The 57,671-nt window shown below is 71.8% G+C and carries 37 protein-coding genes (1 of these 37 running past the window's edge); 22 read left to right on the top strand and 15 right to left on the bottom strand.

What is annotated here, in order from left to right:
* Positions 1-618, top strand: the 3' portion of a protein-coding gene (locus tag AB0B50_RS37220; RefSeq protein WP_362340269.1) for a polysaccharide deacetylase family protein. 228 nt of this gene lie to the left of the window's left edge; the window shows 618 of its 846 coding nt (coding positions 229-846); its start codon lies beyond the left edge, outside the window; it ends in the stop codon at positions 616-618.
* Between the two features lie 35 nt (positions 619-653).
* On the opposite strand, the gene AB0B50_RS37215 is transcribed toward AB0B50_RS37220, so the two are convergent.
* Positions 654-1,334, bottom strand: a complete 681-nt coding sequence (locus tag AB0B50_RS37215; protein ID WP_362340268.1) for a class F sortase — start codon at positions 1,332-1,334, stop codon at positions 654-656.
* Between the two features lie 348 nt (positions 1,335-1,682).
* Between AB0B50_RS37215 and AB0B50_RS37210 the strand changes: the two genes are divergently transcribed.
* The gene (locus tag AB0B50_RS37210; RefSeq protein ID WP_362340266.1) at positions 1,683-2,177 is read left to right on the top strand and encodes a hypothetical protein; all 495 of its coding nucleotides are present in this window, start codon (positions 1,683-1,685) and stop codon (positions 2,175-2,177) included.
* A 154-nt stretch (positions 2,178-2,331) separates the two neighbouring features.
* On the opposite strand, the gene AB0B50_RS37205 is transcribed toward AB0B50_RS37210, so the two are convergent.
* From AB0B50_RS37205 to AB0B50_RS37190, 4 genes are all read right to left on the bottom strand, one after another.
* Positions 2,332-2,853, bottom strand: a complete 522-nt coding sequence (locus AB0B50_RS37205) for a hypothetical protein (RefSeq protein WP_362340264.1) — start codon at positions 2,851-2,853, stop codon at positions 2,332-2,334.
* A gap of 190 nt (positions 2,854-3,043) precedes the next feature.
* Complete coding sequence (locus AB0B50_RS37200) at positions 3,044-3,589, bottom strand: luciferase family protein (RefSeq protein ID WP_362340262.1); 546 nt, start codon at positions 3,587-3,589, stop codon at positions 3,044-3,046.
* A 3-nt stretch (positions 3,590-3,592) separates the two neighbouring features.
* Positions 3,593-4,897: an alpha/beta hydrolase-fold protein gene (locus AB0B50_RS37195; RefSeq protein WP_362340261.1), complete on the bottom strand. Its 1,305-nt coding sequence runs from the start codon at positions 4,895-4,897 to the stop codon at positions 3,593-3,595.
* A gap of 190 nt (positions 4,898-5,087) precedes the next feature.
* Positions 5,088-5,300: a hypothetical protein gene (locus tag AB0B50_RS37190; RefSeq protein ID WP_362340260.1), complete on the bottom strand. Its 213-nt coding sequence runs from the start codon at positions 5,298-5,300 to the stop codon at positions 5,088-5,090.
* 119 nt (positions 5,301-5,419) lie between these two features.
* Here AB0B50_RS37190 and AB0B50_RS37185 point away from each other — a divergent pair, with 119 nt between their 5' ends.
* Positions 5,420-6,193, top strand: a complete 774-nt coding sequence (locus AB0B50_RS37185; protein WP_362340259.1) for a polyprenol monophosphomannose synthase — start codon at positions 5,420-5,422, stop codon at positions 6,191-6,193.
* Between the two features lie 25 nt (positions 6,194-6,218).
* Here the strand turns inward: AB0B50_RS37185 and AB0B50_RS37180 are convergent, their stop codons facing one another.
* Positions 6,219-6,983: a hypothetical protein gene (locus AB0B50_RS37180; RefSeq protein ID WP_362340258.1), complete on the bottom strand. Its 765-nt coding sequence runs from the start codon at positions 6,981-6,983 to the stop codon at positions 6,219-6,221.
* Between the two features lie 15 nt (positions 6,984-6,998).
* A complete protein-coding gene (locus AB0B50_RS37175; RefSeq protein WP_362340257.1) occupies positions 6,999-7,127 on the bottom strand; it encodes a hypothetical protein in 129 nt (42 codons plus the stop codon).
* Positions 7,128-8,191: 1,064 nt separating this feature from the next.
* On the opposite strand from AB0B50_RS37175, the gene AB0B50_RS37170 reads away from it, so the two are divergent.
* The 4 genes from AB0B50_RS37170 to AB0B50_RS37155 all read left to right on the top strand — a co-directional run bounded on the left by AB0B50_RS37170 (position 8,192) and on the right by AB0B50_RS37155 (position 13,087).
* Positions 8,192-9,172: an SCO0930 family lipoprotein gene (locus tag AB0B50_RS37170; protein ID WP_362340256.1), complete on the top strand. Its 981-nt coding sequence runs from the start codon at positions 8,192-8,194 to the stop codon at positions 9,170-9,172.
* Between the two features lie 223 nt (positions 9,173-9,395).
* On the top strand, positions 9,396-10,208 hold the full coding sequence (locus AB0B50_RS37165; RefSeq protein ID WP_362340255.1) for an SAM-dependent methyltransferase: 813 nt from the start codon (positions 9,396-9,398) through the stop codon (positions 10,206-10,208).
* Positions 10,205-12,340: an EAL domain-containing protein gene (locus tag AB0B50_RS37160; protein ID WP_362340254.1), complete on the top strand. Its 2,136-nt coding sequence runs from the start codon at positions 10,205-10,207 to the stop codon at positions 12,338-12,340. Before AB0B50_RS37165 ends, AB0B50_RS37160 begins: the two co-directional genes overlap by 4 nt.
* A 3-nt stretch (positions 12,341-12,343) precedes the next feature.
* On the top strand, positions 12,344-13,087 hold the full coding sequence (locus AB0B50_RS37155) for a VOC family protein (RefSeq protein WP_362340253.1): 744 nt from the start codon (positions 12,344-12,346) through the stop codon (positions 13,085-13,087).
* 23 nt (positions 13,088-13,110) lie between these two features.
* Here AB0B50_RS37155 and AB0B50_RS37150 read toward each other — a convergent pair whose 3' ends face one another.
* Positions 13,111-13,986, bottom strand: a complete 876-nt coding sequence (locus tag AB0B50_RS37150; RefSeq protein WP_362340252.1) for a LysR substrate-binding domain-containing protein — start codon at positions 13,984-13,986, stop codon at positions 13,111-13,113.
* Between the two features lie 95 nt (positions 13,987-14,081).
* Between AB0B50_RS37150 and AB0B50_RS37145 the strand changes: the two genes are divergently transcribed.
* The 4 genes from AB0B50_RS37145 to AB0B50_RS37130 all read left to right on the top strand — a co-directional run bounded on the left by AB0B50_RS37145 (position 14,082) and on the right by AB0B50_RS37130 (position 19,098).
* A complete protein-coding gene (locus tag AB0B50_RS37145; RefSeq protein WP_362340251.1) occupies positions 14,082-14,789 on the top strand; it encodes a succinate dehydrogenase in 708 nt (235 codons plus the stop codon).
* Between the two features lie 3 nt (positions 14,790-14,792).
* Positions 14,793-16,751, top strand: coding sequence for a fumarate reductase/succinate dehydrogenase flavoprotein subunit (locus tag AB0B50_RS37140; protein WP_362340250.1), 1,959 nt, complete (start codon positions 14,793-14,795; stop codon positions 16,749-16,751).
* On the top strand, positions 16,748-17,494 hold the full coding sequence (locus tag AB0B50_RS37135) for a succinate dehydrogenase/fumarate reductase iron-sulfur subunit (RefSeq protein WP_362340249.1): 747 nt from the start codon (positions 16,748-16,750) through the stop codon (positions 17,492-17,494). Before AB0B50_RS37140 ends, AB0B50_RS37135 begins: the two co-directional genes overlap by 4 nt.
* A gap of 89 nt (positions 17,495-17,583) precedes the next feature.
* Positions 17,584-19,098 carry an acyl-CoA synthetase gene (locus tag AB0B50_RS37130; protein ID WP_362340248.1) on the top strand — a complete coding sequence of 505 codons (1,515 nt, stop codon included), beginning with the start codon at positions 17,584-17,586 and terminating at the stop codon, positions 19,096-19,098.
* On the opposite strand, the gene AB0B50_RS37125 is transcribed toward AB0B50_RS37130, so the two are convergent.
* The 7 genes from AB0B50_RS37125 to hppD all read right to left on the bottom strand — a co-directional run bounded on the left by AB0B50_RS37125 (position 19,099) and on the right by hppD (position 28,783).
* Complete coding sequence (locus tag AB0B50_RS37125) at positions 19,099-20,115, bottom strand: ABC transporter permease (RefSeq protein WP_362340247.1); 1,017 nt, start codon at positions 20,113-20,115, stop codon at positions 19,099-19,101.
* On the bottom strand, positions 20,112-21,728 hold the full coding sequence (locus tag AB0B50_RS37120) for a sugar ABC transporter ATP-binding protein (RefSeq protein WP_362340246.1): 1,617 nt from the start codon (positions 21,726-21,728) through the stop codon (positions 20,112-20,114). The genes AB0B50_RS37125 and AB0B50_RS37120 overlap by 4 nt, the downstream gene beginning before the upstream one ends.
* A gap of 15 nt (positions 21,729-21,743) precedes the next feature.
* The gene (locus AB0B50_RS37115) at positions 21,744-22,715 is read right to left on the bottom strand and encodes a sugar ABC transporter substrate-binding protein (protein WP_362340245.1); all 972 of its coding nucleotides are present in this window, start codon (positions 22,713-22,715) and stop codon (positions 21,744-21,746) included.
* 59 nt (positions 22,716-22,774) lie between these two features.
* Positions 22,775-23,833: a LacI family DNA-binding transcriptional regulator gene (locus tag AB0B50_RS37110; protein WP_362340244.1), complete on the bottom strand. Its 1,059-nt coding sequence runs from the start codon at positions 23,831-23,833 to the stop codon at positions 22,775-22,777.
* 170 nt (positions 23,834-24,003) lie between these two features.
* On the bottom strand, positions 24,004-26,379 hold the full coding sequence (locus tag AB0B50_RS37105; protein ID WP_362340243.1) for an excinuclease ABC subunit UvrA: 2,376 nt from the start codon (positions 26,377-26,379) through the stop codon (positions 24,004-24,006).
* 99 nt (positions 26,380-26,478) lie between these two features.
* On the bottom strand, positions 26,479-27,588 hold the full coding sequence (locus AB0B50_RS37100) for an alpha-hydroxy acid oxidase (RefSeq protein WP_362340403.1): 1,110 nt from the start codon (positions 27,586-27,588) through the stop codon (positions 26,479-26,481).
* 94 nt (positions 27,589-27,682) lie between these two features.
* Positions 27,683-28,783: a 4-hydroxyphenylpyruvate dioxygenase gene (hppD, locus tag AB0B50_RS37095; protein ID WP_362340242.1), complete on the bottom strand. Its 1,101-nt coding sequence runs from the start codon at positions 28,781-28,783 to the stop codon at positions 27,683-27,685.
* A 212-nt stretch (positions 28,784-28,995) separates the two neighbouring features.
* Between hppD and AB0B50_RS37090 the strand changes: the two genes are divergently transcribed.
* The 11 genes from AB0B50_RS37090 to AB0B50_RS37040 all read left to right on the top strand — a co-directional run.
* The gene (locus AB0B50_RS37090) at positions 28,996-30,162 is read left to right on the top strand and encodes a prephenate dehydrogenase (RefSeq protein ID WP_362340241.1); all 1,167 of its coding nucleotides are present in this window, start codon (positions 28,996-28,998) and stop codon (positions 30,160-30,162) included.
* A gap of 197 nt (positions 30,163-30,359) precedes the next feature.
* Positions 30,360-32,717 carry an aminotransferase class I/II-fold pyridoxal phosphate-dependent enzyme gene (locus AB0B50_RS37085; RefSeq protein WP_362340240.1) on the top strand — a complete coding sequence of 786 codons (2,358 nt, stop codon included), beginning with the start codon at positions 30,360-30,362 and terminating at the stop codon, positions 32,715-32,717.
* A gap of 176 nt (positions 32,718-32,893) precedes the next feature.
* Complete coding sequence (dpgA, locus tag AB0B50_RS37080) at positions 32,894-34,135, top strand: 3,5-dihydroxyphenylacetyl-CoA synthase DpgA (RefSeq protein ID WP_362340239.1); 1,242 nt, start codon at positions 32,894-32,896, stop codon at positions 34,133-34,135.
* A 14-nt stretch (positions 34,136-34,149) separates the two neighbouring features.
* Positions 34,150-34,812: an enoyl-CoA-hydratase DpgB gene (gene dpgB / locus AB0B50_RS37075; protein ID WP_362340238.1), complete on the top strand. Its 663-nt coding sequence runs from the start codon at positions 34,150-34,152 to the stop codon at positions 34,810-34,812.
* On the top strand, positions 34,809-36,212 hold the full coding sequence (gene dpgC / locus AB0B50_RS37070; RefSeq protein WP_362340237.1) for a (3,5-dihydroxyphenyl)acetyl-CoA 1,2-dioxygenase DpgC: 1,404 nt from the start codon (positions 34,809-34,811) through the stop codon (positions 36,210-36,212). Before dpgB ends, dpgC begins: the two co-directional genes overlap by 4 nt.
* 12 nt (positions 36,213-36,224) lie before the next feature.
* Positions 36,225-37,034: an alpha/beta hydrolase gene (locus tag AB0B50_RS37065; protein WP_362340236.1), complete on the top strand. Its 810-nt coding sequence runs from the start codon at positions 36,225-36,227 to the stop codon at positions 37,032-37,034.
* Positions 37,035-37,142: 108 nt separating this feature from the next.
* Positions 37,143-37,367 (top strand): MbtH family protein, encoded by a 225-nt coding sequence (locus AB0B50_RS37060; RefSeq protein WP_362340401.1) that lies wholly within the window; start codon positions 37,143-37,145, stop codon positions 37,365-37,367.
* A 48-nt stretch (positions 37,368-37,415) separates the two neighbouring features.
* Positions 37,416-39,584 (top strand): ABC transporter ATP-binding protein, encoded by a 2,169-nt coding sequence (locus tag AB0B50_RS37055; RefSeq protein WP_362340399.1) that lies wholly within the window; start codon positions 37,416-37,418, stop codon positions 39,582-39,584.
* Between the two features lie 511 nt (positions 39,585-40,095).
* Positions 40,096-41,397, top strand: coding sequence for a HAMP domain-containing sensor histidine kinase (locus tag AB0B50_RS37050; protein ID WP_362340235.1), 1,302 nt, complete (start codon positions 40,096-40,098; stop codon positions 41,395-41,397).
* A gap of 250 nt (positions 41,398-41,647) precedes the next feature.
* Positions 41,648-56,086, top strand: coding sequence for an amino acid adenylation domain-containing protein (locus tag AB0B50_RS37045; RefSeq protein WP_362340234.1), 14,439 nt, complete (start codon positions 41,648-41,650; stop codon positions 56,084-56,086).
* Positions 56,083-57,671, top strand: a 1,589-nt coding sequence (locus AB0B50_RS37040; protein WP_362340233.1) for a condensation domain-containing protein, incomplete at its 3' end; no start/stop codon positions are given. The genes AB0B50_RS37045 and AB0B50_RS37040, both read left to right, overlap by 4 nt.

The raw sequence follows: 57,671 nt of genomic DNA, 5'->3' as shown, positions 1-57,671 counted from the left end.
GCCCTGCCCCGGGTCCGCAAGGCGCCGATCCTGCGCATGCCGGGGCGCGAGCGCTCGATGGTGCTGACCTTCGACGACGGACCCGACCCCCGCTACACCCCACACATCCTGCGCATCCTGCGAAGACACGACGTCCGCGCGATGTTCTTCGTCTGCGGCGAGATGGCCGTCGACAACAAGGACCTGCTGCGCGAGATGGCCGACGACGGGCATCTGATCGGCAATCACACCTGGAGCCATCCGCTGCTCCCGCGGCTGAGCCGCGCCACGATGCGCGATCAGATGGAGCGCACCTGCGACGTCATCGAGGACACGACCGGCGAACCCCCCGCGTGGTTCCGCGCCCCCTACGGCGCGTGGAACCGCAACGCCTTCCAGCTGGGCGCCGAGCTCGGGATGGAGCCGCTGGCCTGGACCGTCGACACCCTCGACTGGACCGAACCCGGGTCGGCGACCATCGTGCGGCGCGTGCGCGCGGGCGCGGGACCGGGCGTCGTGGTCCTCTCGCACGACGCGGGCGGCGACCGCTCGGGCAGCGTCGCCGCCCTGCGCTCCTATCTGCCGGAACTCCTGGACTCCGGCTATCGCATCACCCTGCCGAGCCGCTTCATGACGTGAACCGTTCGCCCGCCGGGTCGGTGGGGCCGAAGTGCTCAGCGTACGGCGACCAGGCGGGCGAACACCACGACGTTCCCGTCGTATCCGGAGCTCTTGGAGAATCCGCCGCCGCAGGTGATGACCCGCAATTCGGGTCCGCCCACGTTTCCGTACACGCGCTTTCCCGGGAAGTTCTCCTTCTCGAAGACCTCGATGCCGTAGATCTCGAAAATCGCCGTCTTCTTGTCCTTGCGCCTGACCTCCACGTGATGTCCCTTCTTCAGGGAACCGAGGCCGTAGAAGACGGCGGGGCCCTGCTGATTGTCCACGTGGCCGACCACCACCGCCGTGCCCTTCTCGCCGGGGGATACGGCGCCGGTGAACCAGCCCGCGAGATTCGGGTCTTCGGGCGGCGGCGCGTCCACCCAGCCCTCGGAGTCCAGGCCCACCGGCATGATCGGGGCGTCCACCTGGATGCCCTTGATGCGGACGCGCTCGGCCGGCGAGAACGTCAAGGGCGCGGGGGCGCCGCGGCCCGCATCGGGCGCACGGTCCGCGGCCGCCGCGGACGCGGGCTGCGGCGGGCCCACGTCGAACTCCCCCGAACCGTTGCGGATCAGCGCGAGGCCGGTGAGCAGGACGAGTGCCATCACACCCCACGGGGCGCGCTTCCTCTGCTTTTCGTCCTCCTGGAAATCCTGGAATTCGAACTCGTCGGCCGGATGGGACGAAGGCATTCTCTATCCCCTCTCAACGCGGCATTCCCACCGCGTCCGTTGCGCGTACGAAAACGCTAAGCGCGGGGCGCGCGGCGTGCGAAAGGGCGGGAGCGAACGGGTGGCGGCCCGGCCCCGGTGCGCCATCCGAGTCGCCCTCGGCGGGAAAATTCTGACGGTCCGTGACCTGCGGCAATGGGGCATTGCGCACACACCCCTCGGCGTGTCGTCTCACCAGGACGGCCGATCCCCGAAATGCGGCTCCGCACAAGGCATCTGAGGGTCAGTCTGGGAGGCGCTCTCGCCGATCGACCGGGGACGGTATCCCCGGGGCGTCTTCCGCGGAGGATTGCCATGCGTACTTCTCGTATGCGGACCACACGTGCCCTCGCGGTCGCCGCCGCGGCCGTCGGCGCCGTCGGGCTCGCCGCCCCGGCCGCGTCCGCGTGGGCCGACCCGACCAACATCGTGGCCATGCCCAGCGTGATCCCCAAGGGCGGACATCTGACGGTCACGGTCGACGGCACGTCCTGCCAGGCGCCCGGCAGCAAGATCACTTCGCCCGCCTTCCCGGACGCGCAGCTGCACAAGATCGACGGCGGCAGCACGTCGAGCGCGACGGCGATCGTCCACACGAACGCCACGCCGGGCGCGTACGACATCACGGCGCACTGCGGCGGCAAGACGCTGACCCGCCCGGCCGCCTTCACGGTCATCCACGGTGGTGTCCGCGGTGGCATCGGCGGCAGCTCGACCTCCGGGGCGACCAGCACCGACATGGCGATCGGCGGTGCCCTGGTGGCCGCGGCGGTGGTCGGCGGCGGGGTGTTCTGGATGCGCCGCAGGGCCGAGAACAGGGCCTGAGCCCTTGGCCGGGCCTGGCGCGTCCCCCTTCCGCGCCGCGCCCGGCGCCGCTTTCTCGTACGGCACGTGACGGTGCTTTCTCGTACGGCACGTGGCAGCGCTTCGCCCCCGGGACCTGGAGACGTCCCGGGGGCGAAGCACTGCTGAGCGTGGGTCAGGAGTTGTCCTCACCGGTGCGGCGGCGCGTCTTGTAGTACGCGACGCCGATGGTGCCCAGGATCAGCGCGCTGCCCAGCGCGATCTCGTGCAGGTCGAGGCCCCCGAGGCTGCCGCCGACGCCGGCCTTGACGCCCTTGTGGACGGTGTGGCTGTCCGGGCGTCCTGTGGCGATGGTGAGGTCGGTCTTGTCGCTGCCGGGGTTGCTGCCGTTGCAGGTGAACGTCACCTCGTACATCGCGCCCGGTTTCGCGTCCCAGAACACCTGCGCGGTGGCGGACTTCTGCCCCTTGGGGATGGTGGTGTCGTCGAAGACCCCGGAGGTGACCTTGGTGTCGCCGTCGCAGCCGTCGACGTTCAGGGTGACCTGGCCGCCCGCGGCGATGGTCGTGGGGGAGACACTGAAACCGAACGCGGTGACGTTCTCCTCGCCGACGGCGGCCGCCGAAGCGGTCGGGGCCGTGAGGGTCAGGGCGGTGGCGGTGAGCAGAGCGGCCGAGGCGACGCGTATCGCGCGCATGGTGAATCCTCCGGGTCCCCGAGGAGCAGCTGCGGACCTTCTTCCGCTGACGCCTGAAATGCACCTCGATGCCCGAAACGCTAGGTAGGGATCCATCCGGTCGCGATCGGTGTCGCGCGAACGGGGCATGCGTGTGGGCCGGACAGGGGAACGGCGCGGCGCGCCGCCCCCGACGGCACCCGATGGTGTGTCAGGAGTCCCGGCGCGGGGAGAGCCCCCGCTGTTCCAGGGTCTCCGACAGAATCCGCACCGCCTTCGGGCCCACGCCGTGCAGCGCGAGGAGTTCGGACTCCGTGTGCCGTGCCACCTGCTCCAGCGTCGTGAGACCGGCGCCGAAGAGCGCCCGGGTGGCCGGTCGACCGATGCCGGCGGGGAGGTCTCCGCCCGGGGTGTCGGCCGCCGACTCCGCGCCGGCGAGCGACGCGGCGAGCCGCTTCGGGGCGCGGCCGAACCACGACGCGCGGACCAGGGCGCCCAGGTCCTTGCCGTTGATGTCGGCCAGTGGGACGCGGAAGCCGATCGGTGTGCCGCCGCGCGTGAGGCGCTCACCGCTCGGGTGCGCGGCGAGGGCGGCCTCCGTGTCGTCGGGCGGCAGCTGGAGCTGGACCTGGCCGTCCTTGTTCACCGAGGCGAAGTCCTTGCCCCGCACGGTGAAGGCGACCATGCCGAAGCGGGTGCCCTCCTCGACCTCCGGGAGGGCGAGCGCGGCCTTGCGGAGCTGGGGCACAGTGGTCATGGCTCAGGGTGTCAGACCGATGTGCGACGCGAGCCACGGCAGCTGCTTCTCCAGGCCGGGGCGCCACACCTGCCAGCTGTGCCCGCCGGGCAACTCGACGAGCTGCACCGACATGTCGGCCTTCTTCGCCGCGGCGTACACCTTGAGGGCCTGGGGGCGGTACGTCGAGTCGTCGGTGCCCGCGACGAACGTGCCCGCGGTGTCGGGGAACTTCTTACCTGCCATCACGTCCATCGGATTGACCTTCTCGAACGCCGCCTCGTCCCCGCCGAACGCCGCGTCCACGGTCTTCTTGCGGCTGCCGAGGGTCGGCTCGTCCTGGCCCGAGATGTCGAGGAAGGTGCCGTACCGCTGGGGTGCGTTGACCGCCATCTGCAGGGCGCAGGTCCCGCCGTTGGAGAGCCCGGAGATCGACCAGTGCGCGCGGTCCGTGGCCGTCTGGAGGTGGGAGGCGGCCCAGGCGGGTACGTCGTCGGCGAGGTACGTCTGGACCTTGCCGAGCCTGGAGTCCATGCACAGCGGATTGTCGAAGGGGGAGCCCAGCGGGTCGACCACCAGGACGATCGGCGCGAGCCCGGCGTGCCCGGCGGCGAACTCGTCCATCATGTCCGGCAGTTGACCCGAGGTGATCCAGTCCTGCGGCGAGCCCGGCTGACCCGCCATCAGGACGAGGACCGGGAGGAGAGGGCGGGGCGTCGCGCGGTAGGCCGGGGGCAGATAGACGTACGCGTCGCGGGCCTTGAAGCCCGACTTCGTGCCGGGGATCGAGGCGGTCGACACCGTGCCCTTGTCGGGCAGTCCGGCCGGGGCCTTCCAGACCTCGGAGAGCGCCTTGCCCTTCGGTACGTCGAGCGTCGGCTCCTTCTTGCCCGTGGCGTCCTTGAGGCTCACGGTGTCCTGGGGGCCGAGCATGGTCCGCAGGGTCGGGTAGTTGTCGTAGTGGATGTTGACCTCGGACAGGCCGAGCACGACGACGAGCGCGCCGGACAGCAGGGCGCCCGCGCGGCCGCGCCGGCGCAGCGTCGGCATCCGGCAGAACGCCAGGCACACCCCGAGGAGCGCGACGCCGATCCACAGCACGACATCGGTGGGGAGCTTGTCGGGGAAGGGCTGCCACCAGTCGTCGACGGTGAGCTTGACCAGGAGCGACAGCAGGAGGGCGGCGACGACGGCGACCGGGAGCAGCCGGGTCCACCAGCGGCGGTCGCGCGAGAAGAGGAGGGCGGCGAGCGCCGCGGCGCCGAGGATGCGTACGACGAGGGGTACCGCCCCGTCGACCAGCGACCAGTCAAGCGGCCCGGCGGCCATCGGCACCCGCTCCACGCGCGTCCCCGTTCCGTTCGGTTGCCGGCCCCCAGGGAAGTAGGTGAGCGGACCGCTCTACCTTGAGCTACAGCCCCGCGCAGTGGAGCTGGGTGGACTTGAACGCACCATCTGCCCGCTCATAAAAAACCATAGCAAGGGTGGCTGATCCGGCAAATCGGTCACCGGTGCGGGGCTACGGGCCCGTCCAGACATGCGCGCCGCCGCGCCATTCGACGAGGTGCGGGTCGTCGAGCGCCATGTCGGCCTCGCCGAGCCCCGCGCGCCGCAGGAACTCCATCAGGTCCCGGTCGCTGCGGGCGACACCGACGTCCTGTCCGCGCACGGTGACCCGCCGTCCGCCGTCGGCGGCGGGCGGGTGGACGACGATCGGTGACTGCCAGGCCATGGGACCAGGGTGCGCCGTACGGGAGCGCGGCGCAGCGTGGTTCACGGCCAATGCGGGCGGCCGCGTCCCGAGATCCCTGTCGTAGTGTGGGGCGACCGCACGGAGAATCGCACGGGGGAATGGTTGTGGAACAGGCGTCCCGGGCCGCTGACGTGGCCGTCCCGAAGGTCGTGGTGGTGGTTCCCACGTACAACGAACGGGAGAACCTGCCCCTCCTCGTCGACCTGCTCATGGGCCTCGGTCTGGCGGGACTGCACGTCCTCGTCGTCGACGACGGCTCGCCCGACGGCACCGGCGCCGTCGCGGACAGGATCGCGGAGGAGTCCGCGGGGACGGTGGCCGTGCTGCACCGGAGCGAGAAGGACGGTCTCGGGCGTGCGTACGTCGCCGGAATGACCCGCGCCCTGGCCGACGGCGCGGACGTGGTCGTGCAGATGGACGCCGACCTGTCGCACCCCGCCGAAACGCTGCCGCTCATGGTGCGGACCTTGCTCGAGGACGACGGTGCGGCCGTCGTCCTCGGCTCCCGTTATGTGGCGGGCGGGAAGCTCGCCACGGAGTGGGCCTGGCACCGCAAGGCGCTCTCCGCCTGGGCGAACTTCTACGTCAACGCCGTCCTGCGGCTCGGTGTGAAGGACGCGACGGCGGGGTTCAAGGCGTGGCGGGGGTCCGCCCTTGCGGCGATCGACCTGCCGTCGGTCCGCAGCAACGGCTACTCCTTCCAGGTCGAGATGAACTTCCGGGCGGTCCGTCGCGGCATGCGGATCGTTGAGGTGCCGATCACGTTCGAGGAGCGGGTCAACGGCGAGTCCAAGCTCAGCCTGCGGGTGCAGGCCGAGTCGGCGATCACGCCGTGGAGGCTGCGGTTCGGCCGCCGGGGCGCGGGGAGCTGACGGGCTCCCCGCGCCGGGGTCCGGCTCATTCCCCGAGCCCGGGGAACAGGGCGTGGAAGGGCTCCGCCGTCGCCGCGATGCCGCGGCTGTAGGGCGCGTCGAAGTCCCAGATGAGGAAGAGCAGGAAGGCGAACAGGGCGGAGAAGAGTCCGGCGAGGATCAGTTCGCGCGGTGTGCGGCGGATCTGCAGCGCGAAGATCATGCCGATGGTGACGAGGCCGCCGGCGACCAGGCCGAACCAGACCACGCCGGGCATGGTCGCCCCGGCGCTGTCCGCGCGGGCGCCGCGGGCGTCGTCCGCGACCGCCACCTGGTCGACCAGCGGCTGGTACGCCTGGGCCTCGAAGTCCGACTTCGGCTGGTAATCGGTGACGTCGTGGCGCACGCGGGCCAGGAGTTCCGTGCCGCGGTCGGTGAGTTCCCCCTTGTCCTTCATCGTGTCCCACTCCGTGGTGACGACATGGCTGACATAGGTGTGGACGTCGGCGCGAATCCGTTCTCTGACGTCCTCCGGATAGACCCGCGCGCGCTCGGAGACCTCGTGCAGCGCCTGGGCCTCCACGCGTACGTGTTCCTGGGCGGCGCCGCGTGCCTCCCAGACGCCCGCGATGGCCAGGCCAAGGACGATGGCGTACACGACGCCGATCATCATGGTCATGTACTCGATGACGTCCGGTGTCTCGGACGCGTCGTAGTCCGCGCCCGTTCTGCGGTGTCGCAGCAGTGTCACGACGAGCACGACACCGCAAGCGGCGGCCATCGCGAGGGTGAGAACAAGCCATTCCGACATGGGACCTCCGTACGGTCAGCGCGGGCGGAGCGCGGCGACCGCGAGAACCGCGGGCGCGGTGACGAGCAGGGTGAGCGAAACGAGGGACGGGCCGCTGCGGGCCGGTCGCTTGCGCGGCGGGGTGCGGTACGCCGGATATGTCACGGGTGGCGGAGACTTGACCGCTCTGCGATGAACAGGGGCCTTGGGCTTGGGGGTTGGGGTCGACTCGGGAGGCGGGGGCGGCGCCGGAGTGGGTGTCGGCGCGGGCGCAGGCGCGGGAGCGGCGGCAGGCGGAGCGGGAGCCCGTGGCGGAGGAGGCGGTTCCGGTACCCGCGGCTTCGGTTGCGGTGCCGTCGGGGGAGTCGGCTTCGGGGGAGTCGGCGTCGGTGTCGGCGGCTTCGGCGTGGGTGTCGGTGTCGGCGTCGGTGTGGGCGTGGGCTTGGGCTTGGGTGGCCGGCAGGAGGCACCGGCGCCGGCGACGGCCACCAGGTCGCCGCCCGGAGCGGAACCGTCCTGGGTGATCGATGCGTACGCGCAGCTGTCGGCCGGGACCGCGCCCGAGGCCGAGGAAGCGCCCAGTGCCAGCGCCAGCGCGAGAAGCGCCAACACGCGTGTGACTAGGGGGGATAAGCCCCGTGGAGATCCGTGCACGACGGAGAGCATGGGCGGCGCGCACGCCTGTCGCGCCGGAGTTGCCTCCGAATGCCCCGAAGGGAGGAGAAGCGCCCGTCAAGGTTTGACGACGCGCGCCCCCCGTATCGGCCGCTCTCCTCGCATCGGCCGCGCCCGTGGTCGTTCCTGCGTCACGCCTGCCTTGCGTGACGCCTGCCTTGCGTGACGCCTGCCTCGCGTGACGCCTGCCTCGCGTCGTGCCTGCGTCGCGTCACGCCTGTCCTGCGTCGTGCCTGCGTCACGCCTGTGTCGCGTCTGTTCTCGCGCTTTCCCTGCGCCGTGGCCGCGCCTCCTCGCGTCCGCCCTAGCGTCTGCCCTCGGGCCCGTTCTCGGGCCCGTGCCCGCGTGCGCCTCCATGTCTGCCCCGCGCCCGCCGCACCTGCCCCGCGCCCGTGGCCGCACCTGCCCCGCCCTCCCCGCGCTCGCCCGGCGCCCCGCCCCGCGCAAAGAATCTTGCGGAGCCGTTGAACGCGGTGCCCGTTCCCACCCGTACCTAGGGCCATGTGTGACGCCACCGGGCGCCACAGCAACGGAGCCGACAGCGGGAGTTGGAGATGCGGCACCTTTCAGGGGGTTCCCCCCGGGCCTGGCGGAGCGCCTCGCTCGTAGCGACGGCTGCGGCCTTGCTGGCGCTGACGACGGCGTGCGGTCAGGACACCGGCGACCAGGCCGCCAACGGTCAGAACGTGGGCAACCAGGCGCCCGCCAAGGACGACGGCTACGGCGCGGGCGACGGCTATGGAGCAGATTCCGGCGACGCCGGCAAGGGCGCGGACGCGAAGGCGAAGTCCGCCGGGCAACTCGCGGTGTGGGACAGCAAGAAGCTCGGCAAGGTCGTCACCGACAGCGAGGGCTTCACGCTCTACCGCTTCGACAAGGACACCGCGCAGCCGCCCGAGTCCAACTGCGACGCCGCCTGTCTGAAGGCCTGGCCCGCCGTGGCCGCCGACGGGGCCAAGGCCGCCCCGGGCGTCGACGCGTCCCTGCTCGGCGAGGTCACCACCGCGGACGGCACCAAGCAGCTCACCATCGACGGCTGGCCGATGTACCGGTACGCGCAGGACGCGAAGCCCGGCGACGCCAAGGGGCAGGGCGTGGGCGGTACTTGGTACGCCGCCGCCCCCGACGGCAAGAAGGCAGCGCCCGAGGCCGCGGACGCCGCCCCCGTCGACCCGGCGGGCCTGTCGACCCGCAAGGACCCGAAGCTCGGCGAGATCGTCGTCGACAAGAACGGCATGACCGTCTACCGCTTCACCAAGGACTCCGCCTGGCCGATGAAGTCGGCCTGCACCGGGGCCTGCCTCGACAAGTGGCCCGTTGTGGAGCCCGTCGCCAAGAACGACACCAAGGGCATCCTCAAGAAGGGCTTCGTCACCTTCGACCGGCCCGACGGCAAGAAGCAGCAGACGATCGACTGCTGGCCGCTGTACACCTTCGCGGGGGACAAGAAGCCCGGTGACACCAACGGGCAGGGCGTGGGCGGGACTTGGTACGCCGCGAGCCCGGAAGGAAAGCCGGTGGGCGCCCCCAAGTAGCCCGCCGCGACCCGTGCGCCGCACGGACGGACCGGCCCGTTCCCTCCCATATCACAAGGAGGGGACGGGCCGGTCGCTGGTGTGGGATACGGCACTTGCCAAAGGCAGTGACCGAGAACGGACGGCCAATTTCCGTTTTGACTCGCTCCCTTGGCGGACGATCAGTAGCCTCACCTCGAACACCGGATCGCCTGCGTCACCCCCCTAACGCCTTGGAGTCTTGATGGAGCGTCCCGCCTGGGCACCGCTCGGCATCGACATCTCGATGCCCAGCGTGTCCCGCATCTACGACTACTACCTGGGCGGCTCGCACAACTTCGAGGTGGACCGGGAGGCGGCCCGCAAGGCGATGGAGTTCATGCCGGGGCTGCCCAAGGTGATGCAGGCGAACCGGGCGTTCATGCGGCGTGCGGTGCGTCACGCCGTCGACCAGGGCGTCACGCAGTTCCTCGACATCGGCTCCGGCATCCCGACGTTCGGCAACGTCCACGAGGTGGCACAGCAGGCCAGCCCCGACGCCCGTGTCGTCTACGTCGACCACGACCCGGTCGCCGTGGCGCACGGCAAGACCGTGCTCGAGGGCGACGAGCGGACCGCGGTCCTCGCCGCCGATCTGCGCAAACCCCGGGACATTCTGGGCAGTTCGGAAGTCACCTCGCTCCTCGACCTGGACCGCCCCGTCGCTCTTCTCCTCGTCGCCGTCCTGCACTTCGTCGAGGACGCGTACGATCCTTACGCGGCGGTGGCCGAACTGCGGGACGCAACTGCGCCCGGCAGCCTGGTCGTCGTCACCCACGCCTCGTACGAAGGGATCCCCGTTCCCCCCGAACAGGCCGGCGGGACCGTCGGTGTATACAAGGACATCCGCAATCCACTGATCATGCGCTCGCGCGACGAGATCGCGCGGTTCTTCGAGGGATACGACATGGTGGAACCCGGCCTGGTGCCGATGCCGCACTGGCGGCCCGACACCGCGCCCGAGGAGGAGGATCCGTACTCCTTCTCGGGATTCGCGGGCGTGGGACGGAAGCGTTGAGCGGCGAGCAGGACGGACCCGAGGGAAGACTCCGCAGGTTCGCCACCATCTGGAGCCGCGCGATCTTCCCCGTGACGGCCACCTCGATGACCCGACCCGAGTTCGAGCAGCAACTGGTGCCGCTGGCGCGGCGGTTGCGCGACGCGCTGCAGGAGCGGGTCTTCGACGCGGCACAGGGGCAGGCCGTCGGCGCCGCGCTCATCGGCACGCACTGCACCGACCCCGAGGCGCTCAGCCGCACGCTCGACTGCGTCGACGCCTACCTGGTCCTGTACTGCGGCGGCGAAGGACCTCAGGAGGAGCTGCGGGCCCGCTCCGCGCGGATCCAGCACGCGATGGCCGCGGGCTTCGCCGAGGCCCTTCGCGAGCGGACCCGTGCCGAGCAGGAGGCGATCCACCGGGCCGCCCTGAGCGCCCGCAGCGCCGTCGCCGAGGCCCTGCACGCCAGCGAGGCCCGCTTCCGCGCGGTCTTCCACGGCGCCGCGATCGGCATCGGGATCGCCGACCTCGACGGCACGGTCCTGGAGGTCAACGACGCGCTGATCCGCATGTTCGGCGGCCTGGAGCAGCATCTGCGCGGACGCAACGTGGGGGAGTGGACGCACCCCGACGACTCCCCGCACGTCTGGAAGCTCTACGAGGAGCTGGTGCGCGGCGAGCGCGAGCACTACCGCGTCGAGAAGGCCTTCTACCGCCCCGACGGCACGGTCCTGTGGACCAATCTGACCGTCTCGCTGCTGCGCGACGCCGACGGAGTGCCGCAGTACCAACTGGCGCTGATGGAGGACACCACCGAGCGCCGTCTCCTCAACCTCCGTCTGCGGTACGAGGCGACGCACGACGCGCTCACCGGACTCCCCAACCGCACCCTGTTCTTCGAGCGCCTGGAGAAGGTCCTCGCGGCGGGCCAGAACGCCCGGTTCGGGCTGTGCTACCTCGACCTCGACGGCTTCAAGACCGTCAACGACAGCCTGGGGCACGCGGCGGGGGACCGGCTGCTCGTCGAGGTCGCCGACCGGCTGCAGTCCTGCGCGACCGCGCCCGGCGAGATGGTGGCGCGGCTCGGCGGCGACGAGTTCGTTGCGCTCACCACAGGACCCGACACCGAGCACGAGGTGGACGAGCTCGCCGGGCGCATCATGAACGCGCTCGCAGCCCCGATCCGCGTCGACGGCCGCGAGCTGACCGTGCGCGGCAGCATCGGCATAGTCGAGGGCCCGGCGGGCGAGCGCGGCGCCGCCGAGGTGCTCCGCAGCGCCGACATCACGATGTATCGCGCCAAGTCCGCGGGCGGCAACCGCTACGAGCTCGCCGACCCCGAGGCCGACGCCCGCGCCATCACCCGGCACGGCCTGACCACCGCCCTGCCCACGGCCCTGGAGCGCGGCGAGTTCTTCATCGAGTACCAGCCGCTCGTGCACCTCGGCGACGGCAGCGTGCGCGGCGCCGAGGCGCTCGTGCGGTGGCTGCACCCGCAGCACGGCGTCATCGGCCCCGACCGGTTCATCCCGCTCGCCGAGCACACCGGTCTGATCGTGCCGCTCGGCCGCTGGGTCCTGGAGGAGTCCGTGCGTCAGGCCCGGCTCTGGGAGGCGGGGCACGCCGACGCGGGCCCGCTGCGGGTCAACGTGAACCTCTCGCCCTGCCAGCTGACCCACCCCGGCCTGGTGTCCGACACGGTCGACATCCTGGAGCGCGAGGGTCTGGAGCCGGGCGCGCTGTGCCTGGAGGTCACCGAGTCCGCGCTGATAGGAGCCGACGACGACCTGCTCAAACCGCTGCGCAGGCTCGCCGAGATGGGCGTGGACATCGCGCTCGACGACTTCGGCACGGGCTACTCCAACCTCGCCAACCTGCGCCGCCTTCCGGTGAGCGTGCTCAAGCTCGACCGCTCCTTCACGCAGGGCATGCAGCACTTCCCCGCCGACCCCGTCGACCTCAAGATCGTCGAGGGGATCGTTTCGCTCGCGCACAGCCTCGACCTCGCGGTCACCGTCGAGGGCGTCGAGACGGGCGCGCAGGCGGACCAGCTGCGGGAACTCGGCTGCGACACGGCCCAGGGCTGGTACTACGCGCGCCCGGGTCCGCCCGACCGGCTGCATGAGCTGGCACTCGCGGACGCGACGGGCTGAGCGGTGATCCGTTGGGCGTACGCCTTCATCGACCGGCCGCGTGACCGCTTCCCGCAGGCGTGCGCCTTCTGGGCGGCGGTCACCGGCACCCGGCTCTCCGAACTGCGGGGCCCGGACGGCGAGTTCGTGACACTGCTGCCGCGCGGCTCCGCCGACGCCTTCGTGAAGGCGCAGGCCGTGGGCGGTCCCGGCGGCGCGCATGTCGACCTCGCGGTGGACGACCTCGCCGCCGCCACGGTCCGCGCCCGCGCGCTCGGTGCCGCCCCGGTCCTCGCGGAGGACGGCCTCGAAGTGCTCCGTTCACCCGGCGGACTGTTGTTCTGTCTGGTGCCCTGGGAGGGCGAGGCGTCCCGTCCGGCGCCGGTCGAGGGGCCCGGCGGCGCCACCGCCCGCCTGGACCAGGTGTGTGTGGACGTCGCCCCGGAGGCCTTCGACGCGGAAGTCGCCTTCTGGTCGGCGCTGACCGGCTGGGAGTCCGTCGAGACGCGGCTCCCCGAGTTCCGTCGGGTGCTGTCGCCGCCCGGTCTGCCGCTGCGGATCCTGATGCAGCGCCTGGACACACCCGGGCAGCCCATCGGCGCCCACCTCGACCTCGCCTGCTCGGACGTCGAAGCGGCGCGGACCTGGCACGAGAGCCATGGCGCGGAGTTCGTCTCGCGCGGCGCGGCCTGGCTGGTGATGCGGGACCCGGCGGGCGGCCTGTACTGCCTGACGACGCGTGATCCGGAGACGGGCCGCGCCGGTTAACCGCTCCCGCGGGGCCCGGAGCCTCAGCGTTCGAGCAGCATCCGCTGGAGTTCGCGGGCCGCCCTCGGCGGGGCCACGTCGCTGCGGTGGGCCAGCGCGATCGTGCGGTGCAGGCTCGGTCGGGAGAGCGGGGTCATCCGCAGGTCGGACCCCGAGCGTTCGGCGACCATGCGGGGCACGACCGCCACCCCGAGGCCCGCGCGCACGAAGCCGAGCACCGCGTCCATCTCGCCGCCCTCCACCGCGAACTCGGGCTCGAAGCCCTCGGCGCGGCAGGCGGCGACGGTGAGCTCCCGCAGGTCGTAGCCGTGCCGGAACATCACGAGGCGTTCGCCCTGGAGGTCCGCGATCCGTGCGGAAGTCCCCAGGCGCCGTGACCCCGGCGCCGAGACCACGACCAGGTCCTCACGCAGCAGCTCCAGGGTCGTCAGCGCGGGCGAGGGGGTGGGCAGGGGAAGCACCACGAGGGCCAGGTCCAGGGCGCCGCGCGCCAGTTCGCGTACGAGATCGTGCGAGCCGCCTTCCTCGATGAGGAGCTGGATGCCGGGGTGGCGGTCGTGGAAGGCGCGCAGGACGTCCGGCAGCAGGCCCGTGCACACGCTCGGGGTCGCCCCGAGGCGGATGCGGCCGCGGCGCAGCTGCGCCAGCTCCTGCACCTCGATGCGGGCGGTGTCCGCGTCCGCGAGGATCCGGCGGGCCAGCGGAAGCAGCGCCTCACCCGCGTCGGTCAGCGCGATGTTGCCGCGCGCCCTGCTGAACAGCTCCGCGCCCAGCTCCTTCTCCAGCGCCCGGATCTGCTGCGAGAGCGAGGGCTGCGAGACGTGCACCTCCTCGGCGGCCCGCGTGAAGTGCCGGGTCTCGGCGACCGCGACGAAGTAGTGCAGCTGCTGGAATTGCATACCGGCACGATACGACGCTCCATAGGCAATAGCTATCGACATGAGCCGAACCATCTCTTGGACCGATCGGGACTTTCGGCCGTAGCGTCGATGACATGGCTCTGGCAACGCGGACGGACAAACGGCCGTCCATGACCCGTACGCTCTGGGACTCCACCATCGGCAAGAAGACCGTGATGGCGGTGAGCGGCCTGATCATGCTGCTCTACCTGGTCGCGCACATGGTCGGAAACCTGAAGATCTTCTTCGGTCCCGAGGAGATCAATCACTACGCGCACTGGCTGCGGACGGTCGGCGAGCCGTTCATGCACTACGAGTGGACGCTCTGGCTGGTCCGCGTGGTCCTCGTCGTCGCGGTCGTCGCGCACGCCACGTCCGCGTACCAGCTGAGCCGTCGCGACATCAAGGCGCGCCCCACCAAGTACGTGCACAAGAGGCGCGAGGCGAGCTTCGCCACCCGCACCATGCGCTGGGGCGGCATCATCCTCGGCCTCTTCATCGTCTGGCACATCCTCGATCTGACGACCGGCACCGTGCACCCGGGCAACTACCAGCACCTGCACCCGTACCAGAACATCATCGACACCTTCTCGACCTGGTACGGCAACGTCATCTACATCGTCGCCGTCGTCGCCCTCGGCTTCCACGTCCGGCACGGACTGTGGAGCGCCGCGCAGACCCTGGGCGTGGGCACCGCCACCCGCGACCGCGTCCTCAAGCCCCTCGCCAATGGCCTGGCCCTGGTGCTCGTCGTGGGCTTCGTCTCCGTACCCGTGGCCGTCATGACCGGACTGGTGAGCTGACCGATGAACTACTCCAGTGAATACGCCGAGTACGCGACCGGCGAACCGGTCGTCGACACCAAGGCCCCCACCGGGCCGATCGCCGAGCGCTGGGACGACCGCCGCTTCCAGGCGAAGCTGGTCAACCCGGCCAACCGCCGCAAGCACACTGTGATCGTCGTCGGTACCGGTCTGGCGGGCGGAGCCGCCGGGGCCACGCTCGCCGAACAGGGCTACCACGTCGTGCAGTTCTGCTACCAGGACTCGCCGCGCCGCGCCCACTCCATCGCCGCGCAGGGCGGCATCAACGCCGCCAAGAACTACCGCAACGACGGCGACTCCATCCACCGGCTCTTCTACGACACCGTCAAGGGCGGCGACTTCCGGGCCCGCGAGTCCAACGTGCACCGCCTCGCGCAGATTTCCGTCGAGATCATCGACCAGTGCGTCGCGCAGGGCGTGCCGTTCGCCCGTGAGTACGGCGGGCTCCTCGACACCCGCTCCTTCGGCGGCGTCCAGGTGTCCAGGACCTTCTACGCGCGCGGGCAGACGGGGCAGCAACTGCTCCTCGGCGCCTACCAGGCGCTCAGCCGGCAGATCGCCGCGGGGAACGTGGAGATGCATCCGCGTACGGAGATGCTCGACGTGATCGTCGTCGACGGGCGCGCCCGCGGCATCGTCGCCCGCGACCTGATCACCGGCAGGATCGACACGTACTTCGCCGACGCCGTGGTCCTCGCCTCCGGCGGCTACGGCAACGTCTTCTACCTGTCGACCAACGCCATGAACTCCAACGCCACGGCCGTGTGGCGGGCCCACCGGCGCGGCGCCTACTTCGCCAACCCCTGCTTCACCCAGATCCACCCCACCTGCATCCCGCGCACCGGCGACCACCAGTCCAAGCTCACGCTGATGAGCGAGTCGCTGCGCAACGACGGCCGCATCTGGGTGCCCAAGGCCAAGGGCGACACCCGCCCGGCCAACGAGATCCCCGAGGACGAGCGCGACTACTACCTGGAGCGCATTTACCCCTCCTTCGGCAACCTCGTCCCGCGCGACATCGCGTCCCGCGCCGCCAAGAACGTCTGCGACGAGGGCCGCGGCGTCGGCCCCGGCGGGCAGGGCGTGTACCTCGACTTCGCGGACGCCATCCGGCGGATGGGCAAGAAGAAGGTCGAGGAGAAGTACGGCAACCTCTTCGACATGTACGAGCGGATCACCGCGGAGAACCCGTACGAGGTGCCGATGCGGATCTACCCCGCCGTGCACTACACGATGGGCGGCCTCTGGGTCGACTACGACCTGCAGACGACCGTCCCCGGGCTCTTCGCGGTCGGCGAGGCCAACTTCTCCGACCACGGCGCGAACCGGCTCGGCGCGAGCGCCCTCATGCAGGGCCTCGCCGACGGCTACTTCGTGCTGCCGTCCACCATCAACGACTACCTCGCGCGCAACCCGCACAAGGACGAGGTGAGCGACGAACACCCCGTCGTGCAGGAGGTCCTCGCCGAGACCGAGGACCGCCTCAACCTCCTGCTGTCCGTGGACGGCGACCGCACCCCCGACTCCTTCCACCGCGAACTGGGCGAAGTCATGTGGGAGTTCTGCGGCATGGCGCGCACCGAGACGGGACTGCGCAAGGCCCTGGAGCGCATCCCGCAGATCCGCGAGGAGTTCTGGCGCTGCATCAAGGTGCCGGGCACCGGCGAGGAGTTCAACCAGTCCCTGGAGAAGGCCAACCGGATCGTCGACTACCTCGAGCTCGCCGAGCTCATGTGCCTCGACGCCCTGCACCGTGCCGAGTCCTGCGGCGGCCACTTCCGCGAGGAGTCCCAGACCCCCGAGGGCGAGGCCGCCCGCGTCGACGAGGAGTTCTCGTACGCGGCCGCCTGGGAGTTCACCGCCACCGGCGACGCCCCCGTCCTTCACAAAGAAGACCTCGTCTTCGAGTACGTCCACCCCACTCAGCGGAGCTACGCATGAAGCTCACCCTGCGCGTCTGGCGCCAGAAGAACGCCGACGCCGACGGCGCGATGTCCACGTACGAAGTGGACGGCATCTCCTGCGACATGTCCTTCCTGGAGATGCTCGACACCCTCAACGAAGAGCTCATCGTCAAGGGCGAGGACCCCGTCGCCTTCGACCACGACTGCCGCGAGGGCATCTGCGGCGCCTGCTCGCTCGTCATCAACGGCGACGCGCACGGCCCCGAGCGCACCACCACCTGCCAGCTCCACATGCGGTCCTTCAAGGACGGCGACACGATCGACATCGAGCCGTGGCGCGCCGCCGCCTTCCCGGTCGTCAAGGACCTGGTGGTGGACCGCTCGGCCTTCGACCGGATCATCCAGTCCGGCGGCTACATCAGCGCCAACACCGGCTCCGCGCCCGAGGCGCACGCAACCCCCGTGCCCAAGCCGGACGCCGACTCCGCCTTCGAGCACGCGGAGTGCATCGGCTGCGGGGCGTGCGTGGCCGCCTGCCCCAACGGCTCGGCGATGCTGTTCACCTCCGCCAAGGTCAACCACCTCAACGTGCTTCCGCAGGGCGCCCCCGAGCGGGAGACCCGCGTCCTCGACATGGTGGCGCAGATGGACGAGGAGGGCTTCGGAGGCTGCACGCTCACCGGCGAGTGCGCGACCGCCTGTCCGAAGGGGATTCCCCTTCCCTCCATCGCCGCCATGAACAAGGAGTGGCTGCGGGCCACCAGGAAGGTGAGCCGCTGAGGGCGGCGTGGGGCAGAGGGGACCCGCGGGCTGTTTGTGGCTGATCGCGCAGTTCCCCGCGCCCCTTCGGGGCGCGTACCTTTCGGCGCATGTATCCGGGAGCGTACGACCCTGCCAGGCCGGCCGTCGTCACCGCCGATGGCACACGGACCCTCAGCTACGGACAACTCGAAGACCACTCCCTGCGGCTCGCGGATCATCTGCGGGCCGCGGGCTTGCGCCGGGGCGACCACTTCGCCCTGCTCTGCGACAACGACCCGCGCGCACTGGAGGTCTACTGGGCCGCCCTGCGCTCCGGCCTCTATCTCACCGCCGTCAACCACCACTTGAGCGAGGACGAGGCCGCGTACATCGTGCGTGACTGCGGGGCCCGCGCACTGATCGTCTCCGGCTCGCTCGCCGAACTGGGCGAGCGGGTGAGGGAGTTGGTGGGCGGGCCGCCGCACGTACTCGGCCTCGACGACGGCACGTACGACAAGGCGCTGGACGCGGCATCCGCCGTGCCGCCGCGCAGGCAGCCGCTCGGCACCGACATGCTCTACTCCTCGGGCACCACGGGCAGGCCCAAGGGCGTCAAGCCGCCGCTGCCCGAGGGCGACGTGCGCGAGCAGCCCACGACGTACACCGTCGTCTTCCAGACCATGTACGGCTTCGGCGAGGACACCGTCTACCTCTGCCCCGCGCCGATCTACCACGCGGCACCCCTGCGCTTCTGCGGCGTCGTGACCGCGCTCGGCGGCACCGTCGTCCTGATGGACTCCTTCGACGCCGAAGCGGCGCTCGCGGCCGTCGAGCGGCATCGGGTGACGCACAGTCAGTGGGTGCCGACGATGTTCGTGCGCATGCTGAAGCTGCCCGCCGAGGTGCGCGAGCGCTACGACACCTCGTCGATGAAGATCGCCATCCATGCCGCCGCGCCCTGCCCCGTCGAGGTCAAGCGGCGGATGATGGACTGGTGGGGGCCCGTCCTGTACGAGTACTACTCCTCGACGGAGGGCAACGGCATCACGTTCATCTCGCCCGAGGAGTGGCTGCGCAAGCCGGGTTCCGTCGGGCGCGACGGTTTCCTGGGGAACCTGCGGATCTGCGACGAGGAGGGCCGCGTCCTGCCGCCCGGCGAGACCGGCACCGTCTACTTCGAGCGCGACGAGACGCCCTTCCGCTACCACGGCGACGAGGCCCGCACCCGCGAGGCCCAGCACCCCGAGCACCCCAACTGGACCACCACGGGCGACATCGGCCACGTCGACGAGGACGGCTACCTCTTCCTCACCGACCGCAAGGCCTTCATGATCATCTCGGGTGGCGTGAACGTCTATCCGCAGGAGGCCGAGGACGTCCTCGTGCTGCACCCCGCCGTCGCCGACGTGGCGGTCGTCGGGGTGCCGGACACCGAGATGGGCGAGGCGGTCAAGGCGGTCGTCCAGGTCGAGCCCGGCATCACGCCGGGACCCGAACTGGAGCGTGAGCTCGTCGCGTTCGCGCGGGAGCGCATGGCCCACTACAAGGCCCCGCGCAGCGTCGACTTCGCCGAGCGCCTGCCGCGCACGCCCACGGGCAAGCTGGCCAAGTCCCGGCTGCGCGACGCCTATCGGAACGCGTGATCAGCCGAGCCGGGCCGCGAGACGGTCGCGGTAGTGGTCCACCACCACCGCGACCATGATCACGCCACCGGTGATCATCTGCCGCTGGAAGTCCGAGACGCCCATCAGGAGAAGGCCGTTGGTGAGCACGCCGAGCAGGCATGCGCCGAGGAGGGTGCCGATCATCGAGCCCTTGCCGCCGGACAGCGACGCCCCGCCGATCACGACGGCCGCGATGGCGCTCAGTTCATAGCCGCCGCCGAGGATCGGCGAGGCGATGTTCAGGCGCGCCATATAGGTGATCGCGGCGATGCCGACGCAGAACCCCGCGATGACGAAGACCGCGACCTTCACCACCGAGGTGCGGTGCCCGGACAGGCGCACCGCCTCCTCGTTCGAGCCGATCGCGAAGACCAGGCGGCCGAACACCGTCCGCGTCAGCACGAGATGGCCGGCCGCGACCATGGCGAGGGCGATCCAGAAGAGCGCCGGGACGCCGAGCAGCGTCGAGGTGCCGAAGCGGCTGAAGCCCTGCGGGAAGTCGTACTGTGTCTTGGCGTCCGTGTAGTCGAGGGCGGCGCCCCGGGCGATGTTGAGCATGCCGAGCGTGACGATGAAGGAGGGGACGCGCCAGCGCTCCGACACGAAGCCGTTGACCAGGCCGCAGGCCATGCCGACGGCAACGGCCACCAGGACGGCCAGCGTGACCGCCGTGCCCACCGAGAGGTCCTTGTCGGTGAGGGCGTCGCCCGCGACCACCGCCGAGAGCGCCATCACCGAGCCGACCGACAGGTCGATGCCGCCGACCAGGATGACGAAGGTCAGGCCCACCGCGAGCATCGTGTTCAGGGTGATCTCGGTGGCGATGTTGGTGAGGTTGCCGGTGGTCGCGAACTTCGGCGCGGCCAGCGTGAAGACGGCCACCAGGGCGAGCAGGGCGACCCCGGTGCCCGCCTCGCCCATCGCCTGGCGGGCGAGCGAGCCGACCGTGGAGCGGTCTTCGAGTGGGCGCGGGGGAGCGGGCGGAGCGGAGGTCATGCGCGGGCACCCTTCGTCGTGCCGGCGGAGGGATCGTCGGTGAATCCGCTGCCGTGGCCGCCGGTCGAGCCGTCGGCGGAGCCGTTCGTACAGCCGGAGTACGCCAGCGCGAGGATGCGCGAGCTGTCGAAGTCGGCGCGGGCCACCTCGCCCGCCACGCTGCCGCGCGAGAAGACGAGCAGGCGGTCGCAGATGCCCATCAGCTCCGGCAGGTCGGAGGAGACGATCAGCAGCGCCCTGCCGTCCGCCGCGAGGTCGACGAGCTGCTGGTGGATCTCGTACCGCGCGCCCACGTCGATGCCGCGCGTCGGCTCGTCCACCACCAGGACGTCGGCACCCGCGAGGAGCCATCTGCCGAGGACCACCTTCTGCTGGTTGCCGCCCGACAGCGTACGAACGGCCCTACGCACCCCGGGAGTTCGCACCCGCAGCCGCTCCACCGTCTCGCGCGCGATGCGGTCCTCCGCGCCGCGCCGCAGCAGCCCCGCACGCGAGACGCGTGCCATGGCGGCGAGCGTCACGTTCGCCGAAAGAGACAGGTCGAGGACGAGGCCCTGCCCCTTGCGGTCCTCCGTCAGCAGACTGATGCCGTGCCGCACGGCATCGCGCGGGCCCCTGATCCGCACCGGCCTGCCCTTCACCAGGACCTGCCCGCCGACCGCGCGATCCGCGCCGAACAGCGCCCGCACGGTCTCCGTGCGCCCCGAACCCACCAGGCCCGCCACGCCCACCACTTCACCGGCGCGCAGCGCGAACGAGACGGGGGCGCCGCCGCGCGGCGTGAGGCCGCGCACGCGCAGCAGCTCCGCTCCCGGCGTGCGCGGCACGTACGGCGGGTACTCCCGCACCAGGTCGCGGCCGACCATCAGCCGGATCACCTCGGCGGTGTCCGTGCCCGCGACGTCCTTGGTCACCACGTGACGGCCGTTGCGCAGCACCGTCATCCGGTCGGCGAGTTCGAAGATCTCCTCCAGGTGGTGGGAGATGTACAGGACCGCCGTGCCGCGCTCGGTGAGGGACCGCAGCAGTGCGAAGAGGCGCCGGGTCTCGCGTGGGGTGAGCGTTGCCGTCGGCTCGTCCATCACCAGGACCCGGCACTCCTGGTGCAGCGTCCGCGCGATCTCCAGGAGCTGCATCTGCGCGATGCCGAGCCGCTCCACCTTGGTCTGCGGCCGCACCTCCAGGCCGACTTCGGAGAGCAGTTCCCGGGCGAGGCGGTGCAGGGCGCGCCGGTCCACGAAGCCGTGGCGGCGCGGCAGACGCCGCAGGAAGAGGTTCTCGGCGACGGAGAGATGCGGCACCAGGTGGAACTCCTGGTGCACCACCTGCACGCCCGCCCGCATCGCCGCCGCCGCATCGCCCGGCGCGTACGGCGCGCCGCCGAGCCGCATCGTGCCGCTGTCCGGCGGCTGCGTGCCGGCGAGGATCTTCACCAGGGTCGACTTGCCCGCGCCGTTCTCGCCGACGAGGGCGTGCACCTCGCCCGGGACCAGATCCAGGCGTACGCCGTCGAGGGCGACCACCCCGGGGAACGCCTTGGAGACGTCCGCGACCTCCAGGACGGGCTCCCCGTCGCGGAGGTCCTTCGTGCGTACGGCCGCGTGTACGTCCATGCCACGCACCCGCCGTCAGCCCAGATCGTCGGCGGTGACGACCTTCACGTCGGTCTTCACCCAGCCCGTGGGCTCGTCGCCCTCGATCGCCTTCATCGCCTGGTCGATGCCGTCGGCCGCCTGCTTCGCCGCGTACTGGTCGACCGTCGCCACGACCCGGCCCTTCTTCACGTACGGGCGGATGGCCTCGATGTTGTCGAACGAGGCGATCTTCACGGAGGCGGCGGCCTTCTTGGCGTCGATGGCCTTCAACGCGCCCAGCGCCATCGAGTCGTTGGAGGCGAGCACGCCCTTGATGTCCGGGTGCGCGGTGAGGATGTTGCCGAGGACGTTGTACGCCTCGTCCGTCTCCCAGTGCGCGGTCTTGGACGAAACCACCTTCAGACCGCCCGCCTCGGCCGCCGCGCGGAATCCGGCGGTGCGCCGGCGGGCGTTGTCGGCACCGGGGCTGCCTTCCAGGAGGGCGACCTCGGCTCCCTTGCCGAGCTCCTCGGCCAGCACCTCGCCCGAGAGGCGGGCGCCTTGTTCGTTGTCAGGGCCGACGAAGGGGACCTTCATGCCGGCGGCCTTCAGGGCGCCGTCGTCGAGCTTCACGTCGATGTTGATGACCTTCAGACCCTGCTTCTCGGCCCGTTGGAGGGGCGCGACAAGGGCGCGGGAGTCGGCGGGCGCGATCACGAGGGCGTCGACGCGGTCGGTGACGCAGCGGTTGATCGCCGCGACCTGGCCGTCGATGTCCGTCTCGTTCTGGATGCCGCTGGTCTTCAGGTCGAGGTCGTCCCGCTTCTTCGCGTGGGCCTTCGCGCCCTTCTCCATGACCTGGAAGTACTCGTTCCCCAGCGACTTCATCACCAGGCACACGGTGGGGCGCCCGCCGTCGCCGGGCTCGTCGGCGGCCGACCCTTCGCCCTCCTGGCCGCAGGCGGTCAGGGCCGTCGCGGCACCGAGGGCACAGGCGAGGGTGAGAGCGGTGGTGCGGTGCTTCATCGCGTGACTGCCTTCCAGTGGTGGGGGATGGTCGGTGGCTGTCGGGATGCCGGACGCCGTCAGGGCGCCGGGACGCCGCCCGCGGGATCCGGGCAGCCGCACGAGCCCCGGGCGAGCAGGGTCACCGGCAGGGCGTCGCGGGTGGGGGCGAGGTCCGGATCCCTGATGTGCGCGAGCAGCCGGCGCACCGCGGTACGGCCGAGCTCCTCGAACGGCTGGCGCATCGTGGACAGCGCCGGAGTCGTGTACGCTGCCGCCGCGATTCCGTCGAACGCGACAAGGGCGAGGTCGTCGGGGACCCGGATGCCGAGTTCGCTCGCCGCGCGTATGACACCTGCCGCCTGTGTGTCGCAGGTGACGAACAGGGCGTCCACCCTGTGGTCCCTTGACAGCAGGGCGAGGCCCGAGCGGTAGCCGTCGAGCCGGTCGAACGAGCCGTGCAGGAGCGGCGCGGCGGCTCCGTTCCCGCCGCCGTCCGCGCCCGTGCCTGCCGCCAGGCCCGCCTCCGCCAGAGCGGATCGCCAGCCCGCGACACGGTCCACGGTCGGGTGGATGCCCTCGGGGCCCGCGACGCACCCGATACGGCGCCGGCCGTGGGCGAGCAGATGCAGCGTCGCATCCCGGGCGCCCCCGAGGTTGTCGGCCAGGACGTGCGAGGCGGCCACGCCGTCCAGTTCGCGGTCAAGGACCAGACGGGCCACGCCGGAGCGGGCCAGTTCGGCGCGCCAGGGCCGGTCGCCCCGCGAGGGGATCAGGACGAGCCCGTCGACCCGCCGGTCCAGGAACGTCCGCAGATAGCCGGCCTCGCGCCCGGCGTCGTCCACGCTGTTGCCCACGAGCAGGGTGTAGCCCGCCGCCCAGGCGTGGTCCTCCAGGGCGCGGGCCAGCTCGGCGAAGAACGGGTTCGCCGCGTCCGGCACGACCAGGCCGAGCGTCATCGTGTGGCGCATGCGCAGCGACCTGGCGACCCCGTTGGGGCGGTAGTCGAGCGCCCGGACGGCCGCGAGGACCCGCTCCCTGGTGGCCGGTGCCACGGACCGCGGTCCGTTGTTCACCACGTAGCTGACGACCGAGGGCGAGGTGCCCGCGAGCCGGGCCACGTCCTGCCGTGTTGCCATGCGGGGCCTCCCTCGCGGGTCGGCGTATGCACCTGGGCGTACGACTCGGCGTACATCTGGGCGTACCGCTCGGCGTGCGACACGAGTTGGCAACTCGTGTCGCGTCAGGATCGGCCGAGCCCGCCGGTCGCCACAAGGCGGTGTTTCGGCCCCGTCGGTCGCCCGCGGTCTCAGCCCTGTCCTTCGTCCTCGCCGCGCGCCCGCGCCAGATACGGCGCGGTGCGGCTGCCCTCGGCCCGTGCCACGTCAGAGGGGGTGCCGGCCGCCACGATCAGCCCGCCCTCGTCGCCGCCGCCGGGGCCGAGGTCGACCACCCAGTCGGCACCCGCGACCACCGCCATGTCGTGCTCGACGACGACCACCGAGTTGCCGGCGTCGACGAGTTCGTGCAGGCGGTGTGTGAGGACCTCGACGTCCGCCGGGTGCAGGCCCGTCGTCGGCTCGTCCAGGAGGTAGAGGGTGTGGCCCCGCCGGACGCGCTGCAACTCGCCGGCCAGTTTGATGCGCTGGGCCTCGCCGCCCGACAGCTCCGTGGCCGGCTGGCCGAGCCGCAGATAGCCGAGGCCGACGTCGAGCAGCGTGCGCAGGCTGCGTACGACGGACGGGGTGTCGGCGAAGAAGTCCGCCGCGGCCTCGACGGTCAGGTCGAGCACCTCCGCGATGTTCCTTCCGTGGTACGTCACTTCGAGCGTCTCGGGGTTGTAGCGCGCGCCCGCGCAGGACGGGCAGGGCGCGTAGGTGCTCGGCAGGAAGAGCAGCTCGACGCTGACGAAGCCCTCGCCCTGGCAGGTCTCGCAGCGGCCGCCCGCCACGTTGAAGGAGAAGCGGCCGACGCCGTAGCCGCGCTCCTTCGCCGTGTCCGTGGCGGCGAAGACCTTGCGGACGACGTCGAAGAGGCCGGTGTAGGTGGCGAGGTTGGAGCGGGGGGTGCGTCCGATCGGCTTCTGGTCGACGCGCACCAGACGCCCGACCCCCGCGAGGTCCTCGGTGATCTCGCCGACGAGCGTGGACTTGCCCGAGCCCGAGACGCCCGTGACCGCGGTGAACGCGCCGAGCGGGAGCTCCGCCGTCACCTCGCGCAGGTTGTGCCGGGTGACCGGGCCGACCTTCAACCAGCCCTGGGGAGTGCGTAGTTCGCGTACGCCAGTGGGGTCCTGGCCGAAGAGGAAACGGGCCGTCGCCGAGTCGCGGGCCCCCGCGAGCTCCGCCACCGGGCCGCTGTGCAGCACCCGTCCGCCGTGCTCGCCCGCCTGCGGGCCGACGTCGACCAGCCAGTCCGCGTGCCGCATGACGTCGAGGTGGTGCTCCACGACGAACACGGAGTTGCCCGCCGCCTTGAGCCGGTCCAGGACCGTCAACAGGGCCTCGGTGTCCGCCGGGTGGAGCCCTGCCGACGGCTCGTCCAGGACGTACACCACGCCGAAGAGCCCCGAACGCAGCTGTGTCGCGAGGCGCAGGCGCTGCAGTTCGCCCGCGGAGAGCGTGGGCGTGGCGCGGTCCGGGCTGAGATAGCCGAGGCCGAGCTCGGTGACGGTCGCGATGCGGGCGAGCAGGTCCTCGGTCAGGACGCGGGCGGTCTCCGATGCACCGGTCGCACCGGGTGAACTCGCTTCTGCTGCAAGGGCGTCGGCGAGCTCGGACAGCGGCAGCGCGGCGAGTTCGGCGATCGTGCGCCCCGCGAACGTGACCGCCATCGCCTCCGGGCGCAGCCTGCTCCCGCCGCACGCCGGGCACGGCGCGCTCTCCAGGAACCGCTCGGCCTTGGCGCGCAGCGTCTGGCTCTTGGAGTCCGAGAACGTCTTCATCACATAGCGCCGGGCGCTCATGTACGTGCCCTGGTAAGGGCGTTGGATGCGCCCGGCGTCGCGCACCGGGTGCACGGTCACCACCGGCTGCTCGTCCGTGAAGAGGATCCAGTCGCGGTCCCGCAGCGCGAGCTCGCGCCAGGGGCGGTCGACGTCGTATCCGAGGGTGTCCAGGACGTCGCGGAGGTTCTTGCCCTGCCAGGCACCCGGCCACGCGGCGATCGCGCCCTCGCGGATGGAGAGAGACGGGTCGGGCACCAGGAGGTCCTCGGTGGTGCGGTGGACGCGGCCGAGGCCGTGGCACTCGGGGCAGGCGCCGGCCGCCGTGTTCGGCGAGAAGGCGTCGGAATCGAGCCGCTCGGCGCCCTCCGGGTAGCTGCCCGCGCGCGAGAAGAGCATCCGCAGGGAGTTGGAGAGGGTGGTGACCGTGCCGACGGAGGAGCGCGAGGTGGGGGCCGAGCGGCGCTGCTGGAGCGAGACCGCGGGCGGAAGGCCGGTGATCTCGCCGACCTTCGGCGCGCCCACCTGATGGATCAGACGTCGGGAGTACGGGGCGACGGACTCGAAGTAGCGCCGCTGGGCCTCGGCGTAGATCGTCCCGAAGGCGAGCGAGGACTTGCCGGAGCCGGAGACGCCCGTGAACACCGCGAGGACGTCGCGGGGGATGTCCACGTCGACGCCCTGGAGGTTGTGCTCACGGGCACCCCGGACGCGTACGAACGGGTCGTGGGGGCTGTGCATGGGCGGGGCTCCGTACGCGGCTCGGGGACAAACCCCACGATTCTAGGCCGCGGCCCCGCGCGCGACCCGGGGGGAGGGGCACCCGGTGTCGCAGGCCCCTCACACACCCCCGGCGGCGGCACTCGTGCACCCCGGTTGCGGGACCGCGGCGTGGCGCACCGTCCGCAGTTCCTTCGCCGACGCCACGTCCGCGCAGCCCGCGAGGCCCAGCGCGTCACGGAACTCCTCGGCGAACAGGTCGAGGACCCGCCGGGCACCGGCCTCGCCACCCAGGGCAAGCCCCCACAGCGGAGGCCGCCCGACCAGGACGCCGGACACGCCGAGCGCCAGCGCCCTGAGGACGTCCGTGCCGCTGCGGATGCCGCTGTCGAGCAGCACCTCGCACCGGCCTGCCAGGGCCGACACCACCGCGGGCAGCGCGTCGACGCTCGGAACCGCTCCGTCCAGCTGGCGGCCCCCGTGGTTGGAGACCACCACGGCGTCGACCCCGCACTCGGCGGCGCGCACCGCGTCCTCGGCTGCGAGGACGCCCTTGAGGACCAGCGGAAGCCGCGTCCGCTCCCGCAGCGCCGCCACCGACGACCACGTCAGGGCCGGGGAGAACGCCGCCTCGGTGTGGACGGCGAGCGCGGAGGCCGCGTCCGCCGGTGCCCGGTGCGCCGCCGAGGGGCCTTCGGCCAGATGCGCCGCCCGCACGTGGTCCGGCAGCGCGAACCGGTTGCGCACGTCCCGCAGGCGGCGCCCCATCCACGGGACGTCGACCGTCAGGACGACCGCCTCCGCGCCCGCGTCCTCGGCCCGGCGGACCAGGTCGAGGGAGCGCCCGGCCTCGCGCAACCAGTACAGCTGGAACCAGACCGTCCCTCCGGCCCGGACGATCCGCTCGATCGGGACGCTGCTGAGCGTGCTCGCGGTGAACGGCACGCCCGCCGCCCGCGCCGCCCGAGCGGCGGCCAGTTCTCCCTCGGGGTGCACCAGACGCTGGTACGCGACGGGCGCGACCGCCAGCGGCATGCGGACGGGCCGTCCGAGGAGCGTCGTCCCGGTCGCGCACGCCGACACGTCACGGAGCACGCGCGGCACGAGGAAGACCCGGTCCAGGGCGGCGCGGTTGGCGGCGAGCGTCGTCTCGGCCCCGCTGCCGCCCGCCACGAAGTCCCGTACGTCGGCGGGCAGGAGAGCGGCGGCGGCGCGCTCGGCGTCGGCCACGCAGCGGACGTCGGCGAGGGACCGGACACCATGGGCCGGACCCCGGACGTCGTCGGCGGGGGCCGTGCTCCCGGCCACCGCCACCGCCCCCACGTCAGCGCTGATGGAATCCACGCTGCCTCGTGCGCTCCAGCTCCACGGCCTCGTAGAGGGCCTTGATGTTGGCGCTGCCGAAGGTCGCCGCGCCCTGGCGTTCGATGATCTCGAAGAACAGCGTGCCCCGCGGGTGGGACGAGGCGGTGAAGATCTGGAAGAGCTGGCCGTCGTGGTCCTCGGCGGCGAGCACGTTCGTCGCCCGCAGGTCGTCGAGGCGCTCCTCGCTCAGCTCGACCCGGGCGCCGAGCAGGTCGTAGTACGACGACGGCGTGCGCAGGAAGGTGACGCCGCGCTCCGACAGGGCCCGCACCGACCGCACCGCGTCGCGCGCGGAGAACGCCAGGTGCTGGACGCCGGGACCGTGATGGTCCTTCAGGAACTCGTCGACCTGCCCGGAGGCGGCCGAGGTGTCGGGCTCGATGAGCGTGAGCGTCACGGTGCCCGATCGGCTCTGCACGGCCGTCGACTCCATGGCCTGGGTCCCGACGACGATGCGCTCCTCGAAGATGTCCCGGAAACCGAGGGCGTCGCGGTAGTAGTCGACCATCGGGCCGAGGTCGCCCGCGTTCAGGCACACCGCGACGTGGTCGAGCTCCAACAGGCCTACGTCGTCGGCCGGTTCGCCGTCGTACGGCACGGGTGTGTACCCGGCGGGGAGCCCGAGGCCCTCGCCGGGGTCACGCTGGACGAGCGTGTGGACGGTGTCACCGAACCCGCGGACCGCGGCGGTGACGGCCGGGCCGCCGTCCGTGTGCCGTTCGGGGCTCCGGTGGGCCAGGGCGCCGCGCGAGAGCGCCGCGTGGTAGGCCGCGTCGGCGTCGGCGGTGCGCAGGGCGATGTCGGCGACGCCGTCGCCGTGGTCGAGGACGTACGCCGACCCGGGATGCTGCTCCGAGGTCGCCTGGGTGAGGACGAGCGTGATCCTGCCGTGGCGGAGCGCGATGCCGCGGGACTCCGCGGATTCGCTGGTGCCCGCCACCGTGAAGGCGTACCTGTCGACCCAGGAGGCCGCCGCGGCGTCCAGGTCTTCGACGTACATCTCGACGTAGTCGATCGACAGATCCGCGAGTGGATCCGCTGCCTTTGATAAATCCCTCATGAATGTCTCCAGATCCGGAGAGAAATGAGCGATGTGGACTCTACGAGCCAGATCTCGGGTCTGGCCAACGAGGAATATGGACGGCGCTGTCAAGGAAAGCGAATCGAAACAGCGAACCTGGTGGGTCGCGGTGCCGGATGCATAAACTCGGCTGGCCTTTCGGTTAATACTCCCCGGCCTTCGACGGCCTTTTGAACGGGTGATGACTTGTGATGCGCACCATGGCCGTCGTCGGCACCGGGCTGATCGGCACCTCGGTCGCGCTCGCCGCGAGCCGGCGGGGCGTGACCGTGTTCCTCTCCGACCGCGACCCCGCGGTCGCCCGCACCGCCGCCGCGCTCGGCGCCGGACGCGCGCGGGCCCCCGCCGAGCCGGTCGACCTGGCGGTGATCGCCGTCCCGCCGAGCGACGTGGGCGCCGTCCTCGGGGAGTTGCAGGCGCGCGGCCTCGCCCGCAGCTACACCGACGTGGCGAGCGTGAAGGCCGAACCGGAGCGGGCTGCCCTGAGCCGCGCCCCCGACCCCGCGAGCTACATCGGCGGGCACCCCCTGGCCGGACGGGAGCGCTCCGGTCCGCTTGCGGCGCGCGCCGAGCTGTTCCAGGGCCGCAACTGGGTGCTCACCCCCTCCCGGCTGACCTCGGACGAGGCCTTCAACCGGGCCCTGGAACTGGTCGCCCTGTGCGAGGCCGTGCCGGTCGTGATGCGCAGTCAGGACCACGACGCGGCGCTGGCCGTGACCTCCCACGTACCGCACCTGATGGCCAGCCTGATGGCGGCCCGGCTGCGCGAGGGGCCCGCCGAGCTGTCCCGCGTCGCAGGTCAGGGCCTGCGCGACGCCACCAGGACCGCCGGGGGCGACTCACGGCTCTGGGGCGACATCGTGCGGTCCAACGCCGAGGCCATCGCGGGCGTCCTGAAGGACCTGCACATGGATCTCTCCCGCCTCGTCCCCGCCCTCGACGCGCTCGCGCGGCCCGGCGGAGGCGACCGGGACCACGGCATGCGGACGCTGGTGGACCTGCTCGACCGGGGCGTCTCGGGGGTGGCGGGCATCCCGGGCACCGGTCACCGCGCCGCGCCCGGCGACCCCCGGGTGCGGGTGGCTCTCACGGATCGGCCCGGTGAACTGGCGCGGCTCCTGGCCGACGTCGCGGAACTCGGCGTCGTGGGGGAGGACGCGGCCGTCGACGCGGGTGGGGCGGGAGGCGGACTGACCGTACTGTTCACCGTGCCGCCGACCGTCGCCGACCGGATGGCGGCCGAACTCGGGGCGGCGGGCTGGGACGCGGTGCGCGAGCGTGCGGGGCGGGCCGAGCGGGTCGAGCGGCCCGAGCGGGGCGAGGGTGAGGGTGTGGTGCTGCCGGTCGGATCCGCCTGACCGGCGAGTGGTTTACGGGACACGTGGAAAAGGTGGGAAAAGCCGCCGATCCCGGTTCCGTGATCGGACCCGTCCGCACTTGTCCAAGTGTGCGATTCGGACGGTTGGACGACGTTGTTGGACTGTCGGGATTCATGTGAGTCTGAGCGCCTGGTGCCACATTCCCGATAACTTCCGGACGCCTGGGGGAAATATTCATGGCGGGACAGATCGCCGACGGCCCCGCGCGGTTTGCACGCGACGGCCACAAGAACACGGATTCCGTTCCTGCCAATTCACCTTCGACCGACGGGGGCGCGGAGGCCGGGGAGCGCGCGACGGCCGAGGATCGTCCCGCGGCCGAAGCGCGCTCCTCGGTCGCGGGCCGCGAGGCGTTCGACCGCACGGGGCTGCGGCAGGGCGGACCGGGGAGTGGGAATCCCGGGCCGCCCGAGACCGCCGTGAAGATCCTGGACCGCAGCTGGTCGGCGCCGTTGGTCGTCGGCCCGCTCGACGCCCCGGCACGGCCCGGCGGTGAGTTGGCCGTCGTCCAGGCCGCGGGGGCGGCCGGACTCCCGGCCGTCGTCAGCGCCTTCGCCGAGCGGCCCTTCGCCGAGCTCTCCTCGGCCGCCGACCTGCCGCTGTGGCTGCGTACGTACGCCTTCCACGACCCGGAGACGGCCCGGCGCCTGGCCGGACAGGCCGAGGACGCCGGGTTCGGCGCGCTGCTCCTCGCCCTCGGCGGCCGCGACGACGTCCGCCTCAGGCGGGTCGCGGCCCCCGCCAACCTCGGCACACAAGGGCCGCTCGCCGACGTGCGGTCACTGCTCGCCGAGCACGCCGGCTGGGACGACGTCGCCCGGCTGCGCACGGCCTCCTCGCTGCCGCTCCTGGTCGCGGGCGTCCGCACCCCGGCCGAGGCACTGCGTGCCGTGGAGAGCGGCGCCGACGGGCTCGTCGTCACCGGCTTCGACGCGCTCCCCGAGATCGCGGCGTCCGTGGCCGGACGCTGCCCCGTCCTGCTGAGCGGCGGCGTGCGCCGCGGCGCGGACGTCCTCGTCTCCCTCGCCGCGGGCGCCGACGCGGCGTTCGCCGGACGCCCGGTCCTCGACGGACTGCGGGCCGGCGGCCGCGCGGGAGTGGCGGAGGCACTGGGCGGTCTGGTCCGGGAGTTCGCCGAGGCGATGGCGTTCACCGGGACCCGCACCGTCGCGGACATCGGCCCCGAGCTGATCCGCACCGGACCGCGCCCCGCGGACCCGCCGCCGACGAAGGCCGCGCAGCCGCTGCGCAAGGCCGAACTGCACGCCAGCGTCGGCGCCCCCGTCCTGGACACCATGACGTTCCTCAACGAGATCACCTACCGCTACCCGGAGGCCATCTCCTTCGCGCCGGGACGCCCGTACGACGGCTTCTTCGACAGCGAGCAGATCTTCACCCACCTGCGCCGGTACCTCGACCACCTTGCCGAGCAAGGGAGTTCGCCGCAGGACATCCGCACCGCCATGTACCAGTACGGACCCACCGCGGGCCAGATCCGCGAGATCATCGCCGACTCGCTGCGCGCCGACGAGAACATCGACGTGCCCGCCGAGTCCATCGTGGTGACCGTCGGCGCGCAGGAGGCCATGCTCCTGGTGCTGCGCGCGCTGATCACGGGACCAGACGACGTCCTGTTGGTCTCCAGCCCCTGCTACGTCGGGATCACCGGCGCGGCCCGCCTCCTGGACGTCCCGGTGACACCAGTCGAGGAACGGGAGGACGGGCTCTGCTGCGCCGACCTGGAGGCCGCGATCAGGGCCGAGCAGGCACGCGGACGCCGGCCCCGGGCCGTCTACGTCGTACCCGACCACTCCAACCCGTCCGGGACCACCATGGGCCCGCGGGCGCGGGCCGAACTCCTCGAACTCGCCGCCCGCCACGGCATCCTCGTCCTGGAGGACAGTCCCTACCGCCTCGTCAGCCCCGGCCCTCCGCTGCCGACGCTGAAGTCGCAGGACCGCGCGCACACGGTCGTCCACCTGGGGTCCTTCTCCAAGACGGTCTTCCCGGGCGCCCGGCTCGGCTTCGTCGTCGCCGACCAGCCCGTGGTGGACGACGACGGCCGCACCGGCCTCCTCGCGGACGAACTCGCCAAGATCAAGAGCATGGTGACGGTCAACACCTCGTCCCTCAGCCAGGCCGCCGTCGCGGGCGCGCTGCTCGCGGCGGGCGGCCGGATCTCCGAGCTGAACCAGGCGGCGGCCACGTACTACGGCGATGCCATGGGGGCCACGCTCCGCGAACTGGACACCCATCTGCCGCGGGCCCGCAGGGAAGCACTCGGCGTGCGCTGGAACGAACCCACGGGCGGCTTCTTCCTGACCGTGCGCGTGCCCTTCCGCGCGGACAACGCCGCGCTGATCCGCTCGGCGCAGGACTTCGGCGTCATCTGGACGCCCATGACGTACTTCTATCCGGGCGGCGGCGGCCTGCACGGCATCCGCCTGTCGACCAGCTATCTGACGCCCGCTCAGATCGCGGAGGGCACCGCGCGGCTCGCGCGGTTCATCGAGGCCGAGAGCGCGCGGACGTAGATCCACACGACCGTTCCGACGACAGGTCCCACGACCGTTCCGACGAGACAGGTCCCACGAACGTACTGCAGACAGGTCCCACGACCGTACTCACGAGAAGGAAGCAGGACAGTGACCGGCGACAAGACCATGCGACAGCCGCGCAGCAAGCCGCGTATGTGGGGGTGGACCTTCCGATGACCATCGACATCGCACCGCCCGAGACCCTGGACGACGTCCTGGACCCCGAGATCCACGAGACCGGCCTCCTGGTGACGCAGGGGCTCCCCGCGACAGCCGTACGCCCCCGGATCCTCGGCGTGGGCACGGCCGTGACCCCCACCTCCTACTCCCAGCTGGAAGTGCTCGACGCCTTCGGGATCACCGACCCCAAGGTGCGCTCGGTCTTCCTCAACAGCGCGATCGAACGGCGCAACCTCACGCTGCCGCCCGAGGACGTCGACGGCGTCCGGATCCCCGAGTCACAGGGCGACCTCCTCGACAAGCACAAGGCGCTCGCGCTCGAAATGGGCGCCGAAGCCCTGCGCGCCTGCCTCAAGGAGGCGGGGGCCGAACTCGCCGACCTGCGCCACCTGTGCTGCGTGACCTCCACCGGCCTGCTCACCCCCGGCATCAGTGCCCTGCTGATCAAGGAGTTGGGCATCGACCGGCACTGCAGCAGGGCCGACATCGTCGGCATGGGCTGCAACGCGGGCCTCAACGCCCTGAGCCTGGAGTCCGGTTGGGCCACCGCGCACCCCGGCGAACTCGCCGTGGTGCTTTGCGTGGAGGTCTGCTCGGCCGCGTACGCGGTGGACTCGACGATGCGCACCGCCGTGGTGAACAGCCTCTTCGGCGACGGCGCCGCGGCCGTCGCGCTCCGCGCGGAGCCGGTGCCCGAACGCGGCCGGGAGCGGGACCCGCACCACGCGCACGACCCGCACCACTCGCGCCACGCGCACGTCCCGCACGTCCCGCACGTCCCGCACCGTGAAGAGGGCCCGACCGTCCTGAAGTTCGCCAGCTGCGTCATCCCCGACGCCGTCGACGCCATGCGCTACGACTGGGACCGCGACCAGGGAAGGTTCAGCTTCTTCCTCGACCCGCAGATCCCCTACGTGGTGGGCGCGCACGCCGAGATCGTCGTCGACCGACTGCTCGCGGGAACCGGACTGCGCAGGAGCGACATCCGGCACTGGCTGGTCCACTCCGGCGGCAAGAAGGTCATCGACGCCGTCGTGGTCAACCTCGGTCTGACCCGCCACGACGTACGGCACACCGTCGGTGTGCTGCGCGACCACGGGAACGTGTCCAGCGGCTCGTTCCTGTTCTCGTACGAACGCCTCCTGGAAGAAGGCGTCACCCGGCCCGGCGAGTACGGAGTGCTCATGACCATGGGACCGGGCTCCACGATCGAAACGGCGCTGATCCGATGGTGAGGACGGAAGGGTCCATGGAACACGCACTGGAACTGGACGGCTCGGAGCCGTTGACGGCCGCGACGGTCAAGGCCGTCGCCGCCCTCTGCGACCACACCGAGGACCGGGACGAGCGCGGCGCGGCCGTCGTGCACGTCACCGGAGCCCCGACAGGCCACTGGACCAGCGGCCTCGACGTCATGCTGGTCACCAAGTGGGAGCGCGTCCTGCGCCGCTTCGAACGGCTGCCCACCGCCACGGTCGCGGTGGCTCGCGGCGACTGCGGAGGGACCGCGCTCGACGCCTTCCTGGCCGCCGACCTGCGTGTGGCCGCCCCTGACACCCGGTTCCTCGTGGCGCGCGACGCCACGGCCACCTGGCCCGGCATGGCCGGCTACCGCCTGGTCCAACTCGCCGGTGCCGCCCGGGTCCGCGCGGCCGTGCTGTTCGGCCGCCCGATCTCGGCGGCCGAGGCGCGCACCCTGGGCATCGTCGACACCGTGGCCGACGACCCGGCGGCCGCGCTCGCCGAGGCGGCGGCCCTGGCGGAAGGCATCGCGGGCCACGAGCTCGCGATCCGGCGGCAGTTGCTCTTCGACGCCGCCACGACCAGCTTCGAGGACGCCCTCGGCGCACACCTCGCGGCCTGCGACCGCGCCCTGCGCACGCCGGCCGCCGAGGAGGTGGAGGCCTCGTGACGACGGTCGTGCAGCCTGCGCGCCCCGCACACCCCACGCGCCCCGAACACCCCGTCCGCGCCCCGCACGAGGACGTCAGAGACGTCTGGTCGCGGCTCGCGGCGGAGTCGGGCGCCGTCGCCCGCGCGGAGGAACTCCTCGCGGCCCTGCCCGACCCCGTCGCCCGCACCGCGGGGCAACAGGCCGACCTGGCCGCCGCCATGGACGCGGCCCGCGCGCTGCGGGCGCGATTCCTCGACACGTACGCGGACGCCGTCCACGACCGGCTGACCGAGGGCCGCACCGTCGCCCTGCGCATCGACGAACTCCTCGAAGCGGCCGCGAGGGAACTGCCCGGCCTGGTGCCCGACGACGCCCGGCTCGCCTCCGAACGGAGCCGGGTCCAGGCAGGCAAGGAGGGCCACGAGATCGACCAGGGCATCTTCCTGCGGGCCGTGCTGCGCTCGCCGGCCGCGGGAGCACACCTGCTCGACGCCATGCTCAGGCCGACGCCCCGCGCGCTGGCGCTCCTCGACGAGTTCACCCGCAGCGGCGTCGTGGAGATGGAGTCGGTGCGCCTGGAACGGCACCGTGACGGCGTCGCCCGTCTGACCATGTGCCGCGACGACTGCCTCAACGCCGAGGACAGCCGCCAGGTCGACGACATGGAGACCGCCGTCGACCTCGCCCTGCTCGATCCGGCCGTACGCGTCGGCCTGTTGCGCGGCGGGGAGATGACCCACCCCCGCTACCGCGGCAGGCGCGTGTTCAGCGCCGGCATCAACCTCAAGAGCCTCAGCTCGGGCGACATCCCGCTGGTCGGATTCCTGCTCCGCCGCGAACTCGGCTACCTCCACAAGCTCGTGAGGGGCCTGCGCACCGACCACCCCGGTCAGTGGCACACCCCCTTCGTGGAGAAGCCGTGGGTCGCCGCCGTCGACGGCTTCGCCATCGGGGGCGGCACCCAGATCCTGCTGGTCTGCGACCACGTGATCGCCGCCTCCGACGCCTACGTGAGCCTGCCCGCGGCGAAGGAGGGGATCATCCCCGGCGTCGCCAACTTCCGGTTCACCCGGTACGTGGGGCCACGCATCGCCCGACAGGTCATTCTCGAAGGCCGCAGGATCAGGGCGAGTGAGCCCGACGCCCGGCTGCTCGTCGACGAGGTCGTGGAGCCCGAGGAGATGGACGCCGCCGTCGAGCGGAGCCTGGCACGGCTCGACGGCGACGCGGTGCTCGCCAACCGGCGGATGCTGAACCTCGCCGAGGAGCCGCCTGACGCCTTCCGCGCGTACATGGCGGAGTTCGCGCTCCAACAGGCGCTCCGCATCTACGGCCAGGACGTCATCGACAAGGTCGGCCGGTTCGGCGCCGCACACCAGGGCCCGCCGGGCGACGACGCGGCGTACGCCCGCGGCTGAGGGGACACCGCGATGCCGATCGCCCGGGTCAACGGAATCAAGCTCAGCTACGACGAGTACGGCACCGGGGAGCCGGTCGTCATGGTGACCGGCAGCGGTGCCCCCGGCCGCATGTGGCGCACGCACCAGGTGCCCGCCCTGACCGTGGCGGGCCACCGCGTCATCACGCTCGACAACCGGGGCATCCCGCCGAGCGACCCCTGCCCCGACGGCTTCGCCCTCGCCGACATGGCGGCGGACGTCGCCGGGCTCATCGAGGCCGTCGGTGAGGGCCCCTGCCGGGTCGTGGGCTACTCGCTGGGCGCGATGGCCGTCCAGGAACTGCTCCTGGCCCGCCCCGACCTCGTACACCAGGCCGTCCTGATGGCGACCACGGGCCGCACCGACGCCCTGACCGCGGCCATGACGGCCGCCGACATGGAACTCAGCGACGCCGACGGCAAGTTGCCGCCCCGCTACGCGGCCTATGTGCAGGCCCTGCAGAACCTCTCGCCGCGGACGCTGAACGACGAGGAGCGGCTGCGGGACTGGCTCGCCGTCTTCGAGATGTCGGCCGTCGACCGCTCCGGCGTACGCGGCCAGCTCGGCCTGCAGCTCATTCCCGACCGGCTCGCGGCCTACCGGCGCATCTCGAGGCCGTGCCTCGTCATCGGATTCCAGGACGACCTGGTCGTGCGCCCGCACCTGTCCCGCGAGGTCGCGAACAGCATTCCCGGCAGCACCTATGCCGAGATCCCCGGATGCGGCCACTACGGCTATCTGGAGAACCCCGCCGCCGTGAACGCGGCGATCACCGACTTCTTCACGGGACGGCTTCGGTGAATTCCGTCCCGCATCACGCGCCGCCTGGACGGCCTTGTCGGTCAAGTGGCGCCCCGTTAGCGTGAATTCAGTCCTGCCAGTGACACGATGAAAACGATCGGAGTGGTTATGCCGAACCCGTTCGACGACGAAAACGGTACGTTTCTGGTTCTCGTGAACGACGAGAACCAGCATTCCCTCTGGCCGGCCTTCGCCGAGGTTCCCGCCGGGTGGAAGACCGTCTTCGGAGAAGAGACGCGCAAGGCCTGCCTGGAGTACATCGAGGAGAACTGGAAGGACATGCGTCCCAAGAGCCTCATCGACGAGATGGAGAAGTTCGAAGCCGCCGGCTAGGCGGGCTCCGCCCGGCAATCACAACGAAAACTGGAGGTTTTCGTGGCAATACTCGGCGGACCGGGGCCGGTATTGATGCGCGGTATGGGGCCGGACGACGAGTCCGTGACGAGGCAGCAGATCAAGCCCGGCACGGCGAAACGAATCCTCCCCTACGCGAAACCGTACCGACTCAAGATCGTCCTTCTCCTGGCAGCCACCGCGCTCAACGCGGGCAATGTGGTGGCCGTCCCCATCCTCTTCAAGTACCTCATCGACAACGGCATCACCGAGGGGAACACCTCGGTGGTCGTCTGGATCTCCGTCGTGGTCGCCGCCCTAGCACTCCTGAGCTCAGGCCTCGGCTTCGCGGAGGCCTGGTACTCCGGGCGGGTCAGCGAGGGGCTCATCTACGACCTCCGCACACGGATCTTCGACCATGTGCAGCGCCAGCCACTGGCGTTCTTCACCCGTGCGCAGACCGGGTCCCTCGTCAGCAGGCTCAACACCGACGTGGTCGGCGCCCAGCAGGCGGTGACGTCGCTCCTTTCGACGGTCGCGTCCGCGGGGCTGACGCTGGTCCTCGTCCTCGGCGCGATGTTCTACCTGTCCTGGGTGGTCACCCTGATCTCCCTGATCGTGATCCCGCTGTTCATCCTGCCGGGCCGACTCGTCGGACACCGGCTCCAGCGGATCATGCGGGAGCACATGCAGGTGAACGCCGAGGTCGGCTCGTTCATGAACGAGCGGTTCAACGTCACCGGCGCCCTGCTGACCAAGCTCTACGGTCGGCCCTCCAGCGAGACGGGCATGTTCTCCGGACTCGCCGCCAAGGGCCGTGATCTCGGCATCCTGGCCGCCGTCTACAGCAAGTTGCTCTTCCTGTCGATGACGCTCGTGGGAGCCCTCGCCATCGCGCTCGTGTACGGCGTGGGCGGCGGCCTCGCCATCGACGGCACGTTCCAGATCGGCACGCTGGTGGCCCTCGCCACCCTGCTCACCCGGCTGATGGGACCCATCAACCAGCTCGCGGGGGCCCAGGCGAGCGTGCTGACCGCGCTCGTCAGCTTCGACCGGCTCTTCGAGATCCTCGACCTCAAGCCGCTGATCTCCGAGAAGCCGGACGCGAAGCCCCTGCGGGCCGCGACGGCGACCACGGACAGCATCGGCCGTCCGGCGCCGGAGATCGAGTTCGACGGGGTGTCCTTCCGCTACCCGAAGGCCGCCGACGTCTCGCTCGCCTCGCTGGAGTCGATCGCCCTGCCGATGCAGGAGCGCACCCAGAACACCTGGACCCTGCGCGACCTGAACTTCACCGCCCCCGCCGGCAAACTGACCGCGCTGGTCGGCCCGTCAGGCGCGGGCAAGACCACCATCACCCACCTGGTGCCTCGGCTGTACGACCCGGTGGAGGGCGCCGTCCGGATCGGCGGTCAGGACATCCGCGACGTGACGCTGGCGTCGCTGAACGAGACCGTCGGCATGGTCACCCAGGACGCGCACCTCTTTCACGCCACGATCCGGGACAACCTCACCTACGCACGGCCCGACGCCACCGAGCAGGACCTGATCGACGCGTGCAGGGCGGCGCAGATCTGGGACCTGATCGAGTCGCTCCCGGACGGCTTCGACACCGTCGTGGGCGATCGCGGCTACCGGTTCTCCGGCGGTGAGAAGCAGCGCGTGGCCATGGCCCGACTGCTGCTGAAGGCCCCGCCCATCGTCGTACTCGACGAGGCCACCGCACACCTGGACTCGGAGTCCGAGGCGGCCGTGCAGCGGGCCCTGAAGACGGCGCTGCGGGGCCGGACCTCGCTCGTGATCGCGCACCGGCTCTCGACCATCCGCGACGCCGACCAGATCCTGGTCGTCGACAAGGGGCGGGTCCAGGAGCGCGGCACCCACGAGGAACTGATGGAACTGGGCGGACTGTACGCGGAGTTGTACCGCACCCAGTTCTCCCGCCAGCCGTCCAGGAACGGCGAGGCGCCGGTGCCCGAACCGGTCGGAGGGCCGCACGGTCCCGAACCCGTCCTGCACGGCGGGCCCATGCAGGGCGGCGGCCCGGGGCCCTTCCCCGGCCCGGGTGGTCAACGGCCCGCGCCGGGCGTCTACTTCGCCCCACCGGGAGCCGGACCGGGCGGTTCCGGACCGGCTCCGGCCCCGGGACCGGGCCAGGGTCCCGGCTACGGACCGGGCTCCGGCGGACCGCCGCCTCCGCGGCACGAACCCGGCTGAGGCAAGGCAGACGGCAACGGCAACAGCAGCGGCAATGGCTGACGGCAGACGGCAGACGGCAGACGGCATCCGCGACGCAGAACACCGCGTCGCGGATGCCGCGTTGTTGTGGACACCGCGTCGCGTACGCCGGGTTGTGGCCACGGTGTCGCGTACGCCGCGTTGTGGAGACCGTGTGCGTACGCCGCTTCTCCGAACCCGCCCGGCGCGGGCGGCACGGCGGTAGCCTGGACGGCGTATGCGCTTCGTGCGGGGCCGCGGCGGACTGTGACCGGTGTGTGACCTCAGCTCATCCATCCTGGTCAGCCATGATCCGCTTCCGTCGCCCGCCCCTGCCGGTCGCGACGCGCCGTGTTCCGGCTGTTCGGGGGTGAGCGGTGAAGGTGCCACGCGTACGCCGAACTCCCTTCGCGCATCCGGATCTCCGCCCCACGCCCCCGATCGGCGGCGCCGCACGTCGTGACCGGGGCCGTCCCTGCCGCGGGTACCGGATTCGACGATGTGATGTGAGATGCCGATGCGTCTGCCCGACTCGTCCCACGCGACCCGGCTCCGGGCCTGGGCCGTCTCCCGCCTCCTGCCCAAACGGGTCCGCATGCGGCTCACACTGCTGTACGGGTCACTGTTCGTCGTCTCGGGCGCCGTCCTCCTGACGATCACCTATCTGCTGGTCAGCCGCTCGAACGGCATGTTCGTGTTCAGCAGGGACAGGTCCGACCCGTCCGGCGACGACGGCGTCCACATGTACAACGGCAACAGCGGCTCGGCCACGCTGGACGGATTCGCCGAGGCCCAGCGCCAGCAGGCGATGCGCCAGCACGCGCTGGAGATGAACCGCCTCCTGATCGAGTCCGGCGTCGCGCTGGCCATCATGTCGGTGATCGCGATCGGCCTCGGCTGGTTCGTCGCGGGACGCGTGCTGCGGCCGTTGCGCACGATGACTTCCACGATCCAGCGGATCTCCGCGCACAACGTGCACGAACGCCTTGCCGTCGAGGGCCCGGGGGACGAGCTGAAGGGCCTGGCGGACACCGTCGACGGACTGCTCGGCCGACTGGAGGGGGCGCTCGACTCCCACAAGCGTTTCGTCGCCAATGCCGCGCATGAACTACGCACGCCGCTCACCGTCGAGCACGCGCTTCTGGAGGAGTCCCTGATCGACCGCGACGCCACCGTCGAGTCGTTCCGCTCCAACTTCGAGCGACTCCTCGTCCTGAGCGAGCAGCAGGCGCGGCTCCTGGAGTCGCTCCTGACCCTGTCGAGCAGCGAGCGAGGGCTCGACCACAGGGAGCCCCTGGAACTGGCGGAGCTTGCGGGCAAGGCGGTCCGCGGCTGCCGGGAGAAGGCGGAGCGGAGCGGACTGCGCCTGGACGTGGCGACAGGCCCCGCGGGCATCCGCGGCGACAGCGCGCTGGTGGAGCGCCTGGTCGCCAACCTCCTTGACAACGCCATCGGTTACAACGTGCCCGAGGGCTGGGTGAAGCTCGTGACCCGCGTCGAGGGCGAGCGCGCCGTCGTGCGCGTGGCCAACTCCGGCAGGCAGGTCCCACCGGACCGCGTGGGCCGGTTGTTCGAGCCCTTCCAACGGCTCGACCGCACCGCGGGCGACGGACACCACGGTCTCGGTCTGTCGATCGTGCGCTCCATCGCCGCGGCCCATGACGCGACCATCGACGCGCACGCCCGCTCGCGGGGCGGCCTCGTCGTGGAGGTCGCCTTCCCGCTGCGGGCGACGGAGCCGTCGCCCGCCGTCACGCACCACGAGGGCCGGCACCGGCTGCCCCCGGCCGCCCCTCTCACGGTCGGAACGTGAACGTCCGTCCGCGGTGGCCACCGCGGACGGTCGCATCGATTCCCCCGTCGGCATAGCATCGAATTCACCGCGCACGTTCCCGTGAATGTTCCCGCGCCCGCTCAGCGTCCAAGTGCGCAAACCGTACGGTTGGACGCCTGTCGGTTGTCGGTTGGACGCCGGTTGGACGCCCCGGAAATCGATGAAACAGCCGACGCGCATGGCTCGGCGAGGGGGAAAGATGAACGGCAAAGCTGGTCGCACTCTGCCCTTGTTCGATTCCCAGGAAGGAATCTGGCTGGCGCAGCGTGTGGAAGGCTCCCGTCAGCTGTACGGCGTCGGTCAGTACGTCGAGATGGAAGGGCCCGTCGACACACGGGTATTCGGGCAGGCGCTGCGGCACGTCGTCGCCGAAACGGAAATCCTGCGGGTGCGTTTCGAGGAGACGGGAACGGATTCCGGCGACAGGGTTTCGCAGATCGTCGCCCCCGCTCCGCAGGAACGGGACGTTCACCGATTCGTCGACCTCAGTGCCGAAGGAAACCCTTCAAGTGCCGCCGAAGAATGGATGCGAGCGGAACTGGCCCAGGGAGCGGTAGCGGGAGGGGGCGAGGGAGCGGGAGGGGACGAGGGAGCGGGAGGCGACGAGGGAGCGGGCGAGCTCTCCTCTCACGTCCTCTTCCGTATCGCCGCGGACCGCCACATCTGGTTCCAGCGCCACGACCACCTTCTGATGGACGTCTACGCGTGTTCCCTCGTCGCCCGCCGCGTCGCCCACGTCTACACGGCGCTGCTGCGCGGGCAGACTCCTGAGCCCTCCGACCAGGGCACGCTCGGCGAGCTCCTGGAGCAGGAGTCCGCCTACCGGGCCTCGGAGCGGTACGAGCTCGACCGGCGGTACTGGCTCGACCACTTCGCCGACCGGCCGGACCTCGTGGGCATCCCCGGACACGGCTCCGCCGCGCCGCAGGCGCAGCCTGACGACGACCCGCGCGAGACCCTGCGGGCGACGGGCCACCTGCCCCCTTCCGCCGTCGCGTCGCTGCGCGCGGCGGCGGCACGGGCCGAGGTGAGCTGGCCCAGGCTCGTCGTCGCCGCGGTCGCCGCCTTCATGGGCCGGATGACGGGATCGGACGAGGTCGTGCTGAGCCTCCCGGTCGCGGGCCGCACGAGCGACCAGGCGCGACGCACTCCCTGCACGATGGCGAACATGCTGCCCCTGCGGCTGCCCGCCACCGCCCGCGCCGGCCTGCTGGAGCTGGCACGGGAGGCGGGCCGCGAGATCGGCGGCCTCCTCGACCACCAGGGCTTCCGGGGCGAGCGGTTGCGCCGCGAGCTCACCTGGCCGACCGGCGACCGATGGCACTTCGGGCCCTACGTCAACATCATGCCGACGGCCGGCGAGACCCTGTGCTTCGGCGAGCACCGCGGCACCGTCCGCGATCTGTCGACCCGGCGCGTCGAGGAGTTCGGCGTGCTGGTCAGCGGCTGGTCCGAGGACGAGGGCATGCAGATCACCTTCGAGGCCAACCCCACGCTGTACGGCCCCGAATGGCTTCAGGCGACACACCGCTCCTTCCTCGCGTTCCTGGAGCGGGCGGTGGGTGACCCGTCGGCGCCGGTGGGACGGATCGACGCGCTGAGCGAGCCGGAGCGGGCGCGGGTGGTCGAGCGGTGGAACGCGACGGGGCGGCCGGTGCCGAAGGGTTCGGCGGGTTCACCGGGTTCGGTCGTGGGGGAGTTCGAGGGGTGGGCGAGGCGGTCGCCGGGTGCGGTGGCGGTGCGGTGCGGGGATGACGTCCTGTCCTACGGGGAGTTGGAGGCGGGGGCGAACCGTCTGGCCCGGTATCTCATGGGTCTCGGGGTCGGTGCGGAGTCGCGGGTGGGTCTGTGTCTGCCGCGTGGGGTCGACGTGGTCGTGGCCGAGTTGGCGGTGTGGAAGGCGGGTGGGGCGTTCGTGCCGCTGGATCCGGAGTATCCGGTGGACCGCCTCGGTTACGTGATCGAGGACAGCGGTGCTGCTGTGGTGGTGGGGATCTCCGATTCGTTGGCCGGGGTGTCGTCGGGGGCGGCGCGGGTCGTGCTGCTGGATGACGCGGGGACTGCGGCGGCGTTGGCGGCGGAGTCCGACGGGGCGCTCGGCACGGCGGTGCTGCCGGATCAACTCGCGTACGTGATCTACACATCGGGCTCGACGGGGCGGCCGAAGGGTGTGGCGGTGGCGCACGGCGGCGTCGCGAACCTGGCGGAGGTGATGCGTCCCGCGCTGGGTGTGGCCGAGGGCGTGGTCGTGCTGCAGTTCGCGTCGTTCAGCTTCGACGCGGCCGTACTGGACGTGGCGGCGACGCTGGCGGGCGGCGGCACCCTGGCCATCGCGTCCCGCGCGGAGCGGACCGAGCCGGGCGCGCTGGCCGAGATGATCGAGGCCACGGGCGTGAGCACGGCGAGCGTGGTGCCGTCCCTGCTGGGTGTGCTGGATACCAACTCGGTTACATGTGTACGGAATTGGGTCCTGGGTGCTGAGTTGCTGACCGCCGACCTGGCGAGCCGCTGGACCCCGCAGGCGCGGGTGTGGAACACGTACGGCCCCACCGAGGCGACCGTCATGGCCACCGCCGGTCCGGTGGACGCGGGGGTCGGACCGCGTGACGCGGCGCCGCCGATCGGGCGCCCGCTGGGGAACGTGCAGATCTATGTCTTGGACGCGCATCTACGGCCGGTCGCGCCGGGCGTGGTGGGCGAGGCGTACATCGCGGGGCCGGGAGTGGCGCGCTGCTACGTGGGGCGTCCCGATCTGACGGCGGAGCACTTCGTGGCCTGCCCCTTCGCCGGTGGTGGGCGGATGTACCGCACCGGTGACCTGGCCCGCTGGACGTCCGACGGGCAGCTGGCGTTCGCGGGGCGTGCGGACGAGCAGGTGAAGATCCGTGGCTTCCGCGTGGAGCTCGGTGAGGTCGAGGCCGCGCTCGCCTCCTGCGACGGAGTCCGCCGGGCCGCGGTGGTCGTGCGGGAGGACCGGCCGGGCGACAGGCGTCTGGTCGCCTATGTCGTACCTGACGGACGGCCCGAGCTCGCTCCTGGACCTGACGGGCAGCCCGAGCCCACCGCCGGCCCCACCACCCAGGCGCTACGCGAGCACGTGGCCGCCCGCTTACCGGAGTTCATGGTCCCGGCGTCGATCCTGATCCTGGACGCGCTGCCGCTCACGGTGAACGGAAAGCTGAACCGTTCCGCCCTCCCCGCGCCGGACTCCCCGGGCGCGGGCGGCGGCCGTGGGCCCGCGACGCCGTTGGAGGAGGTGTTGTGCGGACTCTTCGGCGAGGTCCTGGGGCTGGGGCGGGTGGACGCCGACGCGTCGTTCTTCGACCTGGGCGGCGACTCGCTGCTGGGTATGCGACTGCTCGGGCGGATCAGGGCCGTACTCGAAGTGCGGCCGGGGATCGGCGAGTTCTTCGGATCACCCACGGTGGCCGGTCTCGCGCGGCTGATCGGTCAGGGGCTGGGTGAAGGGGAGCTGCGGGCCGTACTGACCACCCGGGTGCGGCCGGACGTGGTGGCCCTCTCCTTCGCCCAGCAGCGGATGTGGTTCCTGAACAGGATGGAGGAGTCCGTCCCGGGCGCGTCGGCCGCGTACAACCTGCCTGTAGCGATTCGACTGTCGGGTGTGGTGGACGGGACCGCTCTGGAGGCGGCGCTCGGCGACGTGGCCGACCGGCACGAGAGTCTGCGCACGGTCTTCCCCGACGTCGACGGAGTTCCGCGGCAGCGGGTTCTGCACGGAGAGGCGGGGCGTCCACGGCTGATGACGGTGGAGTGCGAGGAGCAGCGGCTCGACGCCGTCCTTGCGGAACACGCACGGACCGGCTTCGACCTCCGGGTGGAAGTACCGTGGCGTGCCTGGCTGTTGGAGGTGGCTCCGGCGGAGCACGTGCTGTCCGTCGTCGCGCATCACGTGGCGGTGGACGGCTGGTCGATGGGTGTCCTCGCGCGCGACCTGGAGGTTGCGTACGCGGCCCGGTGCGAGGGTCGGGCGCCGGGCTGGGGTCCGTTGCCCGTGCAGTACGCGGACTACGCGCTGTGGCAGCGCGAGGTACTCGGCGAGCTGGACGACCCGGCCAGCGTGATCAGCGGCCAACTGGCCTACTGGCGCGACGCGTTGCAGGACGTCCCGCAGGAGCTGACTCTGCCGGTCGACCGTGCCAGGCCTGCGGTGCCGTCCTTCGAAGGGCGGCGTGCGCGGATGGAGACGGACGCCGAGACGCACGCGCGGCTGGTCGAGGTCGCCGGGCAGGGCCGGGCGACGATGTTCATGGTGGTCCACGCGGCGGTGAGCATGCTCCTCGCCCGGATGGGTGCGGGCGTGGACATCCCGCTTGGCACCCCGGTCGCGGGGCGGGGTGACGCGGCGCTCGAAGAGCTCGCGGGTTTCTTCGTCAACACCCTTGTCCTGCGCGCCGACGTGAGCGGCGATCCGACCTTCGCCGAACTGCTCCAGCGGGTGCGGGCCACGGATCTGGCGGCCTACGCCCACCAGGACGTGCCCTTCGAGCGCCTCGTCGAAGAGGTCAACCCGTCCCGCTCGGTGTCCCGAAACCCTTTGTTCCAGGTCATGTTGGCTCTGGAGGCCGTGCCGGAGCCGGAGTGGCGGCTGCGGGGTGCGCAGGTGCGGTCGGCTTCGATGGTCGCCCCTGCCGCGCGCTTCGACCTGGCGATCACGCTCGCCGAGCGGCGCGACGCGGCCGGAGCCCCGGCCGGTCTCGGCGGGGACATCCTGTTCGTCGCGGACCTGTTCGACGAGGGCACGGGGCAGGTGCTGGCGCAGCGTCTGGTGCGGGTCCTTGCGCAGGTCGCCGCCGATCCACAGATCCGGCTCAGCGACGTGGACGTCCTGACGGCGTCGGAGCGGGCGCGGGTGGTGGAGCGCTGGAACGAGTCCGGGCGGCCGGTGCCGGTGGGTTCGGTCGTGGGGGAGTTCGAGGGGTGGGCGCGGCGGACACCGGACCTGGTGGCCGTGCGCAGTGGCGAGGACGCGGTGTCGTACGGGGAGTTGGAGGCGCGGGCGAACCGTCTGGCGCGGTACCTCATGGCTTGCGGGGTGGGTCCGGAGTCGCGGGTGGGTCTGTGTCTGCCGCGTGGGGTCGACGTGGTCGTGGCCGAGTTGGCGGTGTGGAAGGCGGGTGGGGCGTTCGTGCCGCTGGATCCGGAGTATCCGGCGGACCGCCTTGCGTATGTGATCGAGGACAGCGGCGCTGCTGTGGTGGTGGGGATCTCCGATTCGTTGGCCGGGGTGTCGTCGGGGGCGGCGCGGGTCGTGCTGCTGGATGACGCGGAGACCAGGGCGGCGTTGGCCGCGGAGTCCGCGGAGGCGCTCGGCATCCACGTCCTGCCGGATCAACTCGCGTACGTGATCTACACATCCGGCTCGACGGGGCGCCCCAAGGGCGTGGCCGTGGCGCACGGCGGTGTCCTGAACCTGGCGGAGGCGATGCGCCTGCCGCTGGGCCTCGAAGCGGGTGCGGTGATGTTGCAGTTCGCCTCGTTCAGCTTCGACGCGGCCGTTCTCGACGTGGCCGCGACGCTGACGGCCGGCGGGACACTGGCCATCGCCTCGCGCGAGGAGCGGGCCGAGCCCGCGGCCCTGGCGCGGATGATCGGCACGTCAGGGGTGAGCGCGGCGAGCGTGGTGCCGTCTCTGCTGGGCGTGCTGGATCCGAACGCGGTGACAGGCGTACGTGATTGGGTCCTGGGTGCTGAGTTGCTGACCGCCGACCTGGCGAGCCGCTGGACCGCGCAGGCTCGGGTGTGGAACACGTACGGCCCGACCGAGGCGACCGTGATGGCCACGGTCGGTCCCGTGGAGGCGGACATTCGCTCGGATGGTCAACCACCGCCGATCGGGAGGCCGTTGGGTAACGTACGCATGTACGTCCTGGACGGCTTCCTTAAGCCGGTCGCGCCCGGTGTGGTGGGCGAGGTGTACATCGCGGGGCCGGGGGTGGCGCGTGGTTACGTGGGCCGTCCCGAGCTGACCGCCGAACGTTTCGTGGCGTGCCCGTTCGCCGGGGGCGGGCGGATGTACCGCACCGGTGACCTGGCCCGCTGGACGCCCGACGGGCAGTTGCTGTTCGCCGGACGGGCCGACGACCAGGTCAAGATCCGTGGCTTCCGCGTGGAGCTCGGTGAGGTCGAGGCCGCGCTCGCCTCCTACGACGGGGTCCGCCAAGCCGTGGTGGCGCTGCGCGAGGACCGGAGCGGCGACCAGCGTCTGATCGGCTATGTCGTAGCGGACACCGAGAGCGCGCACGAGAACGCACATGGGGACGTGAACGCGAATGTGGACGTGAACACGGATGTGGGCGTGGACGCGGATATGGACGTGGACGTGCAGGCCGTCCGTGTCCACCTGGCGGGCGTCCTCCCGGAGTTCATGGTCCCGGCGGCCGTGATCGTGCTGGACGCCCTGCCGCTGACGGTGAACGGGAAGGTCGACCGGTCGGCCCTGCCCGCGCCGGACTTCGCGGAACGCGTCGTTGGCCGTGAGGCGCGTACGCAGACCGAGGAGATCCTGTGCGCCCTGTTCGCCGAGGTGCTCGGCCTCGATCGGGTCGGGGCCGAGGACGGGTTCTTCGAGCTCGGCGGCGACTCGCTCCGCGCGATGCGGTTGATCTCCCGGATCCGCTCCGCGCTGGAAGTCGAGGTCGGCATAGGGGAGTTGTTCGCCGCGCCGACGGTCGCGGAGATGGCCCGGATCATCGGCGACGGCAGTGGAGGTCCGGGCGAAGGCGGGGCGCGGGTCGCGCTGGCCACCCGGGTGCGGCCGGACGTGGTGCCCCTCTCCTTCGCCCAGCAACGGATGTGGTTCCTGAACCGCATGGAGGAGTCCGTCCCCGGTGCGGCGGCTGCGTACAACCTGCCCCTGGCGCTCCACCTCTCGGGCGTGCTCGATGTGGCCGCCCTGGAGGCGGCGCTCGGCGACGTGGCCGGCCGCCACGAGAGCCTGCGCACGGTCTTCCCCGACGTGGGCGGCGTCCCCTGCCAGCGTGTGCTGCACGGCCCGGCGGGACGCCCTGTGCTGTCGATCGTGGACGTCACCGAGCGGCGGCTCGACGCCGTCCTTGCGGAGCATGAGGGCCTCGGCTTCGACCTGCGCGTGGACGTGCCGTGGCGCGTCTGGCTGGTGGAGGTCGGCCCGGCGGAGCACGTGCTGTCGATGGTGGCGCATCACGTGGCGGTGGACGGCTGGTCGATGGGCGTGCTCGCCCGTGACCTGGAGGTCGCGTACGCGGCCCGGTGCGAGGGTCGGGCGCCGGGCTGGGGTCCGTTGCCCGTGCAGTACGCGGACTACGCGCTGTGGCAGCGCGAGGTACTCGGTGGGCTGGAGGACCCGGCCAGCGTGATCAGCGGTCAGTTGGCCTACTGGCGCGATGAGTTGACCGGTGTCCCGCAGGAACTGACTCTTCCCGTGGACCACGTGAGGCCCGCCGTTCCGTCGTTCAAGGGGCGCCTGGTGCCGGTGGCGGCGGACGCGGAGACGCACGCCCGTCTGGTCGAGATCGCCGGGCAGGGACGGGCCACGATGTTCATGGTGGTCCATGCCGCCGTGGGCCTCTTGCTGGCCCGGATGGGCGCCGGTCGGGACATCCCGCTCGGAACGCCGGTCGCGGGGCGGGGCGACCCGGCCCTCGAAGAGCTGGCCGGGTTCTTCGTCAACACCCTTGTGCTGCGGACGGACGTGAGCGGTGATCCGACGTTCACCGAGCTCCTGGAGCGGGTGCGGGACACGGACCTCGCCGCGTACGCGCACCAGGACGTGCCCTTCGAGCGCCTCGTCGAAGAGGTCAACCCGACGCGGTCCGTCTCGCGAAACCCCCTCTTCCAGATCATGTTGGCCCTGCAGAACGTGCCCGACCCGGAGTGGCGGCTGCAGGGCACGCGGGTGCGGCCGGAGCCGATGGTCGCGCCGGCCGCGCGCTTCGACCTGGCGGTGACGCTGACCGAGCGGCGCGACGAACGCGGGGCTCCGGCCGGTCTTGACGGGGACATCCTGTTCGCCGCGGACCTGTTCGAGGAGGGCACGGCCCGGAGCCTGGCGAGCCGCCTGGTCAAGGTCCTTGAGCAGATAGCCGCCGATCCGCGGGTCCGGCTCAGCGACGTGGACGTCCTGATGGGACACGAGCGGCAGCAGGTACTGGATCGCTGGAACGACACGGCGGCCGCGACCGCGCGCACACCGGTGCCGGAGCTGTTCGCGGAGCGGGCGCGGCGCACGCCGGACGCGGTGGCGGTGCGGTGCGGCGACGACGCCCTGTCCTACGGGGAGTTGGAGGCACGGGCCAACCGTCTGGCCCGGTACCTCGCGGCTTGCGGGGCCGGTCCGGAGTCGCGGGTGGGCCTGTGCCTGCCGCGCGGGGTCGACGTGGTCGTGGCCGAGTTGGCGGTGTGGAAGGCGGGCGGGGCGTTCGTTCCGCTGGACCCGGAGTATCCGGCGGACCGCCTTGCCTATGTGATCGAGGACAGCGGAGCCGATGTCGTCCTGGGCGCCGGTGAGTCGCTGGACGGCACCCCCGCCGGGACGACGCGCTTCGTGCGGCTCGACGCCCCGGAGACCATCACGGCCTTGGCCACGGAGTCCGGGGAGCCGCTCGGCATCCACGTCCTGACGGATCAACTCGCGTACGTGATCTACACATCGGGCTCGACGGGGCGGCCGAAGGGTGTGGCGGTGGCGCACGGCGGCGTCGCGAACCTGGCGGAGGTGATGCGTCCCGCGCTGGGTGTGGCCGAGGGCGTGGTCGTGCTGCAGTTCGCGTCGTTCAGCTTCGACGCGGCCGTACTGGACGTGGCCGCGACGCTGGCCGGTGGCGGCACGCTGGCCATCGCCTCGCGCGAGGAGCGGGCCGAGCCCGCGGCCCTGGCGCGGATGATCGACGAGGCCGGGGTGAGCACCGCGAGCGTCGTGCCGTCCCTGCTCGGCGTGCTCGACCCCGCGACCGTGCCCGGCGTACGTGATTGGGTCCTGGGTGCTGAGTTGCTGACCGCCGACCTGGCGAGCCGCTGGACCGCGCAGGCTCGGGTGTGGAACACGTACGGCCCGACCGAGGCGACCGTGATGGCCACCGTCGGCCCGGTCGATGCGGGGATCGGTCCGAGTGACGAGCCGCCGCCGATCGGCAGCCCGCTCGGGAATGTACAGATCTACGTCCTGGACGAGTTCCTTCGGCCGGTGGCACCTGGTGTGGCGGGCGAGGTGTACATCGCGGGTCCCGGAGTGGCGCGCTGCTACGTGGGCCGTCCCGATCTGACGGCGGAGCGCTTCGTGGCCTGCCCGTTCGCCGGTGGTGGGCGGATGTACCGCACCGGTGACCTGGCCCGGTGGACGGCCGACGGGCAGTTGCTGTTCGCCGGACGGGCCGACGACCAGGTGAAGATCCGTGGCTTCCGCGTGGAGCTGGGCGAGGTCGAGGCCGTGTTGGCTTCGTACGCCGGGGTCCGTCAGGCCGTGGCGGTCGTGCGGGAGGACAGGCCGGGCGACAAGCGGCTTGCTGCCTACGTCGTCCCCGAAGGTCGGCACGACCTCAATCCCCAGGCCCTGCGTGAACAAATGGCGCTCAGGCTCCCGGAGTTCATGGTCCCGGCGGCGGTCGTGGCGTTGGATTCGCTGCCGTTGACGGTCAACGGCAAGGTGGACCGCTCCGCCCTCCCCGCACCGGACTTCACTCCACGGGCCTCGGGCCGTGAGCCGCGTACACAGACCGAGGAGATCCTGTGCGGGCTCTTCGCCGAGGTGCTCGGCCTCGAATGGGTCGGGGCCGAGGACGGGTTCTTCGAGCTCGGCGGCGACTCGCTGCTCGCGATGCGGCTGATCGCCCGCGTACGGGCCGTGCTCGAAGTCGAGGTCGGCATAGGGGAGTTGTTCGGTGCGCCGACCGTGGCGGGCATGGCCCGTCTGATCGGTGACGGTGTGGGTGAAGGCGGGACGCGGGTCGCGCTGGCGCCCCGGGTGCGGCCGGACGTGGTACCCCTGTCCTTCGCCCAGCAGCGGATGTGGTTCCTGAACCGGATGGACGAGTCCGTGCCGGGTGCGGCGGCCGCGTACAACATGCCGTTGGCGCTGAGCATTTCGGGCGTGCTGGATGTCGCCGCCCTGGAGGCGGCGCTCGGCGATGTGGCCGACCGGCACGAGAGTCTGCGCACGGTCTTCCCCGACGTCGACGGCGTGCCGCACCAACGCGTGCTGACCGGCCTCGCGGGCCGTCCGCCCCTGACCATCGTGCAGACCGGCGAGGAGCAGGTGGCGCAGGCGCTCGCCGCCGAACTGGGCGAAGGCTTCGACCTGCGGGTGGACGTGCCCTGGCGGGTCTGGCTGTTGGAGGTCGGCCCGGCGGAGTTCGTGCTGTCCGTCGTCGCGCACCATGTGGCCGTGGACGGCTGGTCGATGGGCGTCCTCGCGCGCGACCTGGAGGTCGCGTACGCGGCCCGGTGCGAGGGCGGGGCGCCGGGCTGGGGTCCGTTGCCCGTGCAGTACGCGGACTACGCGCTGTGGCAGCGCGAGGTGCTCGGTGAGCTGGACGATCCGGCCAGCGTGATCAGCGGTCAACTGGCGTACTGGCGTGACGCGTTGGAGGACGTACCGCAGGAACTCGCCCTGCCCGTCGACCGGGCCCGGCCCGTCGTGCCGTCCTTCGAGGGGCGCCTGGTACCGGTGGCGGCGGACGCGGAGACGCACGCCCGGCTGGTCGAGGTCGCCGGGCAGGGCCGGGCCACGATGTTCATGGTGGTCCACGCGGCGGTGAGTCTGCTCCTCGCCCGGATGGGCGCGGGCGAGGACATCCCGCTGGGCACTCCGGTGGCGGGGCGGGGTGACGCGGCGCTCGAAGAGCTGGCCGGGTTCTTCGTCAACACCCTCGTGCTGCGGACGGACTTGAGCGGCGATCCGACCTTCGCCGAGCTCCTCGAGCGGGTGCGGGCCACGGATCTCGCCGCGTACGCGCACCAGGACGTGCCCTTCGAGCGCCTCGTCGAGGAGCTCAATCCATCCCGCTCGCTGTCCCGCACCCCCCTGTTCCAGGTGATGCTGGCCCTGCAGAACGTGCCCGAGGCCGCATGGGAACTGCCCGGCGTGCACGTGCGTCCCGCCGCGCTGCCGCCCCGGCTCGCGGCCCGGTTCGACCTGGCGGTGTCCATGGTCGAACGGCGCGACGGGCACGGGGCGCCGGCCGGGCTCGACGGCGAGATCCTCTACGCCACCGACCTGTTCGACCCGGACACGGCCCAGATGCTCGCGCAGCGCCTCGTGCGGGTCCTTGAGCAGGTCGCCGCCGATCCGCGGATCCGGCTCAGCGACGTGGACGTCCTGACGGCGCCCGAGCGCTCGCGGGTGGTGGAGCGGTGGAACGACTCCGCGCAAGCGGTACCGCCCTCCTCGGTCGTCGAGCTCTTCGAGGAGTGGGCCGAGCGGTCCCCGAATGCCGTGGCGGTCGAATCGGCCGAAGCCTCCCTGACCTACGGCGAGTTGAGGGAGCAGGCGGCACGCCTGGCGCGGCACCTGATCGCCGCGGGCGTGGGCCCGGAGTGCCGGGTGGCCGTCGTGGTCGAGCGGTCGGTGGCGCTGATGGTGTCGCTCGTCGCGGTCTCGATGGCAGGCGGGGTGTTCGTCCCTGTGGACCCGGAGTACCCGGCGGACCGCGTGGCGTACCTGCTGGAGGACTCCGACCCCGCCGTGGTCCTGTGCACCGCGCGGACACGGAACGCGCTGCCGGTGAACACGACAGCCGGGCAGGACACCGGGGACGCGGCGCCCCCGCGGCACGTCATCGCCATGGACGACCCGGCGGTCGCCCGCGAGGTGGCCGCGCGCGAGGCGGGACGGCTGCGGGACACGGAGCGCCTCGCGCCGCAGACGTCCGCCAACACCGCGTACGTGATCTACACCTCGGGCTCGACAGGGGCGCCCAAGGGCGTCGCGGTCTCCCACCACGGGCTGCGCAACGTCGTCGAGGACAACCTCCGGCGGTACGAGATCGACGGGCGCAGCCGCGTCCTGCAGCTGGTCTCGCCGAGCTTCGACGTGTCCATGGCGGACATCTGGCCGACGCTCTGCGCGGGCGCACGGCTCGTCCTGGCACCGGCGCGCCTCGACGCCTCCGGCGACGAACTGGCCGACCTCATGCGCACACGGGGCGTCACCCACTTGGCGACGACCCCCACCTACCTGCTGCAGATGCGGCCCGAGGACGTACCCGAACTGCGCCTGCTGATCATCGGCGGCGAGCCCATGGCACCCGAACCACGCCGCCGCTGGTCGACGGGCCGCACCATGTACAACCAGTACGGCGTCACCGAGGCGACGATCATCTCCACGGTCAGCGCGGTCCGGCGGGACCGCGAAGGGCCGACCCCTATCGGCAGGCCGATCGCCAACACCCGGGTGTACGTCCTGGACCCGGCCCTGCGGCCGGTGCCGGTGGGCGTGCCCGGCGAGCTGTACGTGGCCGGTGCCGGGCTCGCGCGCGGATACGTGGGGCGCGCGGGGCTCTCGGCGGAGCGGTTCGTGGCCTGCCCGTTCGCGGCGGGGGAGCGGATGTACCGCACCGGTGACGTCGTGCGGTGGACGGGCGAGGGCGAACTGGTCTTCGCGGGGCGTGCCGACGATCAGATGAAGGTTCGCGGGCACCGCATCGAGCCCGGTGAGGTCGAGGCCGCGCTCGCGGGACACCCCGGAGTGCGCGAAGCCGTGGTGGTGGTGCGGGAGGACCGTCCGGGCGAGCGCCGCCTCATCGGCTACGTGGCCGCGGAGCCGCGGACGGTGGACGGGCGGACGGTGCGCGAACGCGCCGCGGCCGCGCTGCCGGAGCACATGGTGCCGACGGCGGTCCTGGTTCTCGACGCACTGCCGCTTTCGGCGAACGGCAAGCTCGACCGGGCCGCGCTGCCCGCCCCCGACTTCGCCGAGCGGGTCTCCGGCCGGGAGCCGCGCACCGAGACCGAGCGCATCCTGTGCGACCTGTTCGCCGAGATGCTCGGCCTCGAACGGGTCGGGGCCGAGGACGGCTTCTTCGAGCTCGGCGGCGACTCGATCAGCTCGATGCAGCTGGTCTCCCGGGCGCGCAGGGCGGGCCTGGTCATGACGCCCCGGCACGTGTTCGAGGAGAAGACCCCCGAACGCCTCGCGGCCGTGGTGGAGGCGGCGGGCACGGCGGAGCGCGCCGCCACCGTCCCCGATGTCGGCGTGGGAGAGGTGCCCTGGACCCCGGTCATGCGGGCGTTCGGCGAGCGGGCCGCGGGCCCTCGCTTCGCGCAGTGGATGACCGTCGGCGCCCCGGCCGAACTCGGCCTCGACGTGCTGACCGCGGGTCTCGGTGCCGTCCTCGACGCGCACGACATGCTGCGGGCACGGACCGTTCCCGGCGAGCCGAAGCTGATCGTCGGCGAGCGGGGAACGGTGGACGCCGGGGCCCTGGTCGTCCGCGTGGACGCGGTGGGCGACGCCGACGCCACGCTGGACGAGATCGCGGGACGGGCGGCGCACCGGGCGGCGGAGCGGCTCGACCCGGAGTCCGGCGTGATGACGCGGGCGGTCTGGGTCGACGCGGGGCCCGGACGTACGGGGCGCGTCGTGCTCGTCGTACACCACCTGGTCGTCGACGGAGTGTCCTGGCGGATCCTGCTGCCCGACCTCCAGGCCGCGTGCGAGGCGGTGGCCGCCGGGCGGGTGCCGCAGCTGGACGCGGTGGGGACCTCGTTCCGCCGCTGGGCGCGGCTCCTTGCCGGGCAGGCACTGGAGGAGAGCCGGGTCGCCGAGCTCGACGGCTGGCGTGCCGTGCTCGGAGAGCCCGAACCCCCGTTGGGAGCAAGGCCGTTGGACCCGGACCTGGACACCGCGCAGAGTCTGCGCCGCCGCTCGTGGACGGTGTCGCAGGAGCAGGCGGCCACCCTGGTCGCCCGCACGCCGGGAGCCTTCCACTGCGGTGTGCGCGAGGTGCTCCTCGCGACGCTGGCGGGCGCGGTCGCACGCTGGCGGCCGAGCACCGCCTCCGGGCTCCTCGTGGAGATCGAGGGACACGGGCGCGAGCCCCTGGAGGGCGCGGACCTGTCCCGCACCGTCGGATGGTTCACCGGCGTCCACCCGGTCCGTCTGGCGGTGACCGGCGCCGACCTGGACGACGCTATGGCCGGCGGCCCGGCGGCCGGTAGCTTGGTGAAGGCCGTCAAGGAGCAGGTCCGGGCAGTCCCCGGCGACGGCCTCGGGTATGAACTGCTCCGCCGTCTCAACCCCGGGACGGGCCCGCTCGTCGAGGCCGCGCCGACCGCGCAGATCGGCTTCAACTACCTCGGCAGGTTCGCCGCCGGGACAGCGGCGGGCACGGTCGACGACTGGCAGCTGGCGGGGGCGGCCGCGGTCGGCGGCTCCACCGAACCCGACCTGCCCGCCATGCACGTGGTGGAAGGCCTCGCGGTGGTCCGGGACACCCCGGAAGGCCCTGAGCTGACCGTCACCCTCAGCTGGCCGGAACCGCTGCTGGACGAGGCCGACGTGGAACGCCTCGGCCGGACCTGGGTCCGGATGCTCGGCGGCCTCGCCGCGCACACCGACGAACCGGCGGCCGGCGGGCACACCCCCTCCGACTTCCATCTCCTCGACCTCGAACAGGACGAGGTCGACCAGTTCGAAGCGATAGCAGCCAAGCTCGAGGAGGATCTCTCCCGGTGAAGTCATCAACCGCCGCCCAAGGCTCGGCGCTTGTGGGGGTATGGCCCCTGTCGCCACTGCAGGAAGGCCTCCTGTTCCACGCCGACTTCGACGACCAGGGCCCCGACGTCTACGCCGTGCAGTTCACCCTGACCGTCGAAGGACCCCTGGACGCCGACCGGTTGAGGGCGTCGTGGGAGGCGCTCCTCGACCGGCACGCGGCGCTGCGGGCGAGCTTCCACCGCATGAAGTCGGGCGAGGCGGTCCAGCTCATCACCCGGAACGTGACGGTGCCCTGGCGTGAGGTCGACCTGTCGGCGCAGGCGGGAGGCGACCACGGCGACCACGTCGAGAAGCTGGCCGCGCAGGAACGGGCCGAGCGGTTCGACCTGGCCGTGCCACCGCTGCTGCGGCTGCTCCTCGTCCGGCTGGGCACCGACCGGCACCGGCTCGTCGTGACCTCGCACCATCTCCTCATGGACGGCTGGTCGATGCCGGTCCTGCTGAACGAACTCTCGGAGGTGTACGCGGCGGATGGCGACGCCTCCGTGCTCAAGCGCACCACCTCGTACGGGGACTACCTGGTGTGGCTCGGCCGCCAGGACAAGGAGGCCGCGCGGACCGCCTGGCGGACGGAGCTGTCGGGGGCGGACGAGCCGACCCTGGTGGCCCCCGCGGTCCGGGGCGGGACGCCGGTGCTCCCGGAGGAGTGCGTGGTGCGCTTCTCCCCCGAACTGACGCAGAACCTCACGCAGTTGGCCCGGACCCATGGTCTGACGGTGAACACGGTGGTGCAGGGTGCGTGGGCGTTGGTCCTCGCGCGTCTCGCGGGGCGTACGGATGTGGTGTTCGGCGCGACCGTCGCGGGGCGGCCCGCCGAACTGCCCGGCGTGGAGTCGATGGTGGGGCTGCTCATCAACACCCTGCCGGTGCGGGTGCGCCTCGACGGCGGCCAGTCGGTCGCGGACATGCTGGCGGGGCTCCAGGGACGCCAGTCCGGCCTGATCGCCCACCAGCACCTGGGGCTCTCGGAGATCCAGCGCCTGGCAGGACCCGGCGCCGTCTTCGACACGCTCGTCGTCTACGAGAACTACCCGACCCCGCCCGCGAAGCCGACCGCACCGGATGCCGCGGCCTTCTCCGTCACCCCGGGCCACCAGGCGACCAACTACCCGCTGACCTTGGGCGTCCTCCTCACCGACCGCCTCCACGTCCGTGCCACGTACCGGCCCGACGTCTTCGACCGACGGCAGATCTCCGAACTGGCGCAGCGTGTCGTGCGCGCACTGGAACAGATGGTCGCCGACCCGTCGGTGCCGGTGGGCCGGGTCGATGTGACGGGCGGTGAGGAGCGCGAGCTCGTCGTCTCGGCGTGGAACGAGACGGCGGGCCCGGTGCCGGGCACCTCGGTGCCGGAGCTGTTCGCGGAACGGGTGGAGCGGTCACCGGACGCGGTGGCCGTGAGTGACGGCGAACTCGCGCTCACATACGCAGAGTTGAATGAGAGGGCGGGTCGCCTCGCGGCGTACCTCGGGGACTTGGGTGTGGGCCGCGGCGACCGTGTCGCGGTGGCGATGGAGCGGTCGGTCGATCTGCTGGTGGCGTT

The sequence above is a fragment of the Streptomyces sp. NPDC041068 genome (assembly GCF_040647455.1).
GTDB lineage: Bacteria > Actinomycetota > Actinomycetes > Streptomycetales > Streptomycetaceae > Streptomyces.
Note: the sequence above shows the minus strand (reverse complement) of the source record. Positions and strands in the feature narration are given on the sequence as shown.

Coding starts and splice junctions, on each gene's coding strand:
- AB0B50_RS37115 (WP_362340245.1), bottom strand. CDS start 22,715: ATGAAGCACCGCACCACCGCTCTCACCCTCGCCTGTGCCCTCGGTGCC.
- dpgA (WP_362340239.1), top strand. CDS start 32,894: ATGACCATCGACATCGCACCGCCCGAGACCCTGGACGACGTCCTGGAC.
- AB0B50_RS37205 (WP_362340264.1), bottom strand. CDS start 2,853: ATGCGCGCGATACGCGTCGCCTCGGCCGCTCTGCTCACCGCCACCGCC.
- AB0B50_RS37050 (WP_362340235.1), top strand. CDS start 40,096: ATGCCGATGCGTCTGCCCGACTCGTCCCACGCGACCCGGCTCCGGGCC.
- AB0B50_RS37190 (WP_362340260.1), bottom strand. CDS start 5,300: ATGGCCTGGCAGTCACCGATCGTCGTCCACCCGCCCGCCGCCGACGGC.
- AB0B50_RS37145 (WP_362340251.1), top strand. CDS start 14,082: ATGGCTCTGGCAACGCGGACGGACAAACGGCCGTCCATGACCCGTACG.
- AB0B50_RS37140 (WP_362340250.1), top strand. CDS start 14,793: ATGAACTACTCCAGTGAATACGCCGAGTACGCGACCGGCGAACCGGTC.
- AB0B50_RS37210 (WP_362340266.1), top strand. CDS start 1,683: ATGCGGACCACACGTGCCCTCGCGGTCGCCGCCGCGGCCGTCGGCGCC.
- AB0B50_RS37105 (WP_362340243.1), bottom strand. CDS start 26,379: ATGCACAGCCCCCACGACCCGTTCGTACGCGTCCGGGGTGCCCGTGAG.
- AB0B50_RS37150 (WP_362340252.1), bottom strand. CDS start 13,986: ATGCAATTCCAGCAGCTGCACTACTTCGTCGCGGTCGCCGAGACCCGG.
- AB0B50_RS37195 (WP_362340261.1), bottom strand. CDS start 4,897: ATGGCCGCCGGGCCGCTTGACTGGTCGCTGGTCGACGGGGCGGTACCC.
- AB0B50_RS37085 (WP_362340240.1), top strand. CDS start 30,360: ATGGCGGGACAGATCGCCGACGGCCCCGCGCGGTTTGCACGCGACGGC.
- AB0B50_RS37060 (WP_362340401.1), top strand. CDS start 37,143: ATGCCGAACCCGTTCGACGACGAAAACGGTACGTTTCTGGTTCTCGTG.
- dpgB (WP_362340238.1), top strand. CDS start 34,150: ATGGAACACGCACTGGAACTGGACGGCTCGGAGCCGTTGACGGCCGCG.
- AB0B50_RS37130 (WP_362340248.1), top strand. CDS start 17,584: ATGTATCCGGGAGCGTACGACCCTGCCAGGCCGGCCGTCGTCACCGCC.
- AB0B50_RS37170 (WP_362340256.1), top strand. CDS start 8,192: ATGCGGCACCTTTCAGGGGGTTCCCCCCGGGCCTGGCGGAGCGCCTCG.
- AB0B50_RS37120 (WP_362340246.1), bottom strand. CDS start 21,728: ATGGACGTACACGCGGCCGTACGCACGAAGGACCTCCGCGACGGGGAG.
- AB0B50_RS37200 (WP_362340262.1), bottom strand. CDS start 3,589: ATGACCACTGTGCCCCAGCTCCGCAAGGCCGCGCTCGCCCTCCCGGAG.
- AB0B50_RS37185 (WP_362340259.1), top strand. CDS start 5,420: ATGGTTGTGGAACAGGCGTCCCGGGCCGCTGACGTGGCCGTCCCGAAG.
- AB0B50_RS37180 (WP_362340258.1), bottom strand. CDS start 6,983: ATGTCGGAATGGCTTGTTCTCACCCTCGCGATGGCCGCCGCTTGCGGT.
- AB0B50_RS37165 (WP_362340255.1), top strand. CDS start 9,396: ATGGAGCGTCCCGCCTGGGCACCGCTCGGCATCGACATCTCGATGCCC.
- AB0B50_RS37065 (WP_362340236.1), top strand. CDS start 36,225: ATGCCGATCGCCCGGGTCAACGGAATCAAGCTCAGCTACGACGAGTAC.
- AB0B50_RS37090 (WP_362340241.1), top strand. CDS start 28,996: ATGCGCACCATGGCCGTCGTCGGCACCGGGCTGATCGGCACCTCGGTC.
- AB0B50_RS37135 (WP_362340249.1), top strand. CDS start 16,748: ATGAAGCTCACCCTGCGCGTCTGGCGCCAGAAGAACGCCGACGCCGAC.
- AB0B50_RS37215 (WP_362340268.1), bottom strand. CDS start 1,334: ATGCCTTCGTCCCATCCGGCCGACGAGTTCGAATTCCAGGATTTCCAG.
- hppD (WP_362340242.1), bottom strand. CDS start 28,783: ATGAGGGATTTATCAAAGGCAGCGGATCCACTCGCGGATCTGTCGATC.
- AB0B50_RS37110 (WP_362340244.1), bottom strand. CDS start 23,833: ATGGCAACACGGCAGGACGTGGCCCGGCTCGCGGGCACCTCGCCCTCG.
- AB0B50_RS37125 (WP_362340247.1), bottom strand. CDS start 20,115: ATGACCTCCGCTCCGCCCGCTCCCCCGCGCCCACTCGAAGACCGCTCC.